Below are 55668 nucleotides of genomic sequence, written 5' to 3' on the forward strand. Positions count from 1 at the left end.
TCAGGCGCAACCGTTACCCCAGCAACAGATTCCAGCCCTTCTTCCCGCGCTACCTGCACCGCGGCCTTGCCCATCTCTTGTTTGCTGAACCCATGTGTTGCTGCGTACAGACTCACCAGATCAAGGCCGCGATCGTCTGGACCACCGCCAAAGTCGCACCAGCGCCCGGTTGTCAGGTTGACAGCACAACTATCCCCTTCACCACCGTCAAGCGATCCACACACATATTCATGACCGCGCCGGACCCCGCCTGGCATCCATGCCGGCACAAGTGTGTCGGCGCGGGCCAGCAGCGCGTCGGCCAGCGCGGCAAACTTGATGGGCGGCAGTGGCGCGCGTTCAGTCAAGTCAGCGCCATCCAAGAGGCCATGGCCTTGCGCCATGCTTCCATTGACCGCGGCGCATCTCCCTGCGCCACTGCGTACTGCGCCACGGGCTTACAGCAGCCAGCAACACGCACCTTGCGCAAGATGTACAGATTGCCCCGCCGATTAAGGTTTTTCAGGGTGTTGATCAACTCCCGGTCACTCATGCGCGGCAGCTTGCAAGCAATGTCCCGCAGCGTAGGTCCGGCCCGCGTGCCTTCGCCGTCCACCGTCTCCATGGACTCGACCGCGCCCAGCACTGCCAGGTGAAGCTCTTGGGGGTGCATCAGGCGGCCAGCCTCAAGCGCAGGTTGGCGGCCTTCAGGGCCGCATGCTCACGGTCAATGGCAGCAGCGCGCGACACATCAAGGGCCGCAGCCAGCTCCCGCCGCTCTTTGCGGGCGGCCTCTTCAGCGCGCTCAGCCGCAGCGTCATCAATGCGGCGCTGCCAGTCGGCAGCCTTCCAGCAGATGCGCCCGCGCCTGGTGACAAAGGCTACACACAACACCATGCTCGATGCAGGCACCCGGCGCATCAGCTTGACGTTGACCAGGTGTACCTTCACCTCGTGCGGTGCGGGCAGCGCATCAATGCGGGCATAGCGGCCACTGGGCAGCTTGTACACGTCGCCGGGCTTTAGCGCGATGTCCATTACGCGGCCTTACGCTCGATGAACTGTTCCAGGATGGTCAAATTGGCCTGCTTGGCAAGCCACTGGCTGATCGCCCTATTGCCACACGCGACCTCAAAATTAGCGACGTGCTTTGCGGGCAGTTCCCGCTTGCTGCTGTCCTTGTTCAAGTAGTCACTCACGTGCGAGGCGTAGAGGTGCGCCTCTACCGCCAGCTGGCGATGCGTCAGGCTTCTGCGCGTGCGCAGGTCCCAGCACACCAGCACAGCCTCGCGGTAAGTCAGCACCGCCGCCAGCACCTCTTGTGAGATCAGGCGCGGGCCCTCGTAGTACGTCAGCATGGGCAAAGTGAGCTGCATGGGTTTTACCTCTGGCGCGATAGAAAAATATCAACGAAACACCGGTTGAAATACCGGTTGAAGGGAAAGCAAAATTTTTTGCACATGACCAATCAACTTCAAGAAAACCACCACGCCGCCCCGGCCCGCCCAAGCCCTAGCACCTGCCCGCGCCAGAACGATCCACGGAGGTATGGCAATAAGGGCGCGCCAGATGTGATGGCGGCGTGGTGCAAAGGGGTTGGGGGCGGGGTATGGTGAGCAGCCCGCTTTGCTACATTGACGGCTCCTACACCAATCAAATTCACAAAGGGGCCGCTCATGCCAAAAAACACCTTCACCTTCGATCCGAAAACCGGGTCGATGAAGGCGCTGTCAAATTTGCAAATATCCTTCACGCACTTGTGCGAGTGCGGATACAAAATCGCAGGCACGATGGAGTGGCCGGAGGGGCTCATTTCGACCGGCTCGGTTTCGATTTCAGACGTGAAATGCCCTCAATGCGCGCAGCCGGTCTTGCTGCCAAGGGCGGAATACTACGCGGAGGAATTCGAGCTGCGCTATCGTCCGATTCCAGAAGAAAACCCCTGACCGTTAGGCGGTCGGCGGTGACGTGCAGGCCGGCCTCATCGAACTGCAGCTTTCTAAGTCCGTGGATCTTCAGGGAGCCCTTAGCGGGTTTGGGCATAACTGGCTCCTTAGCTGGCTTCAGAACCAACAGCCGCCTGCGCAGGCTCGCTAGCGACGGGCGGCCCGGCCAGCATCGCGGCCAGGGGCGCACGGCGCTCCAGATCGGGGATGACGTAGGGTGCTTGGGGGTTTCTGCGGCGGTCTGGGCCGGCATAAAGCTGGAGCGAGGGGGCGGCTTCCCCGAGTTGCTCCGTGGCCTGACCCGGCGTCGCTACAGAATCCATAGCTATCGGCGCAGGTGCGGCATGGGCCGGGGCCTGATTTGGCTGTATGTTTTGTGCGGCAGAGTCGGCCAGCTCAGGCCAGTACTTCGGCCAGTCATCACGCATCTCTGGAATCGTCACGGCGCCGCTGGTGAACTTAAAAATGGCCTGGCAGTGCTCTGCAGGAATGGCCTTCTCGCCGCTGATCATTTTCGAAACAAACGACGGAGGCACATCAATGGCCCTTGCTAGAGCCATGGCGCGGCCGCGTTCAGATTCTGCCCAGGATTTGAGGTTCATGCACGGCAGTTTATCCTATGGATACAACTTGTCAATAACCTCGGGGCAATATAAAAAGTTAACCAGCGGGTATGTAATTGTTGCAATGCAAACAGTCTTTGAAACACGGCGCGCCCGGCTAGCAATGCTCGTCAAGAAGTTTGACGGCGTGGCGAACGTCAACAAAGAGCTGGGCTGGGAGGTCACCAACGCCCGCCTCTATCAAATTCACAATCGAAGCATTCGCTCTGACAGGGGCACTCCCTTCGAAATGGGTGACGCAACAGCGCGCACAATCGAAGAAAAGCTTTCACTTGACCTGGGCTGGATGGACACCCCACCAACCTATGAAGAGCTACACGCGGAAAACGACCCGCGCGCCAAGGCTATGCTATTGATGGAGGCGTTGCCACCAGACCAGTGGGACACGGCCGTTCGGCTGCTTGATGCGCTTGCTAAACCAGCCAAAAGCAATGGCACTCACGACTAGAACGGCAAGAATCTACAACTTCCCAATCCGGCCCCCACGGGGCCCTTTATAGAGGCGCGACATGGAAATTTTCATCACCCTGGTCACAATGCTGGCGGCCGCCTGGGCCTCGCGCGGCGTGTGGCGATACAGCCGTCGCTATGCCCATGGAAAATTCAATTCAGGAATGAAGGCTGGTGGGACTTTCTTGCTGGTCATTTTTGCCATAGGGTTGATCCAAGCTGTCACCACCACCGCCAAACGGACGCCCGTGAACGCAGCAATGGCAACCTCCGAACCAGCGCCAGTACAGCAATCGGCCACGCCGTCCACACCACCACCGCGCATCTTGATTAACGCCACTGCGTCCGAAATCTCAAAAGCCTACGAAGAAAACACGGTATCTGCCGACATGACCTTCAAGGGCAAAGAACTCAAGATCGTCGGGGTTGTCAGCAACATCAACACCGACTTTATGGGCGACCCCTACCTGACCCTGAAGGGCGGCGTGAATCAATTCATGGAGCCTCATTTTTCATTTTCTAAAGACGCCATGGGTGAGCTTGCACGACTCAAAAAAGGCAGCAAGGTTACCGTGATCTGCACCGGGGCCGGAGACGTCGCCAAGACACCCATGCTGAAGAACTGCAGCCTCGCTTAGGTGTCACATTCACCCATGAAGCCCGCACCACGCGGGCTTTTTTTCGCCCTGGATTAAGCGCAGACACCTCAAAAAATAAATATTTATCCTAGGGATATTGACAAGAGTTATCCACTGGATAAATAATCGGTCCACCTTAACAAGGAGGCCGATTTTGAACACCCACCCCACACCCGCAATCACACCCCCCCTGCCCGGCCACCTCTGGCCCGAGCAGCAAGGCCGCTACGCCGGAATAGTCCGCAGCGATGACGGGCTCAGAGCCTGGCACCTGATCGTGCCGGAGGGCGACGAATACAAGTTTACTGATGTGAAGTGGGGGCCACGCAAAACCATCAAGGGTTGCGACAGCCGCTTTGACGGCCATGCCAACACCATGGCCATGGCAGCAGCTGGCAATGCACTGGCTGAAAAAATCCGTGCCCTGCCCGGCGACTGCTACCTGCCCGCCCGTGGCGAGACAGCGCTGATGTACGCCACCATGCCAGAGCACTGTGATGTAGGTTGGCACTGGACCAGCACGCAGTGCTCGGACAGCAACGCCTGGACTCAGAACTTCTACCTCGGCAGCCAGTACTACGACCTCAAGAGCTACGAGGCCTGCTGCCGAGCCGTCCGCAGATTACCCCTTCAATCCTTAGATCCTTCGGCCGGTGCAGCATGAGCGCCGCCCTGACCCTGGCGCCAATGTCGCCAGCCGTTGCCAAGGTGTGGCACAAGCTGCAGGCCACCATGCTCAAAGAGACCCACGGCGTAGATACGGTTCCCCCCGGCGCCATGGTGTTGCCACCCCTGCCAGAAGACCGCCCGCTGTGCTTTCGTCATGACTCAAGTGGCGACACCGTCGTCCTGTACATGGGCGTCACCGGCCACAACGACGCATTTACCAAATATTGGACGATGCCAGAGGGCTGGGAGGGCTTCTGGAATCAGGCCCGCTGGCGCCTGAACAGGTACCGCCCCGGCCCCGATGGAAACAGCTGGTCAACTGCGGGCGGCGCCTACGTCATGGATGACTTCGGTGACCTGGTGCAGGTGCAGCGATGATGCCAGCCCTCGAACACGCCCGCAACGCCGCCGGTGCACTGGCGTTCGCCGCCATCGTCAGCAGCGCCGACCTGCTGGACCAGTTGACCACCCTCACTGGACTCAGCGCCACCGTGCTGCTTCTCATCACGCTAGCGGCGGTGCTGGCCTTTGTCCTTGGGGTAATTGGCTGGATGTCCCTCCAGGACGTTGACGACACGCTTGACTACCGCACGGCCAACCGCGGCGCGATCGAGCGCGACACAGCCCGTCTGCGCCGTCAGGTGCCGCACGCAACCACCAACCCTCGGCCTGTGAAGTGGGTGGAAGGCAGAGGCTCACCCGATGTCATCGACCCGCAGCAACTGCGGCGCCGCTTCACCGTCGTCAACCGACCCGAATCCAAGACAACGGGCACGCATCCGAATGACGGCATGAGCGGCGCCCCCGCAGTGCACACAGATGCACGCACAGGCAGCTAGCATGCACGCCGCCCACACAGCCATGACACCAGCCGCCCAAGCCTTGAAGACGCTGCAGGCTGATGACTTGTTTGCCGGCGGTGAAGACGTCCAGCAAACCGACATTGCCGTCACTCTTGCTGACGGTGAGTTGTTCGAGTTCACCGGCACCCTCACCGGCCCCGCAGAGTTGCGCAACAAGCCACCGCGTGATGGCCTGCACGTGGTGCCGGTGGTGTGCATGCACCTCAAAAGCACGCAGCCTGGTGGCCCCAGCCACTGCTACGTGGAACGTGCCTTTACTGACGCCACGCGCGGCAAAGCAGAGGCCTTCATCAAAGACCTGAAGCGCGGCACACCCATGACCGTGCGCACGCGCCTGGCCGAGCTGCGCGTGAGCATTACTCACCCCACTTTTATTCAACCCACTGAACCCACCAATGCGCCAGCCGCGCAGAAAGCATGAGCATGTACGGACAAGCCGCCCCTCCCGCAAAAAAACGGTCAACGCACAAGAGCGTCATCATCCATGGGCCGCAAGGCAGCGGCAAGACCCGCCATGCGCAGCAGTTGGCGGATCACTTCGGCCTTGACCGTGTCATCGAGGCCGAGGAAGGTCCCCACCAGTTGAGATCCGCCGCCATCGGCACGGGCGCCTTGATCCTGACCAACGTCACGCCGCACCGCACCTTTCGCCGCCAACTGACCATCGCCCAAGCGCTAAAGCTGCTGCAGGGCAAGCCTGGCTACCCCTTTTAAGCGCACCATGCACAAACCCGACATTATCGGCATCACAGGGCTGGCAGGCGCCGGCAAAGACACTGTGGCCCTTTTGCTCAAAGCCCATCTGCGCTTTGAGCACACGGCCTTTGCCAGCCCGCTGCGCACGGAGATATGCCATGCCTTCAAGGTGCTGCCAACCCTTTTGACCCAGCGCGCCACCAAGGAAGTGCCAACCCCGCTTCTGGCAATCGCCTGCTGCAGCAATGACGAATTCATCGGCGCCATGGTCAAGCATGCCCGCACGTCAGGCATCGATGTCGCTGACTACTTGGACGCGCCCCGCTCACCGCGCGAAATCATGCGCTGGTGGGGCACTGAGTACCGGCGCCACACCACACACACCGACTACTGGACGCGCAACATGGTGCACCGCCTGCACGCCGCGCAAGAGAACCACCAGTGGCGTCATGTCGTCAGTGACGTGCGGTTTGACAACGAGGCCAAGGCCATCCGCAGCATGGGCGGCAAGATCTGGCAGGTGGTGCGGCCCAACCAACAGGCCGACACCAGCCACGTGAGTGAGACCGCGGGCCACGAGTTTGCGCCCGACCTAGTCATTCATAACAACGGCAGCCTGCAACATCTGCAGGCGCTGGTGCTGGGCGCATGGTTCATGCGTGAAGCCGCACTGACGGCCCACGAACTGACCCGCGTGGGCCAAGCCATGATCCCCGCCGCCACGCTGGAGTACGAGCACCACGTGCATCGCGGCGCCGGCAGCCTTATCGCCGAAACACTGATCAACACAACCGGAGTACCCGCATGAGCAAGGCCACCCCAGCAACCACACTGGACGCGCCTGTCGGCGACCAGATCTCCTACGCAGTCAGAGCACTGTTCGTTCCCAGCCTGTCTAACCGCAAGAATTTCAACCAGCTCAAGCTGACCGCGCTGGCCGAAACCATCAAGGCCTTCGGCATTCAGTCCCCGCTGATAGTGCGCAAGCTGCCAGGTGAACGCCTTGCAGACACCCGCCTCAACACGCCCAAAGGTCAGCCGCTGCCCATTTATGAAATTGTGGCGGGTGAGCGGCGGTGGCTCGCTGCCGGTATTGCTGGTCTGGAGAAGGTGCCATTCATTCTGCGCGATCTGACCGACGCAGAAGCCCTTGACATCCAGTTGATTGAGAACCTGGCCCGCGAAGACCTGACGCCGCTGGAAGAAGGGGAAGCCTTTGCGCACCGCATTGAACATGGTGGCCTCACTGCCGAGCAGGTTGGCGCAAAGGTAGGCCGCAGCCGGGAATACGTCTACAGCAAAACGAAACTGCTGGACCTGTGCACAGAGGCCAAAGACGCCCTGCGCGATGACAAGATCGACGCCAGCCACGCCCTGCGCATTGCGCGCATCCCTGACCCCAAGCTGCAGCTCAAAGCGCTGGAGTACGCCACCACGCCCAGGTACGGCACCGACAGCAACGTGCCCAGCGTGACAGAGTTTCAGCGCTGGCTGCGCCAGAACGTCATGCTGATGCTCAACGCGGCATCCTTCAAGATCACGGACGCCAGCCTGGTGAAAGACGCCGGCAGCTGCAAAGACTGCATGAAGCGCACCGGCGCCAACCCGGACATTTTCAGCGACGTGGACGGCGCCGATATCTGCACCGACCCGCCCTGCTTCAACACCAAGACCGATGCGCACCGTGCCAACCTGGTGGCCCGGGCCGAGAAAGAGGGCATGCGCGTCATCGACGGGGCAGAGGCCAAGAAGATCTGCAACATGCACAACAGCACGCTCAGAGGGTACAGCCCAATGAGCCAGCAGCGCCTTGACGCCACCGACAGCGGCGCCCAGCTGGGCAAGCTGCTGGGCAAAGACGCGCCGGCACCGGTGCTGATCGAAAACCCGTACACCAGGGAACTGATCAAGGCCGTGCCCACCGACGAGGCTGAGGCCGTGCTGCTGGCCAAGGGCCTGATCAAGGTCACCAAGGCCGCTGCCAGCAAAAAGGAAGAGCTCGACCACGAGATCGAATACCTCAAGTCCAACTTGAAGCGCAACGCCGAAAAGCAAGCCCGCCAGGACATTTATGCCGCGCTGCTGCAGGCCATCCGCAGCACCCCAGCAGACAAGGCCGCCGCCCTGCTCTCACCGGCCCTGCTGCGCGCCTGGCTGATCGACATGCTGTACGACATAGACCATGACGAGATTGCCGACATTCTGGGCGTCGAGGTCGATTCCGAAAACTACGCCACCACCAGTCAGGAAGCCGCCACCCTGCGCCTGCAGGCCTGCGACGACGGCACCGTCTACCGCGCCGCAGCCACCTACATGCTGCAGCAAGACCGCCACCTGCCGCACGGCAGCGGCCCTCACCCACACCCCATCTTCGATGCCCTGGCCAGCCGCACCCACACCGACCTGCAGCGCCTGCGCAAAGACGCCGAGCAGGCCGTCAAGGACGAGACCGCCGACAAGATCCGCGAGCTGAAGGCCCAGCACAAAGCCGCCCAAAAACCGCCTTCACCCACCGGCCCGCTGGCGCAGCCAACATCTTCGCCGCCCGCTGCCGCTGCGCCTGCCGATGGCGCAAAGCCCAAACTCAAAAAGGGCAAGCTGTCCGGGGAAGAAGCCCAATCAGGCATCGCTGCCGCGATGCAAGACATGGGGAATGGGGCGGACTCAGCCTCCGGCCTCGTTCCGCAGAGTGCGTGGCCCTTTCCTGGAACCTTCGCTCAGGACCGCGACGCCGGCCAGTCGCTTGACACCGCCAATGAACCCACCTTCACGGTCGGGCAAAGGGTAACGGTCACCAGCAACCTCGACGCCCTGCGCGGAATGATGGCGCGTTTTGCCGGCAAGGGCGCGATGGTCACGGAGGTGGACGGCGACGACATCACAGTCAAGATTGACGGCCGCAACGGCGTCAACGCCGGCACGCGCATGTTTGACCGCAGCGAGTTGGTGGCAGCATGAGCGCCGCGCATCCGACTGGCATGCACGAAGTTCAATGGACCGATGGGCTGGGCAACACGCTCGCTCAAGACTTGACATCATTCCCGACCATCGAGGACGTGCCTGTAGGCGCCGTGCGCATGGACGTGGCGCTGCCCATTGCAGGAAGGCAGACGCGATTCCTGCGTCAGGCGGCGGAGCCCGTCGGGAAATACGACGAGGTACTGCGCCCATTTTTTCTCTTGATGGAAAAAGAGCTGCGCGCGAACAGCGGCAAGGGTGACCGCCCCGGCTGGCTGGCGATGGACGCCAACACCGCTTTGCTTGAGGTTTACTGGCATGTGGCAAAGCTGTCGGCAGCCGTCAAAAACAACGACGGTCCAGCGATTCAAGAGCACAGCGCTGACGTTGCCAACATGGCAATGATGGTGCTGGACGTTTGCGGGGGTTTTGCCCTCATGGCTCTGGAGCAAACCGAATGACAGCCCTGGCCGAACGCGGGCTGCGGCCCGTGGCTGAGCTTGCAGCCACACGTCAACACGGCGACCGGTTGCGCTACATGGCCGGGTGCCGGTGTGGCGATTGCCGTGGCGCGAATACGGCTTATGAAAAGCAGCGCGCCCTTGCCCGCAAGGCCGGCGACTGGAACGGCATTGTGCCGGCGGCCCGGGCCCGCGCGCACATGGCCGAGCTGTCTGCCGTTAACGTGGGCCGCCGTACTGTGAGCGATGTCGCGGACGTGTCCGACACCGTGCTGGCCGACATCATTGCCGGACGCAAAACGCGCATCCGTGCGCGCACCGAGCGGGCAATCCTGGCCGTCACGCCAGCCGCCGCTGCAGACCACGCCCTGGTGCCCGCCAAGCCCACCTGGAAGCTCCTGCGCGAGCTGATCAAGGACGGCTGGAGCAAGGCCGAGCTGGCCCGCCAGATGGGCTACACCGTACCCGCCCTGCAGCTGAGCCGCAAGCAGGTGACGGTGCGCAACGCCTACGACGTGCAGCAGCTGCATGCACGGCTTCAAAGCTGCGCCGCCAGCGCTTCGCTCAGTCTGCTGGCCGAGCTGCGTGAAGAAGGTTTCCCCATCAAGGTGATCGAGCAGCGCCTGGCGTTGCTGGCCACCGAGGCAGGTGGCCAGGTTCCTGACTTGACGGTGCGCAACGGGCGCATCAGGGCTGATGCGGCGAAGCTGCTGGCGCGTGTTCACGCACAACTTACGGAGTGATCGAGCATGAACACCACACCTTGGGACGCGCTGCTGCGGCACCAGACGCCTGCGGCACCCTTTATCAGCCGCGGGGAGCCACCGGCGCCCGGCACCAGCAAGACCGAGCAGATTCGGGCGCTGTTGCGCACTGGTCCCAAAACACCAGCCGAGATCTGCATGGACGTGGATCTGCGGTCCAGCGGCCTCGTTTGGGCGCTGCTGAAGCACGACATGGCCATGGGCCGTGTGAGACGCGTCGACGGATGCTTCGAGCTGTGCAGCGAGTTTGAGCAGCAGCTGCAGCAGCGTATCAGGGCCGCCCGGGCGTTGCTTGAATCGAACGGCTATCGGGTGCTCGAGCCCAAAGCCAATAACACGGCCACATGAGGCCGTCACCGTCCCAAAGTTTTCCACCCACCTCAACCACCACCAGGAGATATTCATGAACGCAAAAGCCACTACAGCCGCCATCGCGCCCACCATCGGCACACCCTACGAAGGCGGCTTCTACTCAGGCAAAGTCCGCACCGGCGAAGGCTTGTTCGCCGTAGTCGTCGCACCCAAAGCTCAGGGCGACATTGAGGGCGCATGGCTGGCCACCTACACCAGCGTCCCCGGTGCCTGCAGCTACTTCGACAGCATGGCCAACACCAAAGCCATGGCCGATGCCGGCAGCGAGCTGGCAAAAACGGTGCTGGCGCTTGAAATCAATGGCTTCACCGACTGGTGCATACCAGCCCGCGACGTGCTGGAGCTGGCCTATCGCAACCTCAAGCCGACCACTGAAGAAAACTATGTGTACCGCGCTGGCGACAACCCGAGCAGCGTACCCGCCGGTTACCCGTACACCGAACAATCACCAGCGCAAACGACTGTTGAGGCATTTCAGGACGAGGGCGCCGAGGCCTTTGAAGAGGGCTACTACTGGTCCAGCACGCAGTACTCGGACGACGACGCCTGGGATCAGGACTTCAACGACGGCTACCAGCTCAACGACCTCAAGAGCTACGAGGCCCGCTGCCGAGCCGTCCGCCTGATTCAACTCAGTACTTGAATCCTTCAATCCTTTAACTCCGAAAGCCACGCATGCCCGCCACCATTGAAATTGATCTTGAACTGAGCCAGCGCTCCCGCATCCTGCTCGACTCGCTGAGCAAGCTCCTGCCAGCGCGTCTTGTCGCGCCCGAGCCCGAGTCCGTGCAGACGACTGCACAGGCGCCCTACTCGCCCCTCAAGCTGCAGATCGGCGAGCGCTCTGACGCCGCAGGCGGCATCTACGCCGGCATCAGCCGCGGCGAGGACGGCCAGCCCGACGGGCACCTGTTTTTGCTGGATGACAAGCCCGCCAGCAAGCTCGACTGGGCTGATGCCAAGACATGGGCCGAGAGCCTGGGCAACGGTGCACGCCTGCCGACCCGTTTTGAAAGCGCCCTGCTGTACGCCAACCTGCAGGACCAGCTCGACCAGGACAACTGGCACTGGACCGGCACGCAGTACTCGGACAGCAACGCCTGGAATCAGCGCTTCGGCGACGGCAACCAGCACGACTTCGGCAAGAGCTACGAGGCCCGCTGCCGAGCCGTCCGCAGATTGATTCTTTAATCCTTCATTCCTTTTGAGCCATGAGCCTCCATTACGACCTACCCATCCACAAGACAGGGACCGAGCTGCTCGGCCACGTTGCCAGTATTCACGCACAGCTGCCACGCGGCTACAAAAAAATGATCGGCGACAAGATCGTTGATCACTGCGCTGAGATGCTGGACCTGATGGCGCTGGCCAACGCAACGCGGCACACCCAGCGCGCTGCGCACATCCGGGGCCTGCTGGCACACCAGCGGGCGGCACTGGTGTGGCTGCGGGTAGGTTTTAACCTGCGCAAGATATCGACAGCAGCATGGTCCAAAGCCGTGCAGATGCTCGACAGCGTGGGCAAGCAGGCCAATGGGTGGCTCCACAAAACGCAAGAGAAAGCGCCTGCAGCATGACAGTCAAGGCTCTCATGCCCGTGCGCAAATTGAATCTGGTTGTGCCGCTGGCCCACAAGGCCACCGCCATGCGCACCACGGACACCGCAGCGCCACCGCTGGCCAGGTCCGGCGCAGTTGCCCCGCTGATCGGCCACAAACAAGCTTTGGGCCTTCGGCACGGTGACGTAGATAGCACCACACGACGCAGTACTCGGACAACAACGCCTGGAATCAGAACTTCAACAACGGCAACCAGAACAACAACAACAAGAGCTACGAGGCCCGCTGCCGAGCCGTCCGCAGATTCAAGCCCTTACGCGTTTCAGAGCCTGGCGCAGGCCTGGGACGATTGCCGCCGCCATAAGCGCGGCACCGCCAGTGCGCTGGCGTTTGAAGAGCGGCTGGAGGCGAACCTTTGCGCGCTGCACGAAGAGCTGTGCAGCGGCACCTATCGCCCCGGCCGCTCAATTTGTTTCGTCATCACCCACCCCAAGCCGCGCGAGGTGTGGGCGGCAGAGTTTCGTGACCGCATCGTGCACCACCTGCTGTACAACCATATCAGCCAGCGCTTTCACGCCAGCTTTATCGCCAACAGCTGCGCCTGCATTCCGGGGCGAGGCACACTGTACGCCGCCCAGCGCCTTGAGCACGACGTGCGCGCCGTCTCACATAACTGGAGCCGACCAGCCTGGTACCTAAAGTGCGACTTGGCCAACTTCTTTGTGGCCATCGACAAGAACATCCTGCTTGCCCAGCTGGCCCGCAAGGTCACAGAGGCTTTTTGGCTAAGCCTGGCGCAGAACATTCTTTTCCACGACCCGCGCCAGAATCACGAGCTGCGCGGAAGCGCCGCCCTGCTGGCCCGCGTACCGCCACACAAAAGCCTGTTCAACGCGCCGGCAGACACCGGCCTGCCGATCGGCAACCTGAGCAGCCAGTTCTTTGCCAATGTGCACCTGGATGCACTCGACCAGTTTTGCAAGCACAGGCTGCAGGCAAGGCGCTACGGCCGCTACGTTGACGACTTCTATCTGCTGCACGAGTCACCCCAGTGGCTGCACCAGGCGCTGCAGCAGATCGACGCCTGGCTGCCCGCAACACTGGGCGCCAGACTCAACCCCAGCAAGACCATCCTGCAGCCACTGGAGCGCGGCATTGACTTTGTGGGCCAGGTCATCAAGCCCTGGCGCCGCACTACCCGCAAGCGCACCGTGGCCACCGCCGTGCGCCGCCTGCAGGCGGCGGCGCCCAATGACGTATTCGCCAGCGGCAACAGCTACCTCGGCCTGCTGAGGCAGTCCACCCACAGCCACACCGACCGGGCGCGTCTGGCGAACGTGCTGCGCGGCCGTGGCTTCACCATCAAACGTGATTTGACGAAGATTTACAGGAAGGCAGCATGAAAGAACGACCGATACTTTTCAGCGCCCCGATGGTGCGGGCGCTGCTTGATGGCTGCAAGACGCAGACCCGGCGAGCAATCAAGCTGCCTCACATAAATCCCTTGGGTAAATGGGAAGCTATGCCCTGGGGTGGCCCTGATGGCGGAAAAACCCGCGAAGGCAAGACGGTGCCCGTCACCATGGCTATAGGCCACACCCGGACAGGTGACATCCTGGGATGTCCGCACGGCCAACCCGGGGACAGGCTCTGGGTGCGCGAGACATGGTACTGCGATGACTACCGCGTCCAAAGCGGCCCCTATTTGCTTCCTCCAGATCAAACCGCATCCGCTATGCGCGACAACGGCACGCTCGTCTATCGTGCGGACGATCCCGCGCCTTACGAGCAAGAGCAGCCCGTCTGGCGTCCGAGCATTCATATGCCGCGATGGGCCAGCCGCATGACACTGGAGATAACCGATGTGCGCGTGGAACGCCTGCAGGACATCAGCGAGGTTGATGCGGTGGCGGAAGGCTGCGTGCATTACGAACCAGCGAACCACTTATCACATGGCGGGTGGTCGCACGACAAACGCTATGTGCATAAAACGGCGACGGAGTCGTATGTGACTCTGTGGGAGCAAATAAACGGCCCCGGATCCTGGAATGTCAACCCCTGGGTTTGGGTAATCGAATTCAAGGTGATCACGCCATGAACCTGTGCACAGACCGCCCCGCCACCCACATGACAGACCTACCCTACCTGGTCCGCCGAGTCCTGCGCATCGTTGACCGCCACCAAGTCATCAAGGCGATAGAGCTGGAGCGCGAAGCCGACCTCGACCACGGCATCAGCACCGAGACCAGCCTGCTGATCATGCGCCGCCTGATCGACCGCAACCAGGACGGCACCTATTCCATCACGCCCGCCGGCGCTGAGTGCGTAAGGCAGCACAGCAATAGCCAAAGGAGCACACCACGTGGCTCTGGCGGGTTATATCAAGGATTGGCCGCATGAACACCGCATTCCTCTTAATGGCCCAATACGACGCCCAGGTCGTCATACCAGTGGGCACCATAGTCCGCGACTACTTCCCCCACCTCAGCGTTGACAAGTTCCTGCGGAAGACGGGCAACGGTGAAATCGATCTGCCAGTAACGCGTATCGAGCCCGGCTCACAAAAAGGCGCCAAGGGCGTCCACCTGCATGACCTGGCCAGGTACATTGACAAACGCCGCGAGGCAGCTCAGAAGGAAACCCGGCAACTCACCGGACAGCCGGGGTAACGCCAGTGCAACATGGGCAAACGGGCACGAACCAAAGGCCTTTGATTTTGCTAGGTTTTCTCGACGTTGTCAGTCCCATCCATCATGGGTGCAACGGACACGACTTTTCCTGCGTTTTTTGCGTCTTTGGGGGGGTGGGCGGTGGCGGCACTCATCGGGGTGTAGTTTCGCACAGGGAGGTGTTTTCATGCATCTGGTTACCGCCCCTACGGCAAGTGCTGGGATAAGATGATTCAACCCCCCGAACGTAAAGCAAAAGTGATGCAAATGACCGATCAGACCGCACGGATGCCATTCCCCGCCAAGCCCAAAAAGCAGCTCCTGCATCCGACGCCTGTGAGTCACCCGTCACTCCAGATGCGCGCAGGCGTGGCCAGCGCCCTGCTCTTCACTTTGGCGGCCTGCACATCGGTACCGCTTCCTCCGTGGCCCGGGCCATCGACCCAGCCTGCCGTGGTTGTTACGGCCCCGGCGCCTGCGCCGACTGCACCCCCGAATGGCGCCGTTGTCCAGCCAGTCCCGCCCAGAGCCGCCATCGTTACCCCCTCAACCGTAGCCGCTGCCCCCTACAGTGCCGCCGTTGCAGCCCGCTTTCCGGCACCCTCCGTCGTGTACAACACCCCGGGCCTGCAGGCCTTCCGGGACAGCTTCACATCCAACGCTGAAATCCAGAGCTGGCTTCGGGACATGGCTTCATCCGCCTCACGCACCGGCACTCTGAAAGCCGCTGTACTCCCCATCGGCCAATCCCAACTCGGCAGCCCCATCGAAGCACTGGTGTTGACACGTGCAGCCAGCACGGATGCTGCTGCACTGATCGCCTCCAACCGTCCTACAGTGCTGCTGATAGGCCAGCAGCATGGCGACGAACCTGCTGGCAGCGAAGCGATGCTGGTGCTCGCGCGCGAGCTGACCGAGGGTCTTTTGCAGCCAGTTCTGGAGCGCATCAATGTGATCATCGTTCCGCGCGCCAACCCTGACGGCTCCAGCGGCGCCCAGCGCACCACCACCGGCGGGCTGGACATGAACCGGGACCACTTGCTGCTCAACAGCCCGGAGGCTCGCGCGCTTGCCAGGTTGACGCGCGACTACCACCCCACGGTGGTGGTGGACGTGCATGAATACACCGTCACCGGCCGCTTTGTGCAAAAGTTTGGCGCTATCCAGAAGTACGACGCCCTTCTGCAGTACGCGACCACGGCCAATATCCCCGAGTTTTTAACCAAAGCCTCCGAGGAGTGGTACCGCCGCCCCCTGCAGTCCGCGCTGCAGGTACAAGGGCTGACCACCGAGTGGTACTACACCACGTCGGCAGACTTGAACGACAAACAGATCTCCATGGGCGGCACGCAGCCTGACACGGGTCGCAATGTCTTTGGCCTCAAAAATGCGGTCAGCCTGTTGATCGAGACACGAGGCGTGGGCATAGGCCGGCTGCATATTCAGCGCCGTGTGCACACCCATGTGACCGCGCTGACCAGCGTGCTCGCCAGCACGGCGCAACGCGCTGCAGAACTGGGCCAGTTACAGCCCTACATCGAAAAAGACCTGATCGCCCAGGCCTGCAAAGGCGACGCAGTCATAGAGGCGGGCCCCACGCCTGGCTCTTATGACCTGGTCATGCTGGACCCGGTCACCGGCGCCGACAAGTCCATCAAGGTGGACTGGAATTCCGCGCTCACGCTGCGCAAGACCAAAACCCGTGTGCGGCCCTGCGGCTACTGGTTATCTGCATCGTCCAAAACAGCGGTTGAGCGGCTGCGCCTTCACGGCGTGCAGGTGCTGCGCGTGACCGAGCCGGCCTCCATGCTGGGCGACCTGTACCGCGAAACTGCCCGCGCTTCTGGCAACAGGCAGGACGTGCGCGGCGCGATGCTGGAAGCCGGGCAGATCGTCAAGGTTGATGTTGCCCTTGTGCGGGGCGTGGTGGACGCTCCAGCCGGCAGTTACTACGTGTCCCTGGGTCAGCCATTGGCCAACCTGGTGGTTGCTGCGCTGGAACCCGACACGCAAAGCAGCTTCTTTGCCAACCAGTTGCTGGACAACGTCACCAGCACGGCGCGTGTCATGTCCGAGCCCACACTCAAGACCGAGCCCCTGCCCTGAGTTCGGCTCAAAGCGGCTTGGGAGCTTGTTTGGCCCGTTTGGGCTCACGGGCGACGAAAGCCCCAACAATCCTGAAGTCCTACAACAACGGGCTAAGGTGACTGACAGTCCACGCGTCTGATCAGCAGGGTAATGGGGCCATGAAGACCTTTGAACTTACCCCCAAAATGCTCACCATGGGCGGCGTGTTTTACCCCACCGGTTACGCCGTTCTGCTCTTTCCACAAGCTGATCAAGCTCAGCAGGCCGCAGAGGCGCTGGAAAATACTGGTTTTGCCAGCGACGCAGTCATGCTGCTCCCACCAGAGACCATCTTGCACGAAATTGGCAAGGTCGATGGTGACTCGGATGTCGACCTTCCGTCTGTAGGAACCGAAGGCCACACGGTCAACAAGTACGTCGCCTTCGCGCGGCAGGGTCATCACGGCGTCATGGTTCACGCCCCTTCAGATGACGACACCAAGCGTGTCATGTCATCGGTACAAAACCTGCCGCTGGCATATGGTCAGAAGTACCACATGCTGGCCATGGAAGACCTGGAATAGGTTTGCTTGCTATGAAATAAATAGCTGTCGGCGCAATGAATAAAATGGCTGCCAGCCGATTTCGTTAGATATTCAGCCTCCACGCATTCGTGCGATGTGGGCAGCATGCTTTGCCCTATGCTATGGCGACTTAACTCCATAGAGAAATCAAGTGCCTGCATGTCCACCTGTTTCTACTGATCGCCACACTTCTCGCTTTTTCTCCATCCAAGCCGCGCTCTGGACCGGCCTGGCGCTTGCCCTTGTATCAGCTCCCGCAGCTGCCGCGCCTAGCCTGAGCTGTGAGATTTTTCAAAGTGGCGACACGCTGAATTTGAAGTTTGAACCTGTGTCCGACCCTTATGCGGTTAAAGCAGTCGACGTCAACAAGCGCTTTCGCTTCAAGGCCGTGGTGATTGGCAGCGCAGAAAAAATCGACTACATCAAGCTGTACACCTACTACATGTCGTCCGGGCGGGCTGTCTTGCTGCACTATGGCAAGTACCTCGCCCCCGTCCCGCAAAAAAATGCCGCACCCGACTCATTGACTGGCGTGCACTACCTCTACTCCCCCGTACTGGGGCGAGAGATTCGCTATGGCTGCGCCTTGCTGGAAGGATCCGTATGACCCGCGCTATGTTGCTTTCTCTTGTTTATGCAGCGCTGGCCTGCGCACCCGTCGCAAGCGCAGCGCCTGAAGAGCCAAAAGTCTCCATCGCGTTTGTCGGCGACATCCTGCTTGCCGACACACCGGGCAAAGTGATCAAGCAGGGACGCGACCCGCTGGCGCGCTTTGGCCCGCTGCTCAAAAAGGCAGATATTCGCGTTGGGAATCTCGAGTGTGTGGTGGCGACCAAAGGCAGGGCCGAGCCAGACAAACCGTTCACCTTTCGTGCCCATCCACGCACACTCAAGGTGCTCAAACGCCACTTCGACGTGGTCAGCCTGGCCAACAACCACTCCGGAGATTTCGGACCCATCGCTTTTAGCGAGATGCTTGACCGCCTGGACCGTCAGGGCATCGGCTACTTCGGCGGCGGAAAAAATCTGGCGCATGCCCATACCCCGCTGGTCGTTGAACGCAACGGCCTTCGCGTTGCATTCCTGGGCTACAACGAATTTTTTCCACGGAGCTTTGAAGCCGACCACGACACACCGGGAATCGCCTGGAGCGAAGACGAGCAGGTGCGCCTGGACATCACCCAGGCGAGAAGCCAGCACAAAGCCGATCTGGTGATCCCCGTCATGCATTGGGGCCAGGAACACGAGCCACTTGCCAACTCAAGGCAACGCCACCTTGCACGCCTCATGATCGACGCCGGCGCGGACGCAGTGGTGGGCGGCCATCCGCATGTGACGCAAGACACCGAAACCTATCGCGGCAAACCCATCATCTACAGCCTGGGCAACTTTCTGTTCGACAGCTTCACCGCGGAAGAAAACAACACGGGCTGGCTGCTCCACATGGAATTGACACGCAAAGGCGTGACGTCCTGGCGCACTCATGTGGCGAAAATTGACAAAGAGGGAAGCCCGCGCCCGGCCCCCAAAATCAAGGGGAGTTGTTGGCGGATGGGTGATGAGAAGGCGCGTGTTTGCGAGTGAGCCCGAACCAAAACGGCCAGAGGCTCGCTGCGTGAATACAGAAGCGCTATCAAATCAGTAGCTGCGAGCGCCCGTGGCTATTGGGCGGGACGAGAAACTTACGCATCCGTCCATCTTGTTAGCGCTTAGGCCGCCCTACGCTCTTTCAACTTAGCGAGCACGGCCTCGGCGGCCTCAGCATTTTCAGCAAGCCATGCGACGCCAATGACTGCAAGTGAACCGATGGTCTCAGCGAACGAAAGCACTTCCCGCAGTTCGACATCCTCGTAGTTGGGCTCTATAGCGCCCGGGGTGTTCCAACGCTGGACGTGCAATCCTCCGGTGTGGGTATAGGCGCACATAGCAGCCCATGATTGAGCTTTCATTTGCGATAAAACCTGCTCCTTGAACGCATCCGTCCGCTCAAGTGCCTCAAGCAGAACCCCGAATCTCGGCGGCTCTACACCGTCCAAGAATGCATCGACCTCGAAATCGGCAGCGCACAAGGCAAGCCATTCGCCCCGCACATAGGCCTCAAATGCGACGCGCACCAAGGAGAACGCAGAAGCCAAACGATCGTGGTCGAGAAGGATCACGATCGCATGATGGTGGTCTTGGGCTATTGCGAGACAGCCTGCAGCCGCGCGAACACGACTTGTAGCAGGCAAGTCACACTCGTGAATGGCCGCGCCGATCCAATTTAGATACTCCACAGCAGAGGCATCTATGACTCGGCTCATGAGCTCAAACGCTGCAGGTAACAGTCGCCCGGCTGCGAACAGTCCGGGGCGAACGCCGTAGAGGTCTTTTCAAAGCGGCAGGAAACGTTAGGCAAAGCCGCATATCCACGACTTGTCATTTGTCACCTCAAAAATCCCCACTTCCCCCATGCGCCAAGCTCTCGAACTTGGTGATGCGGTTGATAAAGGCCAATTTCACCGTGCCCGTCGGGCCGTTACGCTGCTTGCTGATGATGACCTCGGCCACACCCGGCTCTTTGCAGGCTTCCTTGGTGTAGTACTCGTCCCTATAGATGAACATGATGATGTCGGCATCCTGTTCAATGGCGCCTGACTCGCGCAGGTCGCTCATCATGGGTCGCTTGTCGGTGCGTGACTCGACGCCGCGGCTTAGCTGTGAGAGTGCAATCACAGGGCACTGCAGCTCTTTGGCCAGCATCTTCAGGCCGCGCGAAATTTCGCCCACCGCGGTGGCGCGGTTTTCTTCGCTCATGCTGGAAGACACGCTCATGAGCTGCAGGTAATCGACCACGATCAAACCCAACTTACCGCACTGGCGGGCCAGGCGTCTGGCGTTGGCGCGCAACTCGCTCACGGTCAGGCCGGGTGTTTCGTCAATGTGCAGCGAGATGTTGCGCAGCTTCTCAATGGCTTCAGTCAGCCGCGGCCATTCTTCGTCGGTGAGCGCGCCGGTGCGCAAATGGGTTTGGTCGATGCGGCCGATGGAGCCGACGATACGCACGGCCAGTTGCGACGCGCCCATCTCCATGGAGAACACCGCCACCGGCAAGCCTTCATTGAGGGCCACGTGCTCGGCGATGTTGATAGCCAGTGCGGTCTTGCCCATGGAGGGTCTCGCGGCAAGAATCACCAGATCCCCAGCCTGAAAGCCCGAGGTCATTTTGTCCAAGTCGTAGAAGCCAGTGGGCACACCGGTGACGTCGTTCGGGTTCTCCGACATCTCGGTGACGCGGTCCAGCAGGCTCACCACCAGGGTGTCCATGCTCTGGAAGCCCTGCTTCATGCGCGAGCCCTGCTCGCCGATGTTGAAAATCTTTTGCTCGGCCTCGTCCAGGATCATGGCCACGGCCTTGCCCTGCGGGTTGAAGGCGTTGGTGGCAATCTCATCACTGGCGGCGACCAGCTTGCGCAGGATGGAGCGCTCGCGAACGATCTCGGCGTAGCGGCGGATGTTGCTGGCGCTGGGCACGTACTGGGCCAGCGAGTTGAGGTAAGCCAAGCCGCCCACGTCGTCGGCCTTGCCCTGGTTCTGCAGGTGCTCGTACACCGTGATCACGTCCGCAGGTTTGGTCGCGTTGATCAGCGCGCCCACAGCGGCGTAAATCAGCTTGTGCTCGTAGCGATAAAAGTCTTCATCCACCAGCAGGTCACCCACCCGGTCCCAGGCGCCGTTGTCCAGCAGCAGGCCGCCCAGAACACTGGATTCGCCCTCGATGGAGTGCGGGGGAACACGCAATTGGGCGATTTGCCGATCGGCGCTGAAGCGGGGGTCTTGGGCTGTGGAAAGTACGGCGGACATGGGTTTCCTGAGAGGTGCTAAATAGTACGCTGCCCCGGTCCAAACCGCTGTGGACAAGCTTGTGAATAAGCGGGGGAAATGCGGTGTAAATGAGGCCTGAAGATGTGCACAGACAATTAAGCGTCCATGAAAAAAGCCGCTCAGCGAGCGGCTTTTTCGGATACAGCGAGAAAGCTTAGGCTGATTCGCCGTAAACCGTCACGGTGATGTCCACAGCCACGTCGGTGTGCAACGCGACGGTCACAGGATGATCGCCAACAGTCTTGAGCGGGCCGTTAGGCATGCGGATCTGCGACTTGACCACAGGGAAGCCCTGCTTGGTCAGTTCGGCAGAAATGTCATGGTTGGTCACCGAGCCGAACAAACGGCCATCAACACCGGCTTTTTGCGTCAGCTTGACGGTGGTACCGCCCAGCTTTTCGCCCTGAGCCTGGGACTCGGCCAATTTGGCAGCGGCGACTTTTTCGAGATCAGCGCGCTTGACTTCAAATTCCTTGATCGCGGCGGCTGTGGCACGACGTGCACGGCCAGACGGGATCAGGAAGTTACGGGCGTAACCGTCTTTGACTTTAACGACTTCACCCAGATTGCCCAGGTTGACGACTTTGTCGAGAAGAATGATTTGCATGGTCGTGTTCCTTACAGGCTACGGTGCTGGTCGCTGTAAGGCAGCATCGCGAGGAAGCGAGCGCGCTTGACGGCGGTGTTGACCTGGCGCTGGAAAATCGCGCGCGTGCCGGTCAGGCGGGCGGGGATGATTTTTCCGTTTTCGGCTACGAAATCGCGCAGGGTGTCGATGTCTTTGTAGTCGATTTCTTCAACGCCAGCGGCTGTGAAGCGGCAAAAACGCTTGCGCTTGAACAGCAGGGATTGTGTGTTGCGCTTGGGGCGCTTGTCTTTATTGAAACGTTTTGGTCCGGGCATGATGGACTCCTTAAATGGGGTTCGTTACTTGTTCAGAAACTGGATTAAAAGTCTGGATGTGAAACACGACACTTTTGCTGCCTCGGGCGTTAACCAGAAAACCGGTGAACCTGAAGGGTTTGCCTAAGGTCAACTGGCCTGTTTGTTCAGCCAGCGCGCCAAAAGCAACCGCCTTGACCGTTAAATTAACTTGCCGTTTGACCCCTGCCTCCAGCATTTCCGACTCATGTACAAGTACAAAGTTGGTAGCGGGGATTCCGGCGGGGGTGTACCGGAGAGGACTTGCCTCGGCGATACAAGCGGTTAACTCAACGCGGTTCACTGTGCAATCTTTAAAAGCGCAGCAGTGAGTCGTGGAGCAACAGCGTAGTGGCTGATTAAGCCGCGTACTCCTGCTGCTGTGTCTTGCGCGCTTCTTCGCGCTCGACGTTTCTCATCATCAGTGACGGGCCGGTTTCGGCCTTCTTTTTCACCACGGTCAGGTGGCGCAGAACGGCGTCATTGAACTTGAATGCGTGTTCAATTTCTTCCATCACGGCCTGGCTGGCTTCAATATTGATGCACAGGTAGTGGGCTTTGGCGAGTTTCTGGATCAGGTACACCAGCTGGCGGCGGCCCCAATCTTCAACACGATGCACTTTTCCACCGCCGGCGGTAATCATGCCCTTGTAACGTTCCAGCATGGCTGGCACTTGCTCGCTTTGATCCGGGTGGATCAGCAAGACGATCTCATAGTGACGCATAAACTCTCCTTGTGGTTTGATAAAAGCTGCCCCAGCGTCGTTAAGGGTGCAGCAAGGCGAAGCCCATGATTATATACCGCCAGGGATGGAGCCCCACGGTCGCTCGCTTCGCGTAGCTTCCTGCCCCCGAGGGGCCGCTGCGCCAGCGGACCGGCGGAGCAGGATCCGCGGCCCCTGCTTGACCGGAGAGCCTTTGCGGATGCCTCCTATTCTCCCCATCGTCCCGGGCTTATTGACGGCTGGAACCCGAGTAGCGACGTCTAAAAGGGTTTGAGGTCCGGGTAACGGACGTGTTCCACCAGTTCCTGGGATTCCTTGCTGGGGGGTGGGGTTAGCAGGCTCACCACCACAATGACGGCAAAACCTACCGGCACGCCGAAAAGACCGGCGGAAATGGGGTCTATGCCCCACCACAGCTGGATTGGGGAGGTGACACCAAAAATGGCGCGCAACCAGGGCTGGTTGGCAATCATGTAGAAAGTGGTGACCCCCAGGCCGGCCAACATGCCCAGTGCAGCCCCTACGCCGTTGGCGCGTTTCCAGAAAATGCCCAGACTGAGCGCGGGAAAGAACGAGGCCGCCGCGAATGAAAAGGCAGCCGACACCAGAAACAGAATGTCCGCCGGTTTTTGGGCCGCCACATAGGCCGCAAGCAAGGCCACCACCAGCAACAGGATTTTGGAGACCGTCACCCGGCTCACGGTTGAGGCGTTGGGGTCAATCATCTTGTAGTACAGGTCATGCCCCAGCGCGTTGGCAATGGTCAGCAACAGGCCATCGGCGGTGGAAAGCGCCGCCGCCAGCCCACCCGCGGCCACAAGACCCGAAATCACATACGGCAGACCTGCCAGCTCGGGCGTCAGCAGCACAATGATGTCCCCGCCTATGGTCATCTCGTTGAGCTGCAGGATGTTGTCGCGGTTGACATCCACCACCGACAGCAGCGCCCGGTCGACCTTGGTCCAGCTGTTGACCCAGGCGGGCAGCTGGTCAATGGGCGTGCCGACCAGCACCGTGAATATTTCATATTTCACCAGCACGGCCAGCGCCGGAGCTGTGAAATACAGCAAAAGAATGCACAGCAAAGACCAGGTTACCGATTGCCGCGCCTCCCGCACGCTGGGCACGGTGTAGTAACGCATCAGGATATGGGGCAAGGCGGCGGTGCCAACCATCAGGCAAAAAATCAGGGCCAGAAAATTGCGCCGTGAGGTGTCGTAAATTTCTTTTTCTTTGGGCGTGCCGTCCGGGTCGCCGGCAAACTGGGCCGCGTGGGCGGGCATGCCATTGAGTGGTTGGGTTTTAAGGTCCGCTACAGCCTTGGCGGCAGTCCAGGCCCTGATGGCGGCGGCTTCGTCCTTGGGCATGGTGGCCAACGCCCTTGCCGCTGTAGACACCTCCTGAACCGAAGCTTGAGCAGCCTTCAGCTCGTCCATTTTTCTGCTCGCAGCCAGCTTGTCTGCCGCAAACGAAGGTCCCGGATCTTCCAGCTTTTTGGCGAGCACTTCTGAGCGCTGTTTGAATATTTCCCGAACCTGAATTTCTTTGGGGTCGGTGACCAGCTCTTTTTCTTTGGCGGTCACTTTTTCAAGCTGATAGCCGTAGACCACTTGCGGCACGGGCACACCCGTTTGCTTGACGGATAACCACACCACCGGGATCAGATAGGCCACCACCAGAATGATGTATTGCGCCACCTGGGTCCAGGTGACTGCACGCATGCCACCCAAAAACGAGCACACCAGAATACCGCCCAGCCCCAGAAATATGCCAAGCTCGAAAGCAACCCGCGTGAGGTAGGAAGTGATAAGACCCACACCGTAAATCTGCGCTACCAGATAAGTGAATGAACACAAAATTGCGGCGGCAAGACCGATGAGCCGGGGCCAGTTTCCACCGTAGCGCTCGCCCAGAAAATCCGGAATGGTGAACTGGCCAAACTTGCGCAGATAAGGCGCCAGCACCAGTGCCACCAGGCAGTAGCCGCCCGTCCACCCCATGATGAAAGCCAGGCCGCTGTATCCCGTGAGATAAAGCGTCCCTGCCAGACCGATAAATGACGCGGCCGACATCCAGTCGGCGCCAGTGGCCATGCCGTTGTAGATGGCCGGCACCCGCCGACCCGCCACGTAATACTCGGCAGCATCCGTGGTACGGCTCATGACACCGATGCCCGCATACAAGCCGATGGTCGCCAGCAAAAAAATGGAGCCAATCCACAGCCGCGGCAAGCCCATTTTTTCCAGCACCGCCAGCCCTGCCACAAACAGAATCAGGCCCACCGTGTACCAGCGGTACACGCGGTCGAGCTGGGACTTGAACTGCTGTTCGGTCACTACGACGCCATCACGCGATCCGAAAAATCCCGCCACCTCAGTTGTCCTCTTCCGCGACGTCATAAGCAACGTCGAGGCGGTTCATGTACCAGGCGTAGAAACCGATGATGCAACCATACACCAGCAATGAGCCTTGCGCGCCCATCCAGAAGCTGAAGGGCCAGCCAAAAAACCGGAAATTCAGGGCGCGTGCGAAATAGCTCACCCCAAAGGTCACCAGAAACCAGATCAATAAAAGCACAAGGGTCACAACAAGGTTTTTACGCCAGTAGTGGCGGTGTTTATCAGCAAGCTGCATGGCTGACCCCGGTGGTTGGTGCAAGCTGGGATTCACGTTCCAGTTGCGCGGCCACCTTGGGCTCGAACTGGCGCAGATGTGCCACCACTTTTTGCGCCTCGTCCGTTTGTCCCAGTTCCTGATGGACGCGCGCAAGCTGATACCAGCCATAGGGACTCATGGGTTGCAGGCTCGTGTTTTTTTTCAGCGCGTGCAGCGCGTCATGAAACTGGCGCGCGTGCATCAGCGCCAGAGCCAGGCCGTACCAGGCCCTGTCCATGGCCGGCTCAAGCGCCAGGGCCTGGCGGAAGGCTGGCGCGGCTTCAAGCTGCCTCCCCGCTTGTTGCATCACGAAGCCCAGGTTAAACCAGGCTGCAGCATCCTCCGGCTGCGCCGCAGTGAGTTGCTGCAGGGTCACGATGGCGGCGGCAAAATTCTGACCCTGCGCCTGCAGATGCGCCCTGCTGGCGAGCGCATAAGTGTCCATCGGTCGCAACTGCAACATACGCTCGAAGCGGGACAATGCGCCTGCCCTGTCGCCAAACACCAGCAGCAACACCGCCTGCATTTTCAGAAACAGGTAGTTGAGGTTATCCATCATTGGCACATCATTTGCACATCGCCACGCCAAGCTGGACGCAGATGCTGACCTTGGCCAGCGTCGCCCCAGCCCAGACAAACAGCAACAGCAGAAATGCCACCAGAGGCAGATGCCGGTCCAGTACCACGCGCGGTGAAAGAAAGCGGGCAACGCGAACCCATGGCCGGCCCGCCACCTGCAACACGCGGTAAAACGGATTGCGATCGCGGGACGCGCCAGCCAGCAAGCCCAGCAAGCCCTGGCCCGCCAGCACGAGCAACGCTATTTCAGCAAGCAGTTTTACAGTGATGGCCAGGGCAAGCATTGCCCCCGATTGTCTTCAAAGGGCTTGCCCCTTGCTTACCGCAGGCCCACCAGCCACCGGGGGTTTTCCCTCGGTTGCGGGTGGTGCGTGGGAGTTATCTAGCTCGCCAGGCGCTTCCAGGTGTCGATCACGGTATCGGGATTCAGCGAGATGGAGCCGATGCCCTGCTCCTTGAGCCACTGGGCAAAGTCCGGATGGTCGCTGGGCCCCTGGCCGCAGATGCCGACATATTTGCCCTGTCGCTTGCAGGCCGCGATGGCCTGGCTGAGCAGCGCCTTGACGGCTGGGTCACGCTCATCAAAATCCTTGGCCAGAATCTCCAGCCCGGAGTCTCGGTCCAGCCCCAGCGTGAGCTGGGTCAGGTCGTTGGAGCCAATCGAGAAGCCGTCGAAGTATTCGAGAAACTGGTCGGCCAGCACCGCGTTGCTCGGCACCTCGCACATCATGATGATTCTGAGTCCAGCTTCGCCCCGCTTCAGCCCATGTTTGGCCAGCAGCTCAGTCACGGCTTTGGCTTGCCCCAGTGTGCGCACAAACGGAACCATGACCTCCACATTGCTCAGGCCCATGTCGTTGCGCACGCGCTTGAGCGCTTCGCATTCCATGGCAAATGCCTCTGCAAAATCCGGGCTGAGGTAACGCGCTGCACCGCGAAAGCCCAGCATCGGATTTTCTTCATCCGGCTCGTAACGCGAGCCACCGATCAGCTTGCGGTACTCGTTGGATTTGAAGTCCGACAGGCGCACGATGACCGGTTTGGGCCAGAAGGCTGCGGCAATGGTCGCAATACCCTCTGCCACTTTGTCAACGTAAAAGGCGCGTGGTGATGCGTGACCGCGAGCCACACTTTCCACGGCTTTTTTCAGGTCGGCGTCCACGCCGGGGTAGTCCAGAATGGCTTTGGGGTGCACGCCGATGTTGTTGTTGATGATGAACTCCAGCCGCGCCAGGCCCACGCCGTGGTTGGGGAACTGGCAGAAGTCAAAGGCCAGCTGTGGATTGCCCACGTTCATCATGATCTTGATGTCAATCGGCGGCATCGCGCCGCGCTGCACTTCAGTCACTTCAGTTTCCAGCAGACCGTCGTAAATGTTGCCGGTGTCGCCTTCCGCGCAGCTCACGGTCACCAGCATGCCGTCTTGCAGGCGCTCGGTGGCGTCACCGCAGCCCACCACCGCCGGGATGCCCAGTTCGCGCGCAATGATGGCCGCGTGGCAGGTGCGCCCGCCGCGGTTGGTCACGATGGCGCTGGCGCGCTTCATCACCGGCTCCCAGTTGGGGTCGGTCATGTCGGTCACCAGCACGTCGCCGGCCTGGACCTGGTCCATATCCTTGATGTCGCGCACGATGCGCACCGGCCCTGTTCCGATCTTCTGGCCAATCGCGCGGCCCTCGGTCAGCACAGTGCCCACACCTTTGAGTTTGTAACGCTGCTCGGCCTTGCCCTTGGCCTGACTCTTCACAGTTTCGGGACGGGCTTGCAGAATGTAGAGTTGCCCGTCGGTGCCGTCCTTGCCCCACTCAATATCCATGGGGCGGCCGTAGTGGTCTTCAATGATCACGGCATAACGCGCCAGTTGCTCAACGTCGGCATCGGTCAGCGAATAACGGTTGCGAAGTTCGGTCGGCACGTCGGTGGTTTTGACCAGCTTGCCGCCCGCTTTTTTCTCGTCCGCGGTCGTAAATTCCATCTGCAGCAGCTTGCTGCCCAGGTTGCGTCGAATCACGCAGCGATTGCCTGCTTTCAGCATGGGCTTGTGCACATAAAACTCGTCCGGGTTCACGGCGCCCTGCACCACCGTCTCACCCAGGCCGTAGCTGGATGTGATGAAGACCACGTCTTCAAAACCGCTTTCGGTGTCGATGGTGAACATGACGCCAGCCGCACCGATGTCGCTGCGCACCATCCGCTGCACACCGGCTGACAGCGCCACATCGGCATGGGCAAAGCCCTGGTGTACGCGGTAGCTGATGGCGCGGTCGTTGTAGAGCGAGGCAAACACCTCTTTCATCTTGTGCAGCACGTCCTCGATGCCAACGACATTCAAAAAGGTTTCCTGCTGGCCGGCAAAAGAGGCGTCTGGCAAATCTTCAGCCGTGGCCGATGAACGCACGGCAAAGCTGGCCTGCGGGTTGCCGGCGCTCAGCGTGGCAAAACTCTCGCGTACGGCTTTGGAGAATTCTGGTGGGAAAGGCTGGGCTTCTACCAGTGCGCGGATTTTGCTGCCGGTCTCAGCCAGCGCGCGCACGTCGTCGGTGTTGAGCGCATCGAGCAGCGCGTTGATTTTTTTGTCGAGACCATCGTGCGCCAGAAACACGCGGAAAGCGTGCGCCGTGGTTGCAAAGCCGGTGGGCACCTGCACGCCTTGGGGGCCGGTGGGCAGCTGCGAGATCATTTCGCCGAGGCTGGCGTTTTTACCGCCCACTGCCTCGACATCTGTCATTCTCAGGTTTTCAAATGGTACGACCAGTGCGGTCGCCTCAAAAAGGTTGGACATAAAAATACTCCGGGAGGTTTAAAAACCGGGACGGAGCACATGCGCGGCGGGCAACCTTGTTGTTGTTTGAAGGGGTTGGGGCGGGGCATGGCTGGGAATATCGGGATAATTGGCCCATTGTAGGGGGCTCACCCCCAGCTGTGCCCTTCCAGCCTTTCATCACCCTGACCCCACTCTGGCGCCCATCCATGTCCAACCGAACCGTATTTTTCATCTCTGACGGCACCGGCATCACGGCGGAAACGTTTGGTAACGCCATCATGGCGCAGTTTGAGATGAAACCGCGCCATGTCCGCATGCCTTTTATCGACAGCGTGGACAAGGCGCACCAGGTGATTCGGCAGATCAATCACACGGCTCTGCTGGACGGCAACCGGCCGATTGTCTTCACCACCCTGGTCAACATGGAAATACTGCATGTCATCAAAGGCAATTGCCACGGCATGTTGCTCGACATGTTTGGCACTTTTGTCGCACCGCTGGAGACCGAGCTAGGCATCAAGTCCAATCACCGCGTTGGCCGCTTTTCAGATGCCTCCAAAAGCAAGGAATACGACGACCGAATCGAGGCCATCAACTTCTCGCTGGCGCACGACGATGGCCAGAGCAACCGGGACCTGGCCGGCTCGGACGTCATTCTGGTGGGCGTCAGCCGCAGCGGCAAAACCCCAACCTCGCTCTACCTCGCCATGCAATACGGACTGAAGGCGTCCAACTACCCCCTGATCCCGGAAGACTTCGAGCGCCGCCAGTTACCGCCTGCTTTGGTGCCGCACCGGCAAAAAATCTTCGGCCTGACCATTGCTGCCGAGCGCCTGGCCCAGATCCGCAATGAGCGCCGGCCCAACTCAAAGTATGCGAGCCTTGCCAACTGCCGCGATGAAATCCATGAGGCCGAAGCCATGATGCGGCGCGAAGGCATTCGCTGGCTATCCACCACCACCAAGTCAATTGAAGAGATTGCAACCACCATCCTGCAGGAAATCCGGCCCGAGCGGCTTGAATACTGACGCTATGTATTTGATAGCTAACTGCGCCCGTGTTTAAAGGGCAAGTGGCCAATTTGATTCATAAAGCCGCCCCGTTTGCCGCTGAGGGGCCTGTCAGGCCCCTCCCACCCTTAACGCCCGCGCAGTGAAGCCGCAATCGCCGCAAAGGCGCGCCTGTCCAGCGCGTGGGTAAACGCCGTGTTGCCTATCGGGTGCGACGACAGTTTCACAATCACCAACCCTGCCGCCGGATTGATATGGATGTGCTGCCCGTTCAACCCCTTGGCTTCATAACTGCCGTCCGCGTCATGCGGGATCCACCACTGGTTGTGATACGAGTAGCCAGCGCGCATAGGCATGCCGGCGGATTTGAACTTCTCGGGATCCGCGCCCTTGCGGATTTCGGCAATCACGGACGCCGGCACCACCTGCTGGCCATTGAAGCGGCCCCCAAGGCGCATCATTTCTCCAAATCGGGCCAGGTCGCGCAGTGAAGCGTTGAAGCCAATGCTTGTCAGCTGCGTGCCAATCGGGTCTGCCCAGACATACGCATCTTCCTGCGCACCGATGCGTGACCAGATGCGCTCTGACATCAGCGTGGCGTAGCTCTTGCCGGTGACGCGCTGCAGCAGCCAGCCCAAGACCTCGGTATCCACCGTCTTGTACTGAAAGCCGCCGCCGTGCTCGCCCTCCTTCTTCACGGTCTTCAGAAAGTCCGTCACCGTGCGCGCGCCTGCGTAGTTGGCAGGCGCAGGCAGCAGGCCCGCTGCAATCAGGTACTGGAAGATGCCGGAGGAAGGATCAGCAAAGTTTTCGCGATATTGCACACCCGTGGTCATGTCCAGTGCTTGCTGCACGGTGGCATCGGCCCAGGCGCTGTCTTTCAGCTCGGGCAGGTAGCTTGAAATCAGGGCGTTGGCATCGACGGTGCCCTCCTTGATCAGCAGTGTGGCGAGCAAGCCGGTGAAAGACTTGCTCATGGACCACGCCACGTGCGGTTGCAGCGCATTCATGCCGGCAAAGGTTTTTTCGTACACCACCTTCCCTTTATGCATAACCAGCAGACCGTCGGTGTAAGTGCTCCGCTCCCAGTCGGCAATATTCAGGCGGGTGCCTTTGTCATCTTCCAGCCAGACGCCATCCAGCTCCCGCGAGGCCGCAGGCAGGGCCGACGCGGGACGCGCACCGCGCGATATGTTCGCGGTAGGCCCCAGCTCGCGCAGGTGATGAAAAGCCCAGCGCGCGTTGGGGTACTTCAGGATTGTTCCCAGCCGCACAACCTTGTCTGGCGGTGGCGGAAAACCCTTCATCAGTTCAAGCGTGACCGGGTCGGTGGATTCGGGCGCAGGCAGTTGCGGCGCCTGGGCCAGGCCGGCGGAGGCCATACAGAACAGGGCTGCCGCGATGGCAGCCTGCGAAAGTGAACGGGTAAAAACCGACATAAAAACTCCTGTGAAGTGAAAGCGTTGAAGACAGGAGGTATTGCAGCGTGCAGGTTTATCTGCCGTGTGTCGGCGGGCGGCATTTTTGCAAGCGCAGTTGTCAGGGCGCCTGCCAGACACACTGGGATACACGGGCGGCAAGGGCCCGGTTGATCGATGGGCTATAACCACCCCATGGAAGCCGCCGACCACATCCTCATCGTTGACGACGACGCGGCCATTCGCGAGCTGCTCATGCAGTACCTGCAGAAAAACGGCCTGCGCGCCAGCGCCGCCGCCGATGGCCGGCAGATGCATGCGGTGCTTGCCAGCCAGCGCATTGATCTGATCGTGCTGGACCTGATGCTGCCGGGTACCGACGGGCTGGCGCTGTGCCGGGACTTGCGGGCCTCGGCTCAGGCCATACCCATCCTGATGCTGACGGCGCGGGGTGATGAAGCCGACCGCATCCTTGGCCTTGAAATGGGCGCCGACGACTACCTTGCCAAACCGTTTGCCGCGCGTGAGCTGCTGGCACGCATCCGCGCGGTGCTGAGACGCACCCGCATGTTGCCGCCCAATCTGCGCGTGACAGAGCCGGCGCGCGAGCTGTGTTTTGGCGACTGGCGTCTGGACACCACGGCCCGCCACCTCGCCGATGCCAGCGGCACAGTCGTCTCCCTCAGCGGCGCTGAGTACCGCTTGCTGCGCGTTTTTCTGGACCACCCGCAACGCGTACTCAACCGCGACCAGTTGCTGGACCTGACCCAAGGCCGTGCATCCGAGCTGTTTGACCGATCCATCGACCTGCTGGTGAGCCGCTTGCGCCAGCGCCTGGGCGACGGTGTGCGTGAGCCGCGCTACATCAAGACGGTGCGCAACGAAGGTTATGTGTTTTGCGCCGCCATTAACGCCGGTGACGGCCAGTGAGCGCGCGCAAGGGGCTACAGCGCCTGTGGCCAGGCAGCCTGTTTGGCCGACTGGTGCTGATTTTTTTCTGTGGGCTGGCAGCCGCGCACATCCTGTCGTTCTGGCTGGTCTTTGCGGAGCGTGGCATGGCCACGCGCGCGATGATGGCGTCTTACCTCGCGCGGGATGTCGCCAGCTCTGTCGCCATTCTTGAACGCGTGCCGCCCGCCGAACGGGCAGCCTGGCTGCCACGGCTCGATCGCCGCAACTACCGGTTTGAGATCGGAGGTGCAACCGCAGGTACGCCGAGCGCCCTGCCCATGGCGCAGCAGGTCCGCGCCGCCGTATCGGCTGCGCTCAAACGCGAGGTCGCGGTCAGCGAAACGAATGGCAGCTCGCTGCGTCTGCACCTCACGCTGGCTGATGGCACGCCGCTGTCAATTGACATGACCGAGCCGCGCATGGAGGTGTCAGCCTGGGTGCTGGCCGTGCTGGCAGCGCAGCTTGTGTTGCTCGTCCTGTTGACCTGGTTTGCCGTGCGCCTGGCCACGCGGCCACTGGCGCGGCTGGTTGATGCCGCCAATGCGCTGGCGCCCGGACTTGCCACACAGCCCCTGCCCGAGACCGGCTCGCGCGAGGTTGCGCAGGCGGCTGCAGCCTTCAATGCCATGCAGCGCCGTATTGATACGCATCTGGCTGAGCGCATGCGCATTCTGGCCGCGGTGTCGCATGACTTGCAAACACCCATCACCCGCATGCGGCTTCGCGCCGAGCTGCTGGACGACGCCATTTTGCGCGAGAAGCTGCAGAGCGACCTGGCCGCCATGCAGGCGCTGGTGGGTGAAGGCCTGGCCTACGCACGCAGCGCCCACAGCGTGACCGAACCCTTGGCCCGCGTTGACCTGCATGCCTTGCTGGACAGCCTGGCCTGCGACTACGCTGACGCTGGCCAGCGGGTGGGCCTGCAGGGCAGCGCGGGCCAAACACTTCAGACCCGGCCTCAGGCTTTGCGCCGGCTGGTGGCCAATCTGGTGGACAACGCGCTCAAATTTGCTGGCACTGCTGACATTGAGGTGAGCAAGCACGGTGAGGACGGGATCAGCGTGGAAGTACTGGACCGTGGCCCCGGAATTCCGCAAGATCAGTTGCAAGCGGTATCGCAGCCCTTTTACCGCCTTGAAAGTTCACGCAATCGGGACACGGGTGGCACCGGATTGGGTCTGGCCATCGCGCAGCAGTTGGCTCAGGTGCTGGGCGGCGAACTCACGCTCAGCAACCGCAACGGCGGCGGCTTGCGGGCGCGGCTGCTGCTGCCGGGGCGGCCAGGCACGCAGTGATCCTGCCACTGATACGGCGCCTGCAATGCTACGTTTTTCATAGCAATCTTCGACCGTGAATAAAGGGCGTGGGCTCGTTTTTCTTCATGAACAAAGCCAAGCGGGCGATCTTGCGGGCTTAATACCTGTAAAAGCTGCTGCATAGCCGAGCGCGATACATCACATAGACATAAACTATCGATATACATAAATAGCGAGTGATATACTATCAATTCGCTGACCCGTTCAGCATCAACCCCTTATAGGAAGCTATTCAGATGTCCCTGATCAATACCCAAGTCCAGCCTTTCAAAACCCAGGCCTTTCTCAATGGCAAATTCATCGACGTCTCGAACGAATCGATGAAGGGCAAATGGTCGGTCCTGATCTTCATGCCGGCCGCATTCACATTCAACTGCCCCACCGAAGTTGAAGATGCCGCCGAAAACTACGCTGAATTCCAGAAAGCCGGCGCCGAGGTCTACATCGTGACGACCGACACACATTTCTCGCACAAGGTTTGGCACGAAACCTCCCCGGCCGTCGGCAAGGCCAAGTTCCCGCTGGTGGGCGACCCCACCCACGCTTTGACCAAAGCGTTTGACGTGTTTATTCCTGAAGAAGGCCTGGCCCTGCGCGGTACTTTCGTGATCGACCCCGAGGGCATGATCAAGACCGCTGAAGTGCATTCCAACGAAATCGCACGCGACGTCAAGGAAACCCTGCGCAAGCTCAAAGCCGCCCAGTACACCGCAGCCCACCCCGGCCAGGTTTGCCCAGCCAAATGGAACGAAGGCGCCAAGACCATCGCCCCGTCCATCGACCTGGTCGGCAAGATCTAAGAACCGGTCCAACCGCCCCGCTGCCTTGCTGACGAAGGCCCGGGCCCCGGCACATACGTGTGCCGTCCCGGGCTTTTTTGTTCCCATTTGAAATTGAAAGTGAGTCCGCCATGCTTGACGACGCCACCAAAGTCCAACTGAAAAGCTATCTCGAACGCGCCACCACGCCCATTGAAATCGTCGCTTCTCTGGGCGATAGCGAGGCGTCTGGTGAAGTGCTGTCGCTGCTGAAGGACGTCGCAGAGTCGTCGCCGTTGGTCACGCTGACCGAAAGCCGCGACGACCCGCACCGCAAGCCCTCGTTCTCCATCAATCGCCCGGGTGAAAACCACGGCCCGCGTTTTGCCGGTTTGCCCATGGGCCATGAATTCACCTCGCTGATTCTGGCGTTGTTGCAGATCGGCGGTTACCCACCCAAGGTCGAGGAGGAGATCCTCGAGCAAATCCGCGCGCTGGACCGCGACCTTGAGTTCGAGGTTTATGTCTCGCTGACTTGCCACAACTGCCCTGACGTTGTGCAGGCCCTGAACGTCATGGCCGTACAGAACCCGCGCATCAAAACCACCATGATTGAAGGCGGAACCTTCCAGGATGAGGTCAAGGAGCGCGAGATCATGGGCGTGCCCACGGTCTTTCTCAACGGCACCATGTTCGGAAACGGTCGCATGACCCTGGAAGAAATCCTGGCCAAGATCGACACCAGTGGCGTTGAACGCGAAGCCAAAAAGATCAGCGAGAAAGATCCCTTCGACGTGCTGATTGTCGGTGGGGGTCCCGCAGGCGCGGCCGCAGCCGTGTACGCCGCGCGCAAGGGCATACGCACCGGCGTCGCGTCCGAGCGTTTCGGCGGTCAGGTGCTGGACACCCTGGGAATTGAAAACTTCATCTCCATCAAGGAGACCGAAGGCCCGAAATTCGCGCACGCCCTGGAAGAACACGTGCGTAACTACGACGTGGACATCATGAACCTGCAGCGCGCCAAGGCACTGGTGACACAAGCCGGCCCGGGCAAGGACATGATCGAGATCCAGCTTGAAAGCGGCGCCTCGCTCAAGAGCAGATCGGTCATCATTTCGACAGGAGCACGCTGGCGCAACATCAACGTACCCGGCGAACATGAGTTCAAAAACAAGGGCGTGGCCTACTGCCCGCATTGCGACGGCCCGCTGTTCAAGGGCAAGCGCGTCGCTGTCATTGGCGGCGGCAATTCGGGCGTTGAGGCGGCTATTGATCTGGCCGGCATCGTGGGTCATGTGACGCTGATCGAGTTCGACACCGCGCTGCGCGCCGATGCCGTGCTGCAGCGCAAACTCATGAGCCTGAAAAACGTCGATGTGTTCACCAATGCACAGACCACCGAGATCACCGGCGACCAGAAGGTCAACGGTCTGGTCTACAAAGACCGCGCCAGTGGCGAGCTGAAAACCGTGCCGCTTGAGGGTGTGTTCATCCAGATTGGCCTTGTGCCCAATACCGACTGGCTCAAGGGTGTCGTGGCGCTTTCCAAACACGGCGAGATTATTGTGGACGCCAAAGGCCAGACATCGGTGCCTGGCGTGTTTGCGGCGGGGGATGCAACGACCGTGCCCTTCAAGCAGATCATCATTGCGGCCGGTGATGGTGCGAAGGCGGCGCTGGGCGCGTTTGACCACCTGATGCGCACGTCGGCACCCGCAGCCTGACAGCGCGGTAAGCGGCATCCGCCGCTTACCGCTGCAAAGAAGAACGGCTATCACTCCCATTCGCGGTCATACCGCATACAAAGGGTTATGCATTTGTTCTTGCCCAATGCCCGGGACCTGCGGACAATCAGCAAATTCAAAACAAAAAGAGGAATGCCATGAAAGGCGACGCACAAGTCATCACCCACCTGCAGGCCCAGCTCAAAAACGAGCTCACGGCCATCAACCAGTACTTCGTGCACTACCGCATGTACAAACACTGGGGCCTGGACAAGCTGGCCAAGAAGGAATACGAAGAGTCCATCGGCGAGATGAAACACGCCGACAAACTGATGGACCGTATCTTCATGCTCGACGGCCTGCCGAATCTGCAGGACCTCGGCAAGCTGATGATTGGCGAAGACGTGCCGGAAGCCCTGGCCTGCGATCTGAAAGCCGAAACTGGCGCCCAGGCCACCATCAAGGACGGCATTGCCCATTGCGAAAGTGTTCGTGACTATGTTTCGCGCGACCTGCTGCAGGGCATCCTGGACGACACCGAAGAGCACATCGACTTTCTGGAAACGCAAATCGAGCTTGTCGCCAAGGTAGGCATTCAGAACTACCTCCAGAGTCAGATGGGCGAACTCAGCTGAACGACGTTAGCAGCAAATAAACGGGGCCTGCAGGCCCCGTTTTCATTGGTGCAACAGAATTTCAACCTTCTAGCAAATACAATTACGAATCGTTCTCATTTGATATACACTCTGCGACGACCTTTACCAGCCAGCCAATCCTGAGCATCCAAGCTTCGAGGACCGCCAAGCCATTTCTGAAAAACTGCTCAGCCGCCTCATGCGGCCGGGCCATGCTTGGAGGCCATCATGGCAAAAATTTCCACCCGCAACGCACGTCAGGTGCGTCGCCCTCTTCCACGCCCTATCGCGATTACAGTCTCTGTCCCGGCTCCAGTAATGACTCCTGCCAGGGCAGTGCTGCCCCTGGGTGCATTGATGCTGGCAGCCTCCTTTTCCAGTTGGGGGCAAACAACCACCCCTTCCGGCAATGAGGTTCAGACCGAAACAAGGACATTGGCCCCTGTGACGGTCCGGGAGAAGTCAGAGGCGGAGGGAAAGGACGCGTTACGGGTCAACCGCTCCACCATCGGCAAGGGCAACCAGGAACTGCGCGACATACCGCAGTCCGTCACGGTGGTCACTGAAAAACTCATCGACGACCGCAATCTGGACACAGTCAAGGAGGCGCTGAAAAACACCGCGGGCATCAGTTTTCTGGCGGCGGAAGGCGGAGAGGAAGACATTCGCCTGCGCGGTTTTCCGCTGCAAAGCACTGGCGATCTTTTCATCGACGGAATTCGCGACCCCGCCTTCTATGAGCGCGACACCTTCAATCTGGACCGGCTGGAGATCCTTCGCGGCTCAGCGTCCATGCTGTTTGGGCGGGGCTCCACCGGTGGCGCTGTGAATCAAGTCAGCAAGGTACCGCGCCTGATCACTGAGCACGAGGTGTCCACCACATTTGGCAATCACAGCTACAAACGGGTGACGGGCGACTTCAACATCAAGACAGGCGAAAACGCAGCCCTGCGTCTGAACGCCATGTCCACCACTGCCGACAACAACGGCGCGGGCAGCAGCCTGGACAAAAAAGGCCTCGCCGTTGCCTACCGCATGGGCATCGGCACTGCAGACGAATTTCTGGCCAGCCTCTACCACCTGGACAACAACAACGGCATGAATTACGGCATGCCCTGGATCCGGCCCAACGCCAGTTCACCAGCCAGCGCTACCACCATGCTGCCGCTGGACCCCAAGGCCTACTACGGGATGGCCAGCGACTACAACGCTGGTAGCGCCACCATGGCCACCTTTGGTCACATCCACCGCTTCAGCAGCGAAAGCGAACTCAAAACACAGTTGCGTCTTGGCAAATTTGACCGCGACCAGCGCGCCGGCACGGTTCGGATTGCCCCGGCGGCCCAGCAGCGCGGGGGCAGAGCCGTCAACCTGGACAATTTCGGCCCCAACACCGTGCTCACGCGCGGCACGCAGCTCAAAGTGCAGGACATGCAAACCGTGCATCTGCAAAGCGATTTCAGCAACAAGTTTGCGGCGCTTGGGTTCAAGCATGAACTGTTGACCGGCGTTGACTTTGCCAACGAGAAAAAGACTGTCTACGCTGCACGTACTGCCGCCCAGGGCGGCGTGAATCTGACCAAACCCAACACACTGGCGGGCACGCCTGATGACGGCGCTTCGATCGACGAATCCAGGCGTGTGCTGCGTCCGTCCAGCGATTTTGTGTCCAGTGGCGCTGGCGTTTACGCGCAGGATCTGATCCAGGTCGCGCCGCACTGGAAGGTCCTGCTGGGCCTGCGTTATGACCGCATGACAGGTGACTACAACACCTATGCCATTCCCGCCGCGGCGGCAGGCCCGGTGACAACAACCCGCTACAGCCAGAAAATTTCAGCCTGGAGCAAACGCGCGGGACTGCTGTACCAGCCCAACCCCTTGCACTCCTACCACGCCTCCTATGGCACATCGTTCAACACGTCCGGCGACACCTATTCCTACAGCGCCGCCACGGTCGACACCCCGCCAGAGTCGAGCCGCAACATTGAAATCGGTGCCAAGCTTGACACAGCTGACAAGCGTTTCACCACACGTCTGGCGGTATTTCACTCAACGAAAATGCATGAGCGCAACACGGACCCACTGCTCAATATTGCCGTTCTGTCGGGCAAGCGCAATGTAGCTGGTGCGGAGATTGACATCACCGGGCGCCTCACGCCCGCGTGGGAAGTCTACGGCTCGTACATGTGGATGCCGAGCGCCCGCATCGACATCGGCGCTGCCGGTGCCGAGGGCCAGGGCTCACGCCCATCCTTGACCCCGCTGCACAGCGGAACCGTGTGGACCACCTACAAACTCACCTCCAAATTGCGTGTGGGCGGCGGTTTGAACTTTCGCGGCAAACAGACGCCCATCCGCAACCCCGGGTGGATGGTTCCTGGCTACGTGACCGGTGACCTGATGGCCGAATACATCGTTAACGAACTGCTGACGGTAAAGGCCAATCTGACCAACGTGACCAACAAGCTTTATGCAGACTCTCTGTACTCGGGACACTACATCCCGGGCGCAGGCCGCTTGTTCCAGGTTACCGCCAGCGTCAAGTTCTGAACGGGGGAGTCTTCGGGCTCTCCTGCTTGCCACAAGCCACCATGCAACTCACCCTCCCCGACATCCTCCACGCGAGTGACCTGCAAATCGCTCGCGGGCTGTTGGTCGGCGCGCCGTGGGCTGACGGCAAGGGCAGCGCCGGCTCCCAGGCTGCCCAGGTCAAAAACAATAACCAGCTGCCTTATGACTGCGAAGCATCGCAGGCCATCAGCGCCATGGTGTTTCGCGGGCTGGAGAGAAGCGCGCTGTTTCTGACCGCTGCCCTGCCCAGGAAAATTTTTCCACCGCGCATCAATCGTTATGCGGGCGCGGCCAACCACTATGGCAACCATGTTGATAGCGCCATTCGCACCCTGGCCGACGGGCAACGTGTCCGCTCCGACATCTCCTGTACCGTCTTTCTTTCGGAGCCGGGTGAGTACGTCGGCGGGGAGCTCACCATTGGCGAACCCGGTGGAGAAACCGGTGGAGAAAGGCGAGTCAAATTACCCGCCGGCCACGCCGTTCTTTATCCCGGCAACAGCGTGCACCAGGTGCAGCCGGTTACTCGCGGTGAACGCCTCGCCTGTTTTTTCTGGATCGAAAGTCTGGTGCGCAGTGAAGAGCAGCGGCGTTTGTTATTCGACATGGACATGGCCTTGATGCAGCTTCGTCAGGCGTACGGCGAAAGCGCAGCCACCACGGCGCTCACCGGCAGCTATCACAACCTGTTGCGCATGTGGGCCGAGACGTGAAGGCCGCCAGCCCGGCTCCCGTCCCCGCTCTGGAAACGCTTCCCTCTGGCCTTGTGAATCTGGCCGACCACGAAGCTTTGGCGCGCACCCGGCTTGACGACGGGGCCTGGGCTTATTTCAGCGGCGGTGCAGGCGACGAAATCACCATGCGCGCAAACCGCGACGCATGGGACACGTTGCAGCTACTGCCACGCGTCTTGCAACCACTGGCCGGCGGGCACACGCGCATTGAGTTGCTGGGCCGTACCCTTCACCACCCCCTGCTGGTGGCACCGATGGCCCATCAGCGCATGGCCCACCCGGACGGAGAAGTAGCCACCGCACATGCTGCGGCGTCGCAAGGCGCGGGACTGGTGCTCAGCACACAGGCCAGTGTGCCCATTGAAACCGTGGCACAGGCCTTTGGTGCCTACGCCGAACGGGGACCGCTGTGGCTTCAGCTTTACCTGCAGCATGACCGCGGCTTCACGCGCGAGCTAGTGGGCCGAGCAGAACAGGCCGGCTATGAAGCGCTTGTGCTCACTGTCGACGCACCCGTCAATGGCGTACGGGATCGGGAGCGCCGCGCGGGCTTCAAGTTGCCACCCGGCGTATCGGCCGTCAACCTGTCTGGGCTTGCACCACGTGCCACAAGTCCAGACGCGCATTTTTTTGAACGCCTTTCCGCCCACAGCGCAACATGGGATGACGTTCAATGGCTGCAGTCCATCACCCGACTGCCCGTCATTCTCAAGGGCGTGATGCATCCCCAGGACGCCCGGCAAGCCGCTGCGTTGCAACTGGCAGCGTTGATCGTCTCCAACCACGGCGGCCGTACGCTGGACACCACGCCAGCCACTGCCGCGGTATTACCCCGAATGGCGCAGGCCGTCGCGGGAGACCTGCCCCTGCTGGTGGACGGCGGCATCCGCCGCGGTACCGACGTGCTCAAGGCAGTGGCGCTGGGAGCCAGTGCCGTGCTCATCGGGCGGCCTTGTCTTTACGGTCTGGCGAACGCTGGCGCACTCGGTGTTGCGCACGTATTGCGCCTGCTCCGTGACGAGCTTGAAATAGCCATGGCCCTCACCGGGTGCGCCACGCTTGACCAGGCCCGCCCTGACCTGTTGTTCAGCTGAAGTTGTCATCTTTACCGGAAATATCAAATACTTATTGCAAATGCGATCGATTCGCATTTATACTTAAATCCAGCAACATTTCATCAACCAGTAAGCCAATGCCATGATCGTCTGTGTCTGCCGCCGAATTTCTGACCGCGAGATTGCTCGCCACGCCCGGGCCGGGCTGGGTTTCGAAGAAATCCAGTTTGAGCTTGGCGTAGCAAGTCAATGCGGTCAATGCGAGGGGTGCGCGCGCGACGTCGTAGCCCAGTGCAGCGCGAGCAACCCGACGGCCAACATCCAGCGAGCCACCACCACTTTGGAAGGCCGCCCATGGACCCCGTCTCAGCCCTCTTCACAGAACTCCCGCTCGGTCTGATCCTCGTCGTTGCAGGCACATGGTGGGTCCTGCGTCCGTAGGCCTGCCTTACTCTTTCATGCGCCTGGCGCTATGCTTGTCGTCCCCCTTCTGCCATGAACGCCACCACATCCTCACCCACCCAAAGCCGGTCTTTCAGCAATCGGCAACGGCCACCCGTGGCCCCGATGCCCCTGAGCCGAAACGGTGTGATAGCGGCCCTGGTGGTGCTTTTACATGTCGCTTTTATCTGGGCCTTGCAGAGCGGCCTGCTCATGCGCGCCGCGGAAATCGTGGTACCCGCAGAAATACTGACGCGATTTGTTGACGCGCCCGCACCGCAGGCTCAGCCTCAGCCACCCGCTCCCCCCGCACCACCTGCTGCCGTCAAAAAATCCGTGGTCAAGGCCCCGGCACGGCCTTCACCAACACCTCTGGCCATCTCCGACCCTGCGCCCTCACCCACGCCAGTGTCGGGCGCCATGACGGCCCAACCTGTCTCCACCCCCGTGCCGGCGCAGGTCGCCGCAGCACCGGCCTCTCCGCCGGCAGCGGCCACCGTGCAACTGCCCTCCAGCGATGCCGACTATCTGCAAAACCCGAAGCCAGCCTATCCGCCCATGAGCCGGCGGCTTGATGAGCAAGGGAAAACAGTGGTCAGGGTATTCATCGGGGTAGATGGTTTGCCCCAACGTCCCGAGATTTTCAGATCAAGCGGTTACGAGCGGCTGGACCAGGCCGCCTTAACGGGTGTGATGCGCTGGCGGTTTGTTCCCGGCAAACGGGGCGGCGTTCCCGAGGCCATGTGGTTCAACGTCCCCATCAACTGGGTGCTCGACTGAACGCTCCCAAACACTATTAGAAACTCTGGAGTATTGATTCATGAATTCCCAATTCGGCCTTGCCCACGTCTGGAGCCAGGGCGATATCGTCACCAAATCTGTCGCGGTGCTGCTGCTGCTGATGTCGCTGGCTTCCTGGATGGTCATCATCATCAAGACGCTGGACCTCATCAAATACAAAAAAGTAGCGAAAACGTCTGAAGACTTCTGGCACAGCGAAGACTTCGCCGCTGGCCTGACCAAATTGGGGCCGGACGCCACCAACCCTTTCCGGCAGCTGGCTATTGAAGGCCGTGAGGCCACCGCCCACCATCGCAACACCAAGGCGCATTTGCACGATGCGCTGGACGTGAGTGACTGGGTGACCCGCAGCTTGCGCAACACCATGGACGAATTCACAAGCCGCCTGCAGTCTGGCCTGGCGATTCTGGCTTCGGTGGGCTCGACGGCGCCCTTCGTGGGACTGTTCGGCACGGTCTGGGGCATTTACCACGCACTGTTGGCCATAGGCGCTGCGGGTCAGGCCACCATTGACAAGGTGGCTGGCCCCATCGGCGAGGCGCTGATCATGACGGCGCTGGGTCTGGCCGTGGCCATCCCCGCCGTGCTTGGCTACAACGCACTGGTGCGTGGCAACAAGGGCGTGCTGCAAAAGCTCAACAGCTTTGCCCATGATCTGCACGCCTACTTTGTTACCGGCGCGCGCGTCAGCAGCAATGGCCCGGCCAATGTTGTGCCCATGAAAAAATCTTCCTGAAGCGAGAACCACCATGGCATTTGGTACCCAGGACGACACCGATGATGTGATGAACGAGATCAACATGACGCCGCTGGTGGACGTGATGCTGGTGCTTTTGATCATCTTCATCATCACCGTGCCGGTGATGAAACACTCAGTCAACATTGATTTGCCGCGCGCTAGTAACGAGGCGCAAAACATCAAACCCGAAACGATTCGCCTCACGGTGGACGCGCAAGGCGTGTACTACTTCAACGAAACAAAAGTCGAGGATGCTGACCTGCCCTCGCGCCTGCAGGCGGCTGCGGCGCAAACTCCGCAGCCCGAGCTGCACATACGCGGGGACAAAGCCGTGCGCTACGAAAAGGTCGCCCAGGCCATGGCTGCCGCGCAGCAGGCGGGGCTGCGAAAAATCGGGTTTATCACGGAGCCGATCAACTAGACCGGCGAACCCAAACCTGCCCAGCGCCGCCAATATTCCAGCGCCACCCGGTAGGTGTTCATCTGCACCTGGACGGTCTCGTCAATGTCCACGCCATAACCGCCTGCCATCGCAAAGGCCAATGGAACACGGCGCTGCCACGCCCAGTCAAACACCCGCCTGTCCCTGGCTTGCAGCCCATCAAAGCTCAAGCTGAGACGTCCCAGTCTGTCCCCCTCAAACGGGTCAGCACCAGCCAGATAGATGACCAGTCCTGGCTCAAAGCGATCCGCCAACTCCTGCAGCGCATGGTCCAGCGCCTGCAGATACGGCTCGTCGGTGCAGCCGTCTGGCAAGTCAACATCCAGGTCGCTGGCTTCTTTGCGAAACGGGAAGTTTTTTTCCCCGTGTATGGACAAGGTGAACACACTGGGGTCTGCACTGAAGATACTGGCCGTCCCGTTGCCCTGGTGCACATCGAGATCAATGATGGCAACCCTCAGCGGCTGGCGGTGCACGCGCGCCCACTCGGCCTGCATCAAGCGCGCCGCTACGGCTGCATCGTTGAACACACAGAAGCCGCCGCCCTTGTTGCTGGCCGCATGGTGGGTACCGCCCGCCATATTGGCAGCGACGCCTTCTGGTCGCGTCTGGAGGCCCATCGCGACTCGCGCTGCGGCGACCGTGGCGCCAGCAGAGCGACGTGAACGCTCCACCATTTGCTCAGTCCAGGGGAAACCGATCTCACGCATGGCCGCCGCGTCCAGCGTGCCGGTGGCCACATCATGGATGTAAGCCGGCGAGTGGGCCAACGCAAGCTCGCCATCGCTGGCGCCGGGAGCTTCACCCATACGCACCTCTGGCAACTCTGCAGCTACCCGATCGCGGAGGCGCCGGTATTTTTCCATGGGAAAGCGGTGCCCTGCAGGCAGAGGCAGCACAAAGTGGTCAGCGTAAAAAGCTTTCACAGATAACCCGGAATGGGACACCAATTAAAACAACCTGCAGGGGGCACAAGGCGCACTATTGTGTCCGGGATGCGAAAAAAGCCAGGGGTCCAACCCCTTAGAGCCAGGGCTCTAAAATGCTGCGGTGCAACAAAAATCACTTGCAATCGAGCCTCACATCCCTATACTTCAGTTATGTTGCAGTGCAGCAATTGATGGCAAAAGCAAATTGTCCAGCAGCGCAACTAATTGAATTGTTAACCACCTATATGGAGATTTAAATATGTTGACCGCTGAACAAGTTATCGCTTCCCACAAAGCCAACGTCGAAACCCTGTTCGGTCTGACCAGCAAAGCCTTCGAAGGCGTTGAGAAACTGGTTGAACTGAATGTCCAGGCTTCCAAAGCTGCTCTGGCCGAGTCCGCCAACCACACACAATCCCTCCTGGGCGTGAAAGACGCACAAGAGCTGCTGGCTCTGCAAGCCGGTCTGTTCCAGCCCCTGGCTGAGAAAACCGCTGCTTACAGCCGTCACCTGTACGACATCGCCACCGCTACCGGTGCCGAAGTTGGCAAGTCTTTTGAAGGCCAGGCTGCTGAAGCCCAAGCCAAATTCATGAGCCTGGTTGACAACGCCGCCAAAAATGCACCAGCCGGTTCCGAGACTGCTGTTGCCGTGATGAAAAGCGCTGTGGCAACTGCCAACAACGCTTTCGAATCCGTGCAAAAAGCTGTCAAACAAGCCAGCGACATGGCCGAAGCCAACTTCACCGCTGTGACCAACACCGCTGTGAACGCTTCCAAAACAGCTTCCAAAAAGCGTTAATTTGCTACCCTATCCGGAGCTTTCGATCTGATACTTTCCTTCCCTGCGATGCGAAAGTTCCAACCGGTTGTCTCCTCGGGTCTCTTCTGAAAATTCGTTTTCACAGACCCCTTGAAGCCTGATCGCAAGATCGGGCTTTTTTTTGTCCCCCATTTGTTCAGCGAGGCTGGGTACGCAGCACTTCAAGCCGCGCCCTGAGCGCTGGCAATGCCGACAACATGGCGGCACGGCCCGAATCAATGGCACGCTGCCGCGCCGAGAAATCTGCGCTTTTCAGGCCCACCTGCGAAGGCTGCACCACCACATCCGCGTCCTTCAACTCATACTGGTTGATGCTTTTGCCCATGATGGCAAAGGTCTGCAGCAATATCTGCAGCGTGTCCTTGGCAGGGTTGGCTTCTGGCGCACTGGAGATGTCCACAGCTATCACCAGGTCTGCGCCCATTTGCCGGGCAAATCGCACCGGCACGGGCGACACCAGCCCGCCGTCCACATACTCGCGCCCGTTGATCTTCACCGGCACAAATACCGCCGGCACGGCGCTGGACGCGCGCACTGCGGTGCCGGTGTCACCACGCTGAAAAAGCATGGACTGCCCGCTGTTCAGGTCCGTCGCAACGATGCCCAGCGGAATCACCATGTTTTCAATGGAGCGGCCAGCCAGCAACTCATTCACATACCGGCCAAGTGCTTCGCCGCGAAACATGCCGCGGCCAAAAATCGGCAACATCCAGTCGGTAATAGCCACTTCTTCCATGTTCAGGGCGGTCTGCTGGAGCTGCGCACTGGTTTTGCCGCTGGCGTACAAGGCTGCAACCAGGCTGCCTGCCGAAGTGCCCACCAGCACTGACGGCTTGAGGCCGGCTTCTTCCAGCACTGCAATTACACCGACGTGTGCGAAACCGCGCGCCGCTCCGCCACCCAGAGCGAGCCCGATTTTGACGGGGCGATTGGCTGGGGCCTCAACGGAGGGCAACGTTGGCGAGACAGCAGGACCACGTGTTGCGCAGCCTGAGACCAGGGCAGCGGCAAGGGCGAGGAGGATCAGAGGGCGTCCCGGGAGTGCTGCAGGCGAGGCTTTACCGCCGGTTAACTTAAAGCGATTGAGAATAATTCGCGTTTGTATTAAAATCAAAGTTGTCTCAACCTTTTCACGGAATGTCATGCTGAAAAAAACCTCGCTCTGGACTTGTTTAACAGTAGCCGCTGCCATGTTTGGCACCGCACACACCGCCAGCGCGCAGGAGCAGGTGGTCAACCTGTATTCTGCCCGCCACTACCAGACGGACGAAGCGCTTTACAGCAATTTCACCAAAGCCACCGGCATCAAGGTGAACCGTGTAGACGCGGATGACGCAGGCATTCTGGCCCGCCTGAAAGCCGAAGGCGCGGCCTCCCCCGCCGACGTGATTTTGCTGGTAGATGCTGCAAGGCTGTGGAAAGGCGACACCGAAGGCATGTTCTTGCCCATCAAGTCTCCCGCATTGGAAGCCGCCATCCCGGCGCAACTGCGCGCCAAGGCCACCCCCGATGGCACGACCTGGTTTGGTTTTTCCACTCGCGCACGCGTCATCGTCTACGACAAACTCAAGGTTAAAAAAGCCGACGTGGACACCTACGAAGAACTCGCTGATGCCAAGAACAAGGGCTTGCTGTGCACACGCTCGGGCTCGCACCCTTACAACCTCTCACTGTTCGGCTCTGTGACCGAACACATGGGGGAAGCAAAGGCAGAAGAATGGCTCAAAGGCATGGTCGCCAATATGGCCCGTGCTCCCAAGGGTGGCGACACTGACCAGATCAAAGGCGTGGCGAGCGGCGAATGCGGCATTGCCATCACCAACACCTACTACCTCGCCCGCCTGATGCGCTCCAGCACCCCGGAAGACAAAGCCATCATGGAAAAGGTCGGCGTGGTCTTCCCGAACCAGCAGTCCTGGGGCACCCATGTCAACATCGCCGGCGCAGCCGTGGCAAAAAACGCCAAGAACACCGCGAACGCAGTCAAGTTCATGGAGTACCTGGCCAGCGCCGACGCGCAAAACTACTTTGCCAACGGAAACAACGAATGGCCCACCGTTGCAAGCGTGAAAGTCAGCAACCCGGCCCTGCAAGCCATGACGGGCGGCAACTTCAAGTCCGAAACCCTGCCTGTGAGCGCCGTGGGCAGCAACCAGGTCAAAGTCCAGCAAATGCTGGACCGCGTTGGGTATAAATAAAGCCCCCACGTTCGCTCGCTTCGCGTAGCTCTCTGCACCTTGCAGGCCGCCGCTCGCCAGAGGCTTCGCTTCTGGCGCCTGTCCAAAGCTGCTCAAGCAGCTTTGGAGCCGCAGGCTTCAGCCCCGAGGGAGCGTTGCGCGTGCGGGCCGGCAGAGCCGGACCCGCGGCCCCTGCTTGAAAAGAGAGCCGCCCATTCACCAACAAGCCCGCCCCGTGCGGGCTTTTTTATGCCCGATAATCGCTCTTACGTTGACGTAAACGTCAACTCCAAATATTCATCACTTTTTCTCAAGGACAACTCATGGACATCGCAGGCAAAGTATTCATCGTCACCGGCGGCGCATCAGGTCTGGGCGAGGGCACGGCACGCATGCTGGCGGCCAAGGGTGGCAAGGTTGTCATCGCCGATATGCAGGCCGAAAAAGGCGAAGCGATTGCCAAAGAAATCGGCGGCGCTTTTATCAAGTGTGACGTGAGCCAGGAGGCCGATGGTCAGGCCGTGGTCGCCAAAGCCGTCTCCATGGGCAAGCTGATGGGCCTGGTCAACTGCGCCGGTATCGCGCCAGCCGAAAAAACCGTGGGTAAAAATGGCGCACACAACCTTGGCGTTTTCAACAAGACCATCATGGTGAACCTGGTCGGCAGCTTCAACATGATTCGCCTGGCCGCTGATGCCATGTGCAAAAACGAACCTGAGGCCACGGGCGAGCGCGGCGTGATGATCTCGACCGCATCTGTTGCCGCCTATGACGGACAGATCGGCCAGGCGGCATACAGCGCCTCCAAGGGCGGCATTGTGGGCATGACCCTGCCCATCGCCCGCGACCTGGCCCGCAACGGTATCCGCAACATGACCATCGCACCGGGTATCTTTGGCACGCCCATGATGTTTGGCATGCCGCAAGAAGTGCAGGATTCACTGGCTGCATCGGTGCCCTTCCCTAGCCGCCTGGGCACACCGCAGGACTACGCCAAGCTTGCACAGCACATCTTTGAAAACGACATGCTCAATGGCGAAGTGATCCGCCTGGACGGAGCCATTCGTCTGGCGCCCCGCTAAACACCGGCCCAACCTTGGTGGGTGACCGGGAGAATGCTTCCGTGTCACCCCCGGGCATCCCCCTGTCTGGGGGCCCCAGTGTTGGGATTACCATGGCTGTTTCACCCACAGGAGAAGCCATGAAACAAAAAGTCCCCGCCTTCCCGATGCTTGCTGCGGCCCTTGCAGCCACCTTGCTGATGGCCGGCTGCGCCACAGCGCCCCCCTTCGCTTACAGCGTGCCTCAACAGCCTGAAGGCTCTTCGGGCTATACCGAGAAACCGGGCTGGGCAACCTCCAAATTTGCAGTCGCCGCGGCCAACCCGCTGGCCACTGACGCGGGCTACCAGGTGCTCAAAGCAGGCGGCTCCGCAATCGATGCGGCCATTGCCGTGCAAATGGTTCTGACACTGGTTGAGCCTCAGTCAAGCGGTATTGGAGGCGGCGCTTTCATGCTGCATTACGACGGCCGTACGGTGGAGGCATTTGATGGCCGCGAAACCGCCCCGGCTGCCGCAGACGAAAAACTGTTTCTTGGCCCGGACGGCAAGCCCCTGACCTTTATCGATGGTGTCGTCGGCGGCAAGTCTGTCGGTGTTCCCGGCACTGTGCGCATGCTCGAAATGGCACACAAGCAATACGGCCGGCTGCCCTGGGCGCAACTGTTTGCGCCTGCCATCACACTGGCCGAAGGTGGATTCAAAGTCAGCTCGCGTCTGGCCACGCTGCTCAAGGCCGAACCTCACCTGAAGAAGGACCCGGTTGCGGCCGCCTACTTCTATCCTGTCAACGGCGAACCATTGGCCGTGGGCGCCACCCTTCGCAACCAGCCGCTGGCCGATGTGCTGAAGAAAATCGCCGCGGGGGGCTCAAAAGCCCTGCTTGAAGGCGACGTCGCTCAGGCCATTGTCGACAAGGTGCAAAAACACCCGACCAACCCCGGCAAACTCAGCATGGCCGACATGGCCGGCTATCAGGCCAAAAAACGCGACCCGATTTGCCACGACTACCGTGCGCAGAACCGCGACTACCGCATCTGCGGCATGCCACCCCCAAGCTCGGGCGCCATTGCCATCGGCCAGATTCTCGGCATGCTGAACTACACACCCGCTTCCACGCTGGGCCTGGTTACCGGCACCGCGGGCGACGGCGTCACGCCGGCGCCCACACCATCAGCTGACTGGTTGCACCTGTACACCGAAGCCTCACGTCTGGCCTTTGCAGACCGGGCGCAGTACCTGGGCGACCCTGATTTTGTGCAGGCCCCCGGCGGTAACTGGATGAGCCTGCTGGCGCCCTCCTACCTTGCTGACCGCGCCAAACTGATCACGGTGCAGCCCGGTGGGCAAAGCATGAAAGTCGCCAAGCCTGGCACGCCCGGCGGTGTGCGGTCGGCCTACGCACCCATGCCCGACCAGCCCGAATACGGCACCTCTCACATCAGCATTGTTGATGCCTATGGCAACTCGATTGCCATGACCACCACGATTGAAGATGCGTTTGGCTCGCGCCAGATGGTCCGGGGCTTTCTGCTCAACAACGAGCTGACAGATTTCAGCTTTGCGCCGACCGATGCCGAAGGCAAACCCGTGGCCAACCGCGTGCAGCCTGGCAAACGCCCCCGATCGTCGATGGCGCCAACGCTTGTGTTTGACAAAGCCACCGGTCAGCTCGTGATGAGCGGCGGCAGCCCCGGCGGCGCGCTGATCATTCACTACACCGCCAAAACGCTCTACGGCGTTCTGAACTGGGGCCTGATGCCACAGCAGGCCATCAACCTGCCCAACTTCGCCTCACTCAATGGCCCCAGCTTTCTGGAAGAAAAACGGTTTTCGCCAGCAACCATTGAGGCACTCAAAGCCAGGGGCGCCGAAGTTCGCGAAATGGGCATGACCAGCGGCCTGCAGGCCATCTCCCGCGGTCAGGCGCACGGCGTGCCCGTTCTGCTGGGTGGCGCGGATCCGCGACGTGAAGGTGTTGTGATGGGTGACTAAGGTCAAAAATGCCAACGCGCCCTTATTCCACGGGCGCAAGCAGCTATATTTTTAATAGCACATCAAACTGGCCAGCGCCTCGCTGGCCAGTTTTTTTTCGTCTCCTCAAGGTGCACACTGGTTGAAGGGGGCCATTCAAGCTCGCACCTCAGAAGCGAGCCACAGCGCCAAAACAAGCCGCCCTAAGCTAGCCTGTCCGCAGCGGCTCCGGGGGCGCGTCCTGTTTGGCGGTGCCAATCCGCTCGTATTCTGAAATCACCTGAGCGCCCAGCAGCAGCAAGGTGGCGGCGATCTCCAGACTCAGCAACACCACAATGGCCGTCGTGAGCGAGCCATACACCAGCCCCACCTGCGACAGCGTGCCGAAGTACCAGACCAGCAGGTGACGTGTCACCTCCCACAGCAGCGCCGCGGTGACCCCGCCAATCAGTGCGTGGCGCAGGCGCAGCTTGCCGACCGGCATCACCATGTAGACCGAAGTCAGCACAAAAATCTCGCCCGCAAGCCCCAGCAGGTACAGCAACACGCCCGAGAAGCCACTGAGCGACCAGCTGTAGCCCAAAAATTCAATACTCTTGTCACCCAGCGCCTGAAAACTTCCCGACACCAGCGTGACCAGCAACAAGCCAACGCCCAGCGACAGGATGTAGCAATACGGCAGCACTGCCGATACCAGGAAGTGCCGCCTGCGAATGGCGACGCGGTGCAAAAACACCACCGACATCGCGTTCTCAAGCACGGTGAAAGCCAGTGAGCTGAAAAACAGCATGGTCGCCAGCAGTACCCAGCCTATGACCTCGCGATGCGCCAAAAAGTTGGACAGCTCCTTGACGATAAATTCAGACTGCCCGGGCGCCAGCCATCCGATGTAGCGGCCCAGCGCCTCCAGCAGAGCTGACTGCTCGATCACATGCGACAACGCAATCGCCATCAGGATCAGCAAAGGAACAATCGACAGCAGCGCGTAATAGGCCACAGCACCTGCAAGCAGCAGGCCCTGGTTGGCACGAAATCCTTTGATCACCCGCCACGCAAAGGTTGCGGGGTGGCTGATGACGTAGGCGGCCTGCGGCCCGATGTTCAGCGCCATTGCAGCGCCTGGAGGGCGGCCAGGTCCAAGGACAGGCGGTTGTCAAAAGTGCGGGGCATCAATTTCCTCAGGATTTTCGGCGACAGAAACGACCATGGTAGCGGCAGAACGTGGCAGGCCTGACTTGGGGGCGCTGCATTTACCAGCGAGGGCACAATACACCCGTGGCCATTCCCCAATCATTTATTCAGGAGCTTTTGGCGCGCGCCGACGTGGTGGATATCGTCGGGCGCTACGTGCAGCTCAAAAAGGGTGGCGCCAATTTCATGGGGCTGTGCCCCTTCCACGGCGAAAAATCACCCTCCTTCAGCGTCAGCCCGTCCAAACAGTTCTACCACTGCTTCGGCTGCGGCAAAAACGGCAATGCCATCAGCTTCTTGATGGAGCACGGCGGCATGAACTTTGTGGAGGCGGTGAAAGACCTGGCCCAGCAATACGGCTTGCAAGTGCCAGAAGACGACGTATCCCCGCAAGACCGCGCCAAAGCCGCGCAAATGCGTGAGCAGCAGGCCACGCTCACCAGCGTGCTGGAAAAAGCCGCCATTGCCTATATCAAGCACCTGCGCAACTCGCCGCGCGCCATTGACTACTTCAAGGGCCGCGGCCTGTCGGGCGAAATCGCCAAAACCTTTGGCCTGGGTTATGCGCCTGAAGGCTGGCGCGCGCTGGCCAGCGTATTCCCTGATTACAACGACCCGCTGCTGGTTGAAAGCGGTTTGGTCATCACTGGCGAGCCCGGAGAAGAAAACGCCCAGGGCGAGGCCAAACGCTACGACCGCTTCCGCGACCGGGTGATGTTTCCCATCCGCAATGTCAAAGGTGAATGCATAGGTTTTGGCGGGCGCGTGCTGGGCGATGACAAACCCAAATACCTGAACTCTCCGGAAACGCCGGTCTTCAGCAAAGGGCGCGAGCTCTACGGCCTGTTTGAAGCACGGACTGCCCTGCGCGAACACGGCTACGCACTCGTCACTGAGGGCTACATGGACGTGGTGGCTCTGGCGCAGTTGGGCTTTGCCAATGCGGTGGCCACGTTAGGCACGGCCTGCACGGCCGACCACGTACAAAAACTGTTTCGCTTTACCGACTCTGTGGTCTTCAGCTTTGACGGCGACAGCGCCGGCCGCCGCGCCGCACGCAAGGCGCTGGACGCCGCCCTGCCCTTTGCCACCGATGTGCGCACGGTCAAGTTTTTGTTTTTGCCGCAAGAGCACGACCCGGACAGCTTTATCCGCGAACACGGCCAGGAAGGTTTTGCCGCCGCAGTGGCCAAAGCTGTTCCGTTGAGCAAGTTCATGCTTGAAGCCGCTGCCGAAGGCTGCGAGCTGGACACCGCCGAAGGCCGCGCCCACATGGCCAGCAATGCCCGCCCTCTCTGGAGCCTGCTGCCCGACGGCACGCTCAAGCGCCAGTTGCTGGCCGAGATTGCCGACCAGGTGCTGATTGACAGCCGGGAACTGCTGCAGATCTGGCAGCCGGCCGCCTCCCACTATAAAAACAATAGCAGCTCCCGCCCGTCCGGTAAGGGCCAGTGGCAAAAAACATCTGAAGCCCCAACTTCGGCGCCGCATTTTGAAGAGTTTTCCGGCAACTTTGCCGACCTGCATGACGAAGGCGCCTACGCCGCGTCGCTCCCCATGGATCCCGGCCCGTCCGGGCGCAGCTTCGGCGCCAAGGCCGGCGCATCCCGCCCTGTCCGCCGCATCGCAGGCCGCGTGTTGCCCGCCAGCCGCGAGGACCGGGTGCTGCGCCTGATGCTGACGGACCCGCAAAGCTGGGACAAGCTCAGCGGCGAGGAGCATGTGTTGCTGTCAGAGCTGCCGGCGCCCCACGGCCCGCTCTTTGTCTGGCTGGAAAGCCAGTTGCACGAGCACGGCCCCCAGCCCTGGGCGGCCCTGCGAGAGGGTCTTCGCGAGCATCCGCAGGAAAAACACGCTGTCGATCAGATTTCGCAGCTTCTCGATGGGATTGAATGTGACTGGAGCGAGGTGCGCAGCATTCTGGACCAGCTTCTCAAGCTCAAGCGCCAGGAAGAAATGGTTGATTTACTGCCCCGCGTCATGTCCGACCCCGCCGCCCGGCAGCGCTACGAAGAACTTTCAGCCCTTTTAAAAGCAAGCTAAAAAGAGGCCGAAATTACCTTTTTTATTGCCTAAAAAACAGGCATCAGGGTATAATCCGATTTTCCGCTACGGCAAGCGCGACAGCAGCACCTCCGGCACCAGCCCCCCGCACGAACGGGACCTCACAGGTTGAAGGGCAATTTCCCCGCAAGGACTGCACACCAAATGTTCGCCCAAACAACTTGCCGTTAATGCCCAACCATCCGGTCCGGGCATTTTTTGTGCCTGTGGCCTGACCTGCGTCAGCCGCCCGGGAACCCAGTCTGTTGAAGGAAGTTTTTTCATCGGGAGTTCACCATGCCTGCCCAAAAGCCAAGCAAGTCCGCCAAAGTCGTGACAAAGCCAAAAGTCGCAGCCAAACCTGTAGCCCGACCGCCCGTCAAGAAGGCACCCGGCAAGGTTGAAAAACCCGGAAAAACCGCCATATCCAAACCAGTTCCCGCAAAGAAATCCGCAGCACCCAAAGCGTCCGTGAAACCACCTGAAAAGCCAGCCAAGAAAGCCCCCCCCGTGCCGACAAAGTCCAGTCCCGCCCCTGCCGCCAAGACCGCTGCCAAAAAAGAAGCCGAGCTGAAAGTCACCCCGACCACAGCCGGTGCAGAAGTGCCCGCCAAAAAGAAACCCGGCCGCCCACCGAAGAACCCCGGTGCTGTTGCCGAAACCGGCGGCGCCAAGCGCGGCCGCAAGCCCAAAGTCGCCCCGAAGATCGATGGCGAAGAAGACATGTCCGACATTGAAGAAGATCTGGTCGGCGAGCCAGTGGCAGAGACGACCGAAAAGGTCAAACCACTGCGCATGAAAATCAGCAAGGCCAAAGAACGCGCCTTGATGAAAGAGTTTGGACTGGACGAAACCGTTCTGTCCGAAGAAGACATGGCCAAGCGCCGTGCGCGCCTGAAGGCACTGATCAAGCTGGGCAAAACCCGTGGCTACCTGACCCACGGCGAAATTTCCGATCACCTGCCCGACAAGCTGATTGACGCTGAAACGCTTGAGGCCGTCATCGTCACCCTGAACGACCTGGGCGTGGCTGTTTACGAACAGACACCTGACGCAGAGACCCTGCTGATCACCGCCAACGCACCCGCTGGCTCAAGCGAAGAGGAAGCTGAAGAAGCTGCTGAAGCCGCGCTGTCCACCGTCGACAGCGAGTTTGGCCGCACGACCGATCCGGTCCGCATGTACATGCGCGAGATGGGCACTGTTGAGCTGCTGACGCGTGAAGGCGAAATTGAAATCGCCAAGCGCATTGAAGGCGGCCTGATGAAGATGATGGAAGCCATCTCCGAGAGTCCGGCCACCATTGCAGAAATTTTGCGCCTGGGCGAAGACATTCGCGAAGGCAAGGTTGTCATCTCTACCGTGGTTGACGGCTTTTCCAACCCCAACGAAGCCGACGATTACGTGGCCGAGGAAGACTTTGACGAGTTTGACGAAGAAGACGATGACGACGGCAAGGGCGGCTCCAAGGCGCTGACCAAAAAGCTGGAAGAGCTGAAAAAAGAAGCGCTGACCCGCATCGACACCATCGCCTCTTTGTTCGAAAAAGTCCACAAAACTTACGACAAAGAAGGCTACGGCACACCGACGTATGTCAAAGCGCAAAAGGCGCTGAGCGACGAACTGATGACCGTGCGCTTTACCGCCAAGACGATTGAAAAACTGTGCGACTTGCTGCGCGGCCAGGTGCTGGACGTGCGCAAAAAAGAGCGCGAGTTGCGCCGCATCATTGTTGAGAAGTGCGGCATGCCGCAAGAAATCTTTATCAAGGACTTTCCGCCCAACCTGCTGAACCTGAAATGGGTTGAAAAGCAGGTCGCGGCCAACAAGCCCTGGTCCGTGATCATGGCGCGCAACATCCCGCCGATTCAGGAACTGCAAACCAAACTGGGCGAGCTGCAGGCCCGCGTGGTGGTGCCTTTGGGCCAGCTCAAGGACATCAACAAGCGCATGAACGAAGGCGAGACCAACTCGCGCGATGCAAAGAAAGAGATGATCGAGGCCAACTTGCGCCTGGTGATCTCGATCGCCAAGAAGTACACCAACCGCGGCCTGCAGTTCCTTGATCTG

63 protein-coding genes (2 of these 63 cut by a window edge) are annotated in these 55668 nt (G+C 60.3%); 43 read left to right on the plus strand and 20 right to left on the minus strand.

Annotated features, from left to right (window positions below; genetic code table 11):
- The 4 genes in view from VE934_RS12095 to VE934_RS12110 are tightly spaced (each overlapping or abutting the next) and all read right to left on the minus strand, a layout consistent with a single transcriptional unit that may run on beyond the window.
- Positions 1–362 carry the 5' end (the start) of a VapE domain-containing protein gene (locus VE934_RS12095; protein ID WP_324887788.1) on the minus strand. 2383 nt of this gene lie to the left of the window's left edge, so 362 of the gene's 2745 nt are visible here — the first part of the coding sequence; its start codon is at positions 360–362; the stop codon falls past the left edge of the window.
- On the minus strand, positions 344–652 hold the full coding sequence (locus VE934_RS12100) for a hypothetical protein (protein ID WP_324887790.1): 309 nt from the start codon (positions 650–652) through the stop codon (positions 344–346). Before VE934_RS12100 ends, VE934_RS12095 begins: the two co-directional genes overlap by 19 nt.
- A complete protein-coding gene (locus tag VE934_RS12105) occupies positions 652–1017 on the minus strand; it encodes a hypothetical protein (protein WP_324887792.1) in 366 nt (121 codons plus the stop codon). The genes VE934_RS12100 and VE934_RS12105 overlap by 1 nt, the downstream gene beginning before the upstream one ends.
- Positions 1017–1355, minus strand: a complete 339-nt coding sequence (locus VE934_RS12110) for an XRE family transcriptional regulator (RefSeq protein ID WP_324887794.1) — start codon at positions 1353–1355, stop codon at positions 1017–1019. Before VE934_RS12110 ends, VE934_RS12105 begins: the two co-directional genes overlap by 1 nt.
- A 300-nt stretch (positions 1356–1655) precedes the next feature.
- Between VE934_RS12110 and VE934_RS12115 the strand changes: the two genes are divergently transcribed.
- Complete coding sequence (locus tag VE934_RS12115) at positions 1656–1925, plus strand: hypothetical protein (RefSeq protein ID WP_324887796.1); 270 nt, start codon at positions 1656–1658, stop codon at positions 1923–1925.
- 107 nt (positions 1926–2032) lie between these two features.
- Here VE934_RS12115 and VE934_RS12120 read toward each other — a convergent pair whose 3' ends face one another.
- A complete protein-coding gene (locus VE934_RS12120; RefSeq protein ID WP_324887798.1) occupies positions 2033–2527 on the minus strand; it encodes a transcriptional regulator in 495 nt (164 codons plus the stop codon).
- On the opposite strand from VE934_RS12120, the gene VE934_RS12125 reads away from it, so the two are divergent.
- The 23 genes from VE934_RS12125 (at position 2526) to VE934_RS12235 (ending at position 18882) form a co-directional block, all read left to right on the plus strand.
- The gene (locus tag VE934_RS12125; RefSeq protein WP_324887800.1) at positions 2526–2996 is read left to right on the plus strand and encodes a hypothetical protein; all 471 of its coding nucleotides are present in this window, start codon (positions 2526–2528) and stop codon (positions 2994–2996) included. The two genes, VE934_RS12120 and VE934_RS12125, sit on opposite strands and share 2 nt — an antisense overlap.
- A gap of 61 nt (positions 2997–3057) precedes the next feature.
- Entirely contained in the window at positions 3058–3636 is a 579-nt protein-coding gene (locus VE934_RS12130) for an OB-fold protein (RefSeq protein ID WP_324887802.1), read from the plus strand.
- Between the two features lie 154 nt (positions 3637–3790).
- Entirely contained in the window at positions 3791–4300 is a 510-nt protein-coding gene (locus VE934_RS12135) for a hypothetical protein (protein WP_324887804.1), read from the plus strand.
- Entirely contained in the window at positions 4297–4683 is a 387-nt protein-coding gene (locus VE934_RS12140; RefSeq protein ID WP_324887806.1) for a hypothetical protein, read from the plus strand. The genes VE934_RS12135 and VE934_RS12140 overlap by 4 nt, the downstream gene beginning before the upstream one ends.
- Entirely contained in the window at positions 4680–5144 is a 465-nt protein-coding gene (locus VE934_RS12145; RefSeq protein WP_324887808.1) for a hypothetical protein, read from the plus strand. Before VE934_RS12140 ends, VE934_RS12145 begins: the two co-directional genes overlap by 4 nt.
- A gap of 1 nt (position 5145) precedes the next feature.
- Complete coding sequence (locus VE934_RS12150) at positions 5146–5589, plus strand: hypothetical protein (RefSeq protein WP_324887810.1); 444 nt, start codon at positions 5146–5148, stop codon at positions 5587–5589.
- A complete protein-coding gene (locus tag VE934_RS12155; protein WP_324887812.1) occupies positions 5586–5882 on the plus strand; it encodes a hypothetical protein in 297 nt (98 codons plus the stop codon). The genes VE934_RS12150 and VE934_RS12155 overlap by 4 nt, the downstream gene beginning before the upstream one ends.
- A 7-nt stretch (positions 5883–5889) precedes the next feature.
- The gene (locus tag VE934_RS12160; RefSeq protein WP_324887814.1) at positions 5890–6672 is read left to right on the plus strand and encodes a hypothetical protein; all 783 of its coding nucleotides are present in this window, start codon (positions 5890–5892) and stop codon (positions 6670–6672) included.
- Positions 6669–8822, plus strand: a complete 2154-nt coding sequence (locus VE934_RS12165; RefSeq protein ID WP_324887817.1) for a ParB/RepB/Spo0J family partition protein — start codon at positions 6669–6671, stop codon at positions 8820–8822. Before VE934_RS12160 ends, VE934_RS12165 begins: the two co-directional genes overlap by 4 nt.
- Positions 8819–9283, plus strand: a complete 465-nt coding sequence (locus tag VE934_RS12170) for a hypothetical protein (RefSeq protein ID WP_324887819.1) — start codon at positions 8819–8821, stop codon at positions 9281–9283. The genes VE934_RS12165 and VE934_RS12170 overlap by 4 nt, the downstream gene beginning before the upstream one ends.
- Positions 9280–10026: a hypothetical protein gene (locus VE934_RS12175; protein WP_324887820.1), complete on the plus strand. Its 747-nt coding sequence runs from the start codon at positions 9280–9282 to the stop codon at positions 10024–10026. Before VE934_RS12170 ends, VE934_RS12175 begins: the two co-directional genes overlap by 4 nt.
- A 6-nt stretch (positions 10027–10032) precedes the next feature.
- Positions 10033–10395 (plus strand): hypothetical protein, encoded by a 363-nt coding sequence (locus tag VE934_RS12180; protein WP_324887823.1) that lies wholly within the window; start codon positions 10033–10035, stop codon positions 10393–10395.
- 55 nt (positions 10396–10450) lie between these two features.
- On the plus strand, positions 10451–11062 hold the full coding sequence (locus tag VE934_RS12185; protein ID WP_324887825.1) for a hypothetical protein: 612 nt from the start codon (positions 10451–10453) through the stop codon (positions 11060–11062).
- Between the two features lie 32 nt (positions 11063–11094).
- Positions 11095–11610, plus strand: coding sequence for an SUMF1/EgtB/PvdO family nonheme iron enzyme (locus VE934_RS12190; RefSeq protein ID WP_324887827.1), 516 nt, complete (start codon positions 11095–11097; stop codon positions 11608–11610).
- A gap of 20 nt (positions 11611–11630) precedes the next feature.
- Positions 11631–11996, plus strand: coding sequence for a four helix bundle protein (locus VE934_RS12195; protein ID WP_324887829.1), 366 nt, complete (start codon positions 11631–11633; stop codon positions 11994–11996).
- Positions 11993–13381 carry an RNA-directed DNA polymerase gene (locus VE934_RS12200; protein WP_324887832.1) on the plus strand — a complete coding sequence of 463 codons (1389 nt, stop codon included), beginning with the start codon at positions 11993–11995 and terminating at the stop codon, positions 13379–13381. The genes VE934_RS12195 and VE934_RS12200 overlap by 4 nt, the downstream gene beginning before the upstream one ends.
- The gene (locus tag VE934_RS12205; RefSeq protein WP_324887834.1) at positions 13378–14076 is read left to right on the plus strand and encodes a hypothetical protein; all 699 of its coding nucleotides are present in this window, start codon (positions 13378–13380) and stop codon (positions 14074–14076) included. Before VE934_RS12200 ends, VE934_RS12205 begins: the two co-directional genes overlap by 4 nt.
- Positions 14073–14378, plus strand: a complete 306-nt coding sequence (locus VE934_RS12210) for a hypothetical protein (RefSeq protein WP_324887836.1) — start codon at positions 14073–14075, stop codon at positions 14376–14378. The genes VE934_RS12205 and VE934_RS12210 overlap by 4 nt, the downstream gene beginning before the upstream one ends.
- On the plus strand, positions 14375–14647 hold the full coding sequence (locus VE934_RS12215) for a pyocin activator PrtN family protein (protein WP_324887838.1): 273 nt from the start codon (positions 14375–14377) through the stop codon (positions 14645–14647). Before VE934_RS12210 ends, VE934_RS12215 begins: the two co-directional genes overlap by 4 nt.
- A 357-nt stretch (positions 14648–15004) precedes the next feature.
- Positions 15005–16753, plus strand: coding sequence for a M14 family metallopeptidase (locus VE934_RS12220; RefSeq protein WP_324887930.1), 1749 nt, complete (start codon positions 15005–15007; stop codon positions 16751–16753).
- Between the two features lie 140 nt (positions 16754–16893).
- The gene (locus VE934_RS12225) at positions 16894–17298 is read left to right on the plus strand and encodes an RNA-binding protein (RefSeq protein ID WP_324887840.1); all 405 of its coding nucleotides are present in this window, start codon (positions 16894–16896) and stop codon (positions 17296–17298) included.
- Positions 17299–17626: 328 nt separating this feature from the next.
- Positions 17627–17905 carry a hypothetical protein gene (locus VE934_RS12230; RefSeq protein WP_324887842.1) on the plus strand — a complete coding sequence of 93 codons (279 nt, stop codon included), beginning with the start codon at positions 17627–17629 and terminating at the stop codon, positions 17903–17905.
- Positions 17902–18882, plus strand: a complete 981-nt coding sequence (locus VE934_RS12235) for a CapA family protein (RefSeq protein ID WP_324887844.1) — start codon at positions 17902–17904, stop codon at positions 18880–18882. The genes VE934_RS12230 and VE934_RS12235 overlap by 4 nt, the downstream gene beginning before the upstream one ends.
- 125 nt (positions 18883–19007) lie before the next feature.
- Here the strand turns inward: VE934_RS12235 and VE934_RS12240 are convergent, their stop codons facing one another.
- From VE934_RS12240 to ppsA, 11 genes are all read right to left on the minus strand, one after another.
- A complete protein-coding gene (locus VE934_RS12240; RefSeq protein WP_414693842.1) occupies positions 19008–19601 on the minus strand; it encodes a DUF6988 family protein in 594 nt (197 codons plus the stop codon).
- Between the two features lie 127 nt (positions 19602–19728).
- Positions 19729–21141: a replicative DNA helicase gene (gene dnaB / locus VE934_RS12245; protein ID WP_324887848.1), complete on the minus strand. Its 1413-nt coding sequence runs from the start codon at positions 21139–21141 to the stop codon at positions 19729–19731.
- Positions 21142–21316: 175 nt separating this feature from the next.
- Positions 21317–21769: a 50S ribosomal protein L9 gene (gene rplI / locus VE934_RS12250; RefSeq protein WP_324887849.1), complete on the minus strand. Its 453-nt coding sequence runs from the start codon at positions 21767–21769 to the stop codon at positions 21317–21319.
- Positions 21770–21780: 11 nt separating this feature from the next.
- The gene (rpsR, locus tag VE934_RS12255; protein WP_318404945.1) at positions 21781–22065 is read right to left on the minus strand and encodes a 30S ribosomal protein S18; all 285 of its coding nucleotides are present in this window, start codon (positions 22063–22065) and stop codon (positions 21781–21783) included.
- 10 nt (positions 22066–22075) lie between these two features.
- Positions 22076–22387: a primosomal replication protein N gene (gene priB, locus VE934_RS12260; protein WP_324887853.1), complete on the minus strand. Its 312-nt coding sequence runs from the start codon at positions 22385–22387 to the stop codon at positions 22076–22078.
- Positions 22388–22442: 55 nt separating this feature from the next.
- Positions 22443–22808, minus strand: coding sequence for a 30S ribosomal protein S6 (gene rpsF / locus VE934_RS12265; protein WP_168921997.1), 366 nt, complete (start codon positions 22806–22808; stop codon positions 22443–22445).
- Between the two features lie 260 nt (positions 22809–23068).
- Positions 23069–25207: a sodium:solute symporter family protein gene (locus VE934_RS12270; RefSeq protein ID WP_324887858.1), complete on the minus strand. Its 2139-nt coding sequence runs from the start codon at positions 25205–25207 to the stop codon at positions 23069–23071.
- Complete coding sequence (locus VE934_RS12275; RefSeq protein WP_324887860.1) at positions 25182–25442, minus strand: DUF4212 domain-containing protein; 261 nt, start codon at positions 25440–25442, stop codon at positions 25182–25184. The genes VE934_RS12270 and VE934_RS12275 overlap by 26 nt, the downstream gene beginning before the upstream one ends.
- Entirely contained in the window at positions 25429–26019 is a 591-nt protein-coding gene (locus VE934_RS12280; RefSeq protein WP_324887862.1) for a tetratricopeptide repeat protein, read from the minus strand. The genes VE934_RS12275 and VE934_RS12280 overlap by 14 nt, the downstream gene beginning before the upstream one ends.
- Before the next feature lie 10 nt (positions 26020–26029).
- Complete coding sequence (locus VE934_RS12285; RefSeq protein WP_324887864.1) at positions 26030–26326, minus strand: hypothetical protein; 297 nt, start codon at positions 26324–26326, stop codon at positions 26030–26032.
- A 98-nt stretch (positions 26327–26424) separates the two neighbouring features.
- Positions 26425–28824 carry a phosphoenolpyruvate synthase gene (ppsA, locus tag VE934_RS12290; RefSeq protein WP_324887866.1) on the minus strand — a complete coding sequence of 800 codons (2400 nt, stop codon included), beginning with the start codon at positions 28822–28824 and terminating at the stop codon, positions 26425–26427.
- A 188-nt stretch (positions 28825–29012) separates the two neighbouring features.
- Here ppsA and ppsR point away from each other — a divergent pair, with 188 nt between their 5' ends.
- On the plus strand, positions 29013–29834 hold the full coding sequence (gene ppsR, locus VE934_RS12295) for a posphoenolpyruvate synthetase regulatory kinase/phosphorylase PpsR (RefSeq protein WP_324887868.1): 822 nt from the start codon (positions 29013–29015) through the stop codon (positions 29832–29834).
- Positions 29835–29944: 110 nt separating this feature from the next.
- Here the strand turns inward: ppsR and VE934_RS12300 are convergent, their stop codons facing one another.
- Complete coding sequence (locus tag VE934_RS12300; RefSeq protein WP_324887870.1) at positions 29945–31255, minus strand: serine hydrolase; 1311 nt, start codon at positions 31253–31255, stop codon at positions 29945–29947.
- Positions 31256–31429: 174 nt separating this feature from the next.
- Here VE934_RS12300 and VE934_RS12305 point away from each other — a divergent pair, with 174 nt between their 5' ends.
- The 12 genes from VE934_RS12305 (at position 31430) to VE934_RS12360 (ending at position 43380) form a co-directional block, all read left to right on the plus strand.
- A complete protein-coding gene (locus tag VE934_RS12305; RefSeq protein WP_324887872.1) occupies positions 31430–32164 on the plus strand; it encodes a response regulator in 735 nt (244 codons plus the stop codon).
- Complete coding sequence (locus VE934_RS12310) at positions 32161–33480, plus strand: ATP-binding protein (protein ID WP_324887874.1); 1320 nt, start codon at positions 32161–32163, stop codon at positions 33478–33480. Before VE934_RS12305 ends, VE934_RS12310 begins: the two co-directional genes overlap by 4 nt.
- Positions 33481–33737: 257 nt before the next feature.
- Positions 33738–34301: an alkyl hydroperoxide reductase subunit C gene (gene ahpC / locus VE934_RS12315; protein ID WP_324887876.1), complete on the plus strand. Its 564-nt coding sequence runs from the start codon at positions 33738–33740 to the stop codon at positions 34299–34301.
- Between the two features lie 110 nt (positions 34302–34411).
- Complete coding sequence (gene ahpF, locus VE934_RS12320; protein ID WP_324887878.1) at positions 34412–35983, plus strand: alkyl hydroperoxide reductase subunit F; 1572 nt, start codon at positions 34412–34414, stop codon at positions 35981–35983.
- Between the two features lie 158 nt (positions 35984–36141).
- On the plus strand, positions 36142–36618 hold the full coding sequence (bfr, locus tag VE934_RS12325; protein WP_304831526.1) for a bacterioferritin: 477 nt from the start codon (positions 36142–36144) through the stop codon (positions 36616–36618).
- A gap of 228 nt (positions 36619–36846) precedes the next feature.
- Positions 36847–39168 carry a TonB-dependent receptor gene (locus tag VE934_RS12330; protein WP_414693843.1) on the plus strand — a complete coding sequence of 774 codons (2322 nt, stop codon included), beginning with the start codon at positions 36847–36849 and terminating at the stop codon, positions 39166–39168.
- Positions 39169–39209: 41 nt separating this feature from the next.
- Entirely contained in the window at positions 39210–39902 is a 693-nt protein-coding gene (locus VE934_RS12335; RefSeq protein ID WP_324887882.1) for a Fe2+-dependent dioxygenase, read from the plus strand.
- Positions 39899–41017: an alpha-hydroxy acid oxidase gene (locus VE934_RS12340; protein WP_414693844.1), complete on the plus strand. Its 1119-nt coding sequence runs from the start codon at positions 39899–39901 to the stop codon at positions 41015–41017. The genes VE934_RS12335 and VE934_RS12340 overlap by 4 nt, the downstream gene beginning before the upstream one ends.
- 103 nt (positions 41018–41120) lie before the next feature.
- The gene (locus VE934_RS12345) at positions 41121–41378 is read left to right on the plus strand and encodes a (2Fe-2S)-binding protein (RefSeq protein ID WP_324887887.1); all 258 of its coding nucleotides are present in this window, start codon (positions 41121–41123) and stop codon (positions 41376–41378) included.
- A gap of 167 nt (positions 41379–41545) precedes the next feature.
- Positions 41546–42199 carry a TonB family protein gene (locus tag VE934_RS12350; RefSeq protein WP_324887934.1) on the plus strand — a complete coding sequence of 218 codons (654 nt, stop codon included), beginning with the start codon at positions 41546–41548 and terminating at the stop codon, positions 42197–42199.
- Between the two features lie 40 nt (positions 42200–42239).
- Complete coding sequence (locus VE934_RS12355; protein ID WP_324887888.1) at positions 42240–42956, plus strand: MotA/TolQ/ExbB proton channel family protein; 717 nt, start codon at positions 42240–42242, stop codon at positions 42954–42956.
- Between the two features lie 13 nt (positions 42957–42969).
- On the plus strand, positions 42970–43380 hold the full coding sequence (locus VE934_RS12360) for a biopolymer transporter ExbD (protein ID WP_324887890.1): 411 nt from the start codon (positions 42970–42972) through the stop codon (positions 43378–43380).
- On the opposite strand, the gene VE934_RS12365 is transcribed toward VE934_RS12360, so the two are convergent.
- Positions 43377–44327, minus strand: a complete 951-nt coding sequence (locus VE934_RS12365; protein WP_324887892.1) for a histone deacetylase — start codon at positions 44325–44327, stop codon at positions 43377–43379. The two genes, VE934_RS12360 and VE934_RS12365, sit on opposite strands and share 4 nt — an antisense overlap.
- Positions 44328–44589: 262 nt before the next feature.
- On the opposite strand from VE934_RS12365, the gene phaP reads away from it, so the two are divergent.
- A complete protein-coding gene (phaP, locus tag VE934_RS12370) occupies positions 44590–45132 on the plus strand; it encodes a TIGR01841 family phasin (protein ID WP_324887894.1) in 543 nt (180 codons plus the stop codon).
- Between the two features lie 157 nt (positions 45133–45289).
- Here the strand turns inward: phaP and VE934_RS12375 are convergent, their stop codons facing one another.
- Positions 45290–46177, minus strand: a complete 888-nt coding sequence (locus VE934_RS12375; protein WP_324887936.1) for a patatin-like phospholipase family protein — start codon at positions 46175–46177, stop codon at positions 45290–45292.
- 166 nt (positions 46178–46343) lie between these two features.
- Here VE934_RS12375 and VE934_RS12380 point away from each other — a divergent pair, with 166 nt between their 5' ends.
- From VE934_RS12380 to VE934_RS12390, 3 genes are all read left to right on the plus strand, one after another.
- Positions 46344–47351: an extracellular solute-binding protein gene (locus tag VE934_RS12380; RefSeq protein WP_324887938.1), complete on the plus strand. Its 1008-nt coding sequence runs from the start codon at positions 46344–46346 to the stop codon at positions 47349–47351.
- 302 nt (positions 47352–47653) lie between these two features.
- Positions 47654–48412, plus strand: a complete 759-nt coding sequence (locus VE934_RS12385; protein ID WP_324887897.1) for a 3-hydroxyacyl-CoA dehydrogenase — start codon at positions 47654–47656, stop codon at positions 48410–48412.
- A 119-nt stretch (positions 48413–48531) separates the two neighbouring features.
- A complete protein-coding gene (locus VE934_RS12390; protein WP_324887898.1) occupies positions 48532–50385 on the plus strand; it encodes a gamma-glutamyltransferase family protein in 1854 nt (617 codons plus the stop codon).
- Positions 50386–50572: 187 nt separating this feature from the next.
- Here the strand turns inward: VE934_RS12390 and VE934_RS12395 are convergent, their stop codons facing one another.
- A complete protein-coding gene (locus VE934_RS12395; protein ID WP_324887900.1) occupies positions 50573–51475 on the minus strand; it encodes a YihY/virulence factor BrkB family protein in 903 nt (300 codons plus the stop codon).
- Between the two features lie 164 nt (positions 51476–51639).
- Between VE934_RS12395 and dnaG the strand changes: the two genes are divergently transcribed.
- Both dnaG and rpoD read left to right on the plus strand, forming a co-directional pair.
- Positions 51640–53598 carry a DNA primase gene (dnaG, locus tag VE934_RS12400; protein ID WP_324887902.1) on the plus strand — a complete coding sequence of 653 codons (1959 nt, stop codon included), beginning with the start codon at positions 51640–51642 and terminating at the stop codon, positions 53596–53598.
- Between the two features lie 297 nt (positions 53599–53895).
- Positions 53896–55668: the 5' portion of an RNA polymerase sigma factor RpoD gene (gene rpoD / locus VE934_RS12405; protein WP_324887904.1), read on the plus strand. Its footprint extends 633 nt past the window's final position; 1773 of the gene's 2406 nt are visible here — the first part of the coding sequence; the start codon lies at positions 53896–53898; its stop codon lies off the right edge, out of view.

Origin of the sequence: Polaromonas sp., from assembly GCF_035638815.1 — a bacterium.
Lineage (GTDB): Bacteria > Pseudomonadota > Gammaproteobacteria > Burkholderiales > Burkholderiaceae_C > Polaromonas.

Bases quoted from the DNA above. Each gene is read 5' to 3' on its own strand.
- VE934_RS12100 (WP_324887790.1), bottom strand. From the start codon at position 652: ATGCACCCCCAAGAGCTTCACCTGGCAGTGCTGGGCGCGGTCGAGTCC.
- VE934_RS12105 (WP_324887792.1), bottom strand. From the start codon at position 1,017: ATGGACATCGCGCTAAAGCCCGGCGACGTGTACAAGCTGCCCAGTGGC.
- VE934_RS12110 (WP_324887794.1), bottom strand. From the start codon at position 1,355: ATGCAGCTCACTTTGCCCATGCTGACGTACTACGAGGGCCCGCGCCTG.
- VE934_RS12115 (WP_324887796.1), top strand. From the start codon at position 1,656: ATGCCAAAAAACACCTTCACCTTCGATCCGAAAACCGGGTCGATGAAG.
- VE934_RS12125 (WP_324887800.1), top strand. From the start codon at position 2,526: ATGCACGGCAGTTTATCCTATGGATACAACTTGTCAATAACCTCGGGG.
- VE934_RS12120 (WP_324887798.1), bottom strand. From the start codon at position 2,527: ATGAACCTCAAATCCTGGGCAGAATCTGAACGCGGCCGCGCCATGGCT.
- VE934_RS12130 (WP_324887802.1), top strand. From the start codon at position 3,058: ATGGAAATTTTCATCACCCTGGTCACAATGCTGGCGGCCGCCTGGGCC.
- VE934_RS12140 (WP_324887806.1), top strand. From the start codon at position 4,297: ATGAGCGCCGCCCTGACCCTGGCGCCAATGTCGCCAGCCGTTGCCAAG.
- VE934_RS12145 (WP_324887808.1), top strand. From the start codon at position 4,680: ATGATGCCAGCCCTCGAACACGCCCGCAACGCCGCCGGTGCACTGGCG.
- VE934_RS12150 (WP_324887810.1), top strand. From the start codon at position 5,146: ATGCACGCCGCCCACACAGCCATGACACCAGCCGCCCAAGCCTTGAAG.
- VE934_RS12155 (WP_324887812.1), top strand. From the start codon at position 5,586: ATGAGCATGTACGGACAAGCCGCCCCTCCCGCAAAAAAACGGTCAACG.
- VE934_RS12160 (WP_324887814.1), top strand. From the start codon at position 5,890: ATGCACAAACCCGACATTATCGGCATCACAGGGCTGGCAGGCGCCGGC.
- VE934_RS12165 (WP_324887817.1), top strand. From the start codon at position 6,669: ATGAGCAAGGCCACCCCAGCAACCACACTGGACGCGCCTGTCGGCGAC.
- VE934_RS12170 (WP_324887819.1), top strand. From the start codon at position 8,819: ATGAGCGCCGCGCATCCGACTGGCATGCACGAAGTTCAATGGACCGAT.
- VE934_RS12175 (WP_324887820.1), top strand. From the start codon at position 9,280: ATGACAGCCCTGGCCGAACGCGGGCTGCGGCCCGTGGCTGAGCTTGCA.
- VE934_RS12180 (WP_324887823.1), top strand. From the start codon at position 10,033: ATGAACACCACACCTTGGGACGCGCTGCTGCGGCACCAGACGCCTGCG.
- VE934_RS12185 (WP_324887825.1), top strand. From the start codon at position 10,451: ATGAACGCAAAAGCCACTACAGCCGCCATCGCGCCCACCATCGGCACA.
- VE934_RS12190 (WP_324887827.1), top strand. From the start codon at position 11,095: ATGCCCGCCACCATTGAAATTGATCTTGAACTGAGCCAGCGCTCCCGC.
- VE934_RS12195 (WP_324887829.1), top strand. From the start codon at position 11,631: ATGAGCCTCCATTACGACCTACCCATCCACAAGACAGGGACCGAGCTG.
- VE934_RS12200 (WP_324887832.1), top strand. From the start codon at position 11,993: ATGACAGTCAAGGCTCTCATGCCCGTGCGCAAATTGAATCTGGTTGTG.
- VE934_RS12205 (WP_324887834.1), top strand. From the start codon at position 13,378: ATGAAAGAACGACCGATACTTTTCAGCGCCCCGATGGTGCGGGCGCTG.
- VE934_RS12210 (WP_324887836.1), top strand. From the start codon at position 14,073: ATGAACCTGTGCACAGACCGCCCCGCCACCCACATGACAGACCTACCC.
- VE934_RS12215 (WP_324887838.1), top strand. From the start codon at position 14,375: ATGAACACCGCATTCCTCTTAATGGCCCAATACGACGCCCAGGTCGTC.
- VE934_RS12220 (WP_324887930.1), top strand. From the start codon at position 15,005: ATGCGCGCAGGCGTGGCCAGCGCCCTGCTCTTCACTTTGGCGGCCTGC.
- VE934_RS12225 (WP_324887840.1), top strand. From the start codon at position 16,894: ATGAAGACCTTTGAACTTACCCCCAAAATGCTCACCATGGGCGGCGTG.
- VE934_RS12235 (WP_324887844.1), top strand. From the start codon at position 17,902: ATGACCCGCGCTATGTTGCTTTCTCTTGTTTATGCAGCGCTGGCCTGC.
- VE934_RS12240 (WP_414693842.1), bottom strand. From the start codon at position 19,601: ATGAGCCGAGTCATAGATGCCTCTGCTGTGGAGTATCTAAATTGGATC.
- dnaB (WP_324887848.1), bottom strand. From the start codon at position 21,141: ATGTCCGCCGTACTTTCCACAGCCCAAGACCCCCGCTTCAGCGCCGAT.
- rplI (WP_324887849.1), bottom strand. From the start codon at position 21,769: ATGCAAATCATTCTTCTCGACAAAGTCGTCAACCTGGGCAATCTGGGT.
- rpsR (WP_318404945.1), bottom strand. From the start codon at position 22,065: ATGCCCGGACCAAAACGTTTCAATAAAGACAAGCGCCCCAAGCGCAAC.
- rpsF (WP_168921997.1), bottom strand. From the start codon at position 22,808: ATGCGTCACTATGAGATCGTCTTGCTGATCCACCCGGATCAAAGCGAG.
- VE934_RS12270 (WP_324887858.1), bottom strand. From the start codon at position 25,207: ATGACGTCGCGGAAGAGGACAACTGAGGTGGCGGGATTTTTCGGATCG.
- VE934_RS12275 (WP_324887860.1), bottom strand. From the start codon at position 25,442: ATGCAGCTTGCTGATAAACACCGCCACTACTGGCGTAAAAACCTTGTT.
- VE934_RS12280 (WP_324887862.1), bottom strand. From the start codon at position 26,019: ATGGATAACCTCAACTACCTGTTTCTGAAAATGCAGGCGGTGTTGCTG.
- VE934_RS12285 (WP_324887864.1), bottom strand. From the start codon at position 26,326: ATGCTTGCCCTGGCCATCACTGTAAAACTGCTTGCTGAAATAGCGTTG.
- ppsA (WP_324887866.1), bottom strand. From the start codon at position 28,824: ATGTCCAACCTTTTTGAGGCGACCGCACTGGTCGTACCATTTGAAAAC.
- ppsR (WP_324887868.1), top strand. From the start codon at position 29,013: ATGTCCAACCGAACCGTATTTTTCATCTCTGACGGCACCGGCATCACG.
- VE934_RS12300 (WP_324887870.1), bottom strand. From the start codon at position 31,255: ATGTCGGTTTTTACCCGTTCACTTTCGCAGGCTGCCATCGCGGCAGCC.
- VE934_RS12305 (WP_324887872.1), top strand. From the start codon at position 31,430: ATGGAAGCCGCCGACCACATCCTCATCGTTGACGACGACGCGGCCATT.
- ahpC (WP_324887876.1), top strand. From the start codon at position 33,738: ATGTCCCTGATCAATACCCAAGTCCAGCCTTTCAAAACCCAGGCCTTT.
- ahpF (WP_324887878.1), top strand. From the start codon at position 34,412: ATGCTTGACGACGCCACCAAAGTCCAACTGAAAAGCTATCTCGAACGC.
- bfr (WP_304831526.1), top strand. From the start codon at position 36,142: ATGAAAGGCGACGCACAAGTCATCACCCACCTGCAGGCCCAGCTCAAA.
- VE934_RS12330 (WP_414693843.1), top strand. From the start codon at position 36,847: ATGGCAAAAATTTCCACCCGCAACGCACGTCAGGTGCGTCGCCCTCTT.
- VE934_RS12335 (WP_324887882.1), top strand. From the start codon at position 39,210: ATGCAACTCACCCTCCCCGACATCCTCCACGCGAGTGACCTGCAAATC.
- VE934_RS12345 (WP_324887887.1), top strand. From the start codon at position 41,121: ATGATCGTCTGTGTCTGCCGCCGAATTTCTGACCGCGAGATTGCTCGC.
- VE934_RS12350 (WP_324887934.1), top strand. From the start codon at position 41,546: ATGCCCCTGAGCCGAAACGGTGTGATAGCGGCCCTGGTGGTGCTTTTA.
- VE934_RS12355 (WP_324887888.1), top strand. From the start codon at position 42,240: ATGAATTCCCAATTCGGCCTTGCCCACGTCTGGAGCCAGGGCGATATC.
- VE934_RS12360 (WP_324887890.1), top strand. From the start codon at position 42,970: ATGGCATTTGGTACCCAGGACGACACCGATGATGTGATGAACGAGATC.
- phaP (WP_324887894.1), top strand. From the start codon at position 44,590: ATGTTGACCGCTGAACAAGTTATCGCTTCCCACAAAGCCAACGTCGAA.
- VE934_RS12380 (WP_324887938.1), top strand. From the start codon at position 46,344: ATGTTTGGCACCGCACACACCGCCAGCGCGCAGGAGCAGGTGGTCAAC.
- VE934_RS12385 (WP_324887897.1), top strand. From the start codon at position 47,654: ATGGACATCGCAGGCAAAGTATTCATCGTCACCGGCGGCGCATCAGGT.
- VE934_RS12390 (WP_324887898.1), top strand. From the start codon at position 48,532: ATGAAACAAAAAGTCCCCGCCTTCCCGATGCTTGCTGCGGCCCTTGCA.
- VE934_RS12395 (WP_324887900.1), bottom strand. From the start codon at position 51,475: ATGGCGCTGAACATCGGGCCGCAGGCCGCCTACGTCATCAGCCACCCC.